At 58.8% G+C, this 50,509-nt stretch carries 69 protein-coding genes, 2 tRNA genes and 1 pseudogene; 68 read left to right on the top strand and 4 right to left on the bottom strand.

What is annotated here, in order from left to right; genetic code table 11:
* The first annotated feature begins 229 nt into the window (after window positions 1–229).
* The 14 genes from DXC99_RS05230 (at window position 230) to DXC99_RS05295 (ending at window position 17,162) form a co-directional block, all read left to right on the top strand.
* Window positions 230–1,918 carry an ATP-binding cassette domain-containing protein gene (locus DXC99_RS05230; RefSeq protein WP_158551656.1) on the top strand — a complete coding sequence of 563 codons (1,689 nt, stop codon included), beginning with the start codon at window positions 230–232 and terminating at the stop codon, window positions 1,916–1,918.
* A 1-nt stretch (window position 1,919) separates the two neighbouring features.
* Window positions 1,920–2,264: a hypothetical protein gene (locus tag DXC99_RS05235; RefSeq protein WP_006235302.1), complete on the top strand. Its 345-nt coding sequence runs from the start codon at window positions 1,920–1,922 to the stop codon at window positions 2,262–2,264.
* Window positions 2,265–2,631: 367 nt separating this feature from the next.
* The gene (rpmE, locus tag DXC99_RS05240; protein ID WP_006235303.1) at window positions 2,632–3,057 is read left to right on the top strand and encodes a 50S ribosomal protein L31; all 426 of its coding nucleotides are present in this window, start codon (window positions 2,632–2,634) and stop codon (window positions 3,055–3,057) included.
* Between the two features lie 346 nt (window positions 3,058–3,403).
* A complete protein-coding gene (secA, locus tag DXC99_RS05245; protein ID WP_117583027.1) occupies window positions 3,404–6,211 on the top strand; it encodes a preprotein translocase subunit SecA in 2,808 nt (935 codons plus the stop codon).
* On the top strand, window positions 6,211–7,359 hold the full coding sequence (gene prfB / locus DXC99_RS05250; protein ID WP_117583026.1) for a peptide chain release factor 2: 1,149 nt from the start codon (window positions 6,211–6,213) through the stop codon (window positions 7,357–7,359). Before secA ends, prfB begins: the two co-directional genes overlap by 1 nt.
* Before the next feature lie 130 nt (window positions 7,360–7,489).
* Window positions 7,490–8,380 carry a YitT family protein gene (locus DXC99_RS05255; protein WP_117583025.1) on the top strand — a complete coding sequence of 297 codons (891 nt, stop codon included), beginning with the start codon at window positions 7,490–7,492 and terminating at the stop codon, window positions 8,378–8,380.
* A gap of 208 nt (window positions 8,381–8,588) precedes the next feature.
* Entirely contained in the window at window positions 8,589–9,419 is an 831-nt protein-coding gene (locus DXC99_RS05260) for a transketolase (RefSeq protein ID WP_099432020.1), read from the top strand.
* A 1-nt stretch (window position 9,420) separates the two neighbouring features.
* Window positions 9,421–10,362, top strand: coding sequence for a transketolase family protein (locus DXC99_RS05265; RefSeq protein WP_117583024.1), 942 nt, complete (start codon window positions 9,421–9,423; stop codon window positions 10,360–10,362).
* A 450-nt stretch (window positions 10,363–10,812) separates the two neighbouring features.
* Window positions 10,813–12,033: a cell division ATP-binding protein FtsE gene (gene ftsE, locus DXC99_RS05270; protein WP_117629495.1), complete on the top strand. Its 1,221-nt coding sequence runs from the start codon at window positions 10,813–10,815 to the stop codon at window positions 12,031–12,033.
* On the top strand, window positions 12,020–12,940 hold the full coding sequence (gene ftsX, locus DXC99_RS05275; RefSeq protein WP_099432018.1) for a permease-like cell division protein FtsX: 921 nt from the start codon (window positions 12,020–12,022) through the stop codon (window positions 12,938–12,940). Before ftsE ends, ftsX begins: the two co-directional genes overlap by 14 nt.
* Window positions 12,941–13,075: 135 nt before the next feature.
* Window positions 13,076–15,211: a ribonuclease R family protein gene (locus tag DXC99_RS05280; protein WP_117629496.1), complete on the top strand. Its 2,136-nt coding sequence runs from the start codon at window positions 13,076–13,078 to the stop codon at window positions 15,209–15,211.
* A 177-nt stretch (window positions 15,212–15,388) separates the two neighbouring features.
* Entirely contained in the window at window positions 15,389–15,994 is a 606-nt protein-coding gene (locus DXC99_RS05285) for a recombinase family protein (RefSeq protein WP_117629497.1), read from the top strand.
* Between the two features lie 104 nt (window positions 15,995–16,098).
* Window positions 16,099–16,680 carry a VanZ family protein gene (locus tag DXC99_RS05290; RefSeq protein WP_158551657.1) on the top strand — a complete coding sequence of 194 codons (582 nt, stop codon included), beginning with the start codon at window positions 16,099–16,101 and terminating at the stop codon, window positions 16,678–16,680.
* 122 nt (window positions 16,681–16,802) lie between these two features.
* Window positions 16,803–17,162 (top strand): arsenate reductase family protein, encoded by a 360-nt coding sequence (locus DXC99_RS05295; RefSeq protein WP_117583016.1) that lies wholly within the window; start codon window positions 16,803–16,805, stop codon window positions 17,160–17,162.
* A gap of 72 nt (window positions 17,163–17,234) precedes the next feature.
* Here the strand turns inward: DXC99_RS05295 and DXC99_RS05300 are convergent, their stop codons facing one another.
* Complete coding sequence (locus tag DXC99_RS05300; protein WP_117629499.1) at window positions 17,235–17,645, bottom strand: hypothetical protein; 411 nt, start codon at window positions 17,643–17,645, stop codon at window positions 17,235–17,237.
* A 266-nt stretch (window positions 17,646–17,911) separates the two neighbouring features.
* On the opposite strand from DXC99_RS05300, the gene DXC99_RS05305 reads away from it, so the two are divergent.
* The 3 genes from DXC99_RS05305 (at window position 17,912) to DXC99_RS05315 (ending at window position 18,537) form a co-directional block, all read left to right on the top strand.
* Window positions 17,912–17,985: transfer RNA gene (locus DXC99_RS05305), tRNA-Gln, on the top strand.
* 17 nt (window positions 17,986–18,002) lie between these two features.
* A tRNA-Glu gene (locus DXC99_RS05310) sits at window positions 18,003–18,079 on the top strand.
* Window positions 18,080–18,231: 152 nt separating this feature from the next.
* Window positions 18,232–18,537 (top strand): hypothetical protein, encoded by a 306-nt coding sequence (locus DXC99_RS05315; protein ID WP_117629500.1) that lies wholly within the window; start codon window positions 18,232–18,234, stop codon window positions 18,535–18,537.
* A 261-nt stretch (window positions 18,538–18,798) separates the two neighbouring features.
* Here the strand turns inward: DXC99_RS05315 and DXC99_RS10625 are convergent.
* The 3 genes and pseudogenes from DXC99_RS10625 to DXC99_RS05335 form a co-directional block, all read right to left on the bottom strand.
* Window positions 18,799–19,512: pseudogene (locus tag DXC99_RS10625) on the bottom strand (recombinase family protein); the annotation flags it as partial.
* A 59-nt stretch (window positions 19,513–19,571) separates the two neighbouring features.
* Entirely contained in the window at window positions 19,572–19,811 is a 240-nt protein-coding gene (locus tag DXC99_RS05330) for a helix-turn-helix domain-containing protein (RefSeq protein WP_117629502.1), read from the bottom strand.
* Window positions 19,790–20,035: a helix-turn-helix transcriptional regulator gene (locus tag DXC99_RS05335; protein WP_199408873.1), complete on the bottom strand. Its 246-nt coding sequence runs from the start codon at window positions 20,033–20,035 to the stop codon at window positions 19,790–19,792. The genes DXC99_RS05330 and DXC99_RS05335 overlap by 22 nt, the downstream gene beginning before the upstream one ends.
* A 135-nt stretch (window positions 20,036–20,170) precedes the next feature.
* Between DXC99_RS05335 and DXC99_RS05340 the strand changes: the two genes are divergently transcribed.
* The 51 genes from DXC99_RS05340 to DXC99_RS05575 all read left to right on the top strand — a co-directional run bounded on the left by DXC99_RS05340 (window position 20,171) and on the right by DXC99_RS05575 (window position 50,505).
* Window positions 20,171–20,374 carry a helix-turn-helix domain-containing protein gene (locus DXC99_RS05340; RefSeq protein ID WP_117629503.1) on the top strand — a complete coding sequence of 68 codons (204 nt, stop codon included), beginning with the start codon at window positions 20,171–20,173 and terminating at the stop codon, window positions 20,372–20,374.
* A gap of 227 nt (window positions 20,375–20,601) precedes the next feature.
* Complete coding sequence (locus DXC99_RS05345) at window positions 20,602–20,799, top strand: hypothetical protein (protein ID WP_117629504.1); 198 nt, start codon at window positions 20,602–20,604, stop codon at window positions 20,797–20,799.
* A gap of 102 nt (window positions 20,800–20,901) precedes the next feature.
* Window positions 20,902–21,375 (top strand): hypothetical protein, encoded by a 474-nt coding sequence (locus DXC99_RS05350; protein WP_117629505.1) that lies wholly within the window; start codon window positions 20,902–20,904, stop codon window positions 21,373–21,375.
* Window positions 21,375–21,599 (top strand): hypothetical protein, encoded by a 225-nt coding sequence (locus DXC99_RS05355; RefSeq protein WP_117629506.1) that lies wholly within the window; start codon window positions 21,375–21,377, stop codon window positions 21,597–21,599. Before DXC99_RS05350 ends, DXC99_RS05355 begins: the two co-directional genes overlap by 1 nt.
* Window positions 21,586–21,873: a hypothetical protein gene (locus DXC99_RS05360; RefSeq protein WP_117629507.1), complete on the top strand. Its 288-nt coding sequence runs from the start codon at window positions 21,586–21,588 to the stop codon at window positions 21,871–21,873. The genes DXC99_RS05355 and DXC99_RS05360 overlap by 14 nt, the downstream gene beginning before the upstream one ends.
* A gap of 303 nt (window positions 21,874–22,176) precedes the next feature.
* Window positions 22,177–22,356 (top strand): hypothetical protein, encoded by a 180-nt coding sequence (locus tag DXC99_RS05365; RefSeq protein ID WP_158551658.1) that lies wholly within the window; start codon window positions 22,177–22,179, stop codon window positions 22,354–22,356.
* A complete protein-coding gene (locus DXC99_RS05370) occupies window positions 22,349–22,879 on the top strand; it encodes a hypothetical protein (protein ID WP_117629509.1) in 531 nt (176 codons plus the stop codon). The genes DXC99_RS05365 and DXC99_RS05370 overlap by 8 nt, the downstream gene beginning before the upstream one ends.
* The gene (locus DXC99_RS05375) at window positions 22,869–23,309 is read left to right on the top strand and encodes a hypothetical protein (protein ID WP_117629510.1); all 441 of its coding nucleotides are present in this window, start codon (window positions 22,869–22,871) and stop codon (window positions 23,307–23,309) included. Before DXC99_RS05370 ends, DXC99_RS05375 begins: the two co-directional genes overlap by 11 nt.
* Before the next feature lie 249 nt (window positions 23,310–23,558).
* Window positions 23,559–23,741, top strand: a complete 183-nt coding sequence (locus DXC99_RS10630; protein ID WP_369831454.1) for a Lar family restriction alleviation protein — start codon at window positions 23,559–23,561, stop codon at window positions 23,739–23,741.
* Window positions 23,738–23,995, top strand: a complete 258-nt coding sequence (locus DXC99_RS05385; protein ID WP_117629512.1) for a hypothetical protein — start codon at window positions 23,738–23,740, stop codon at window positions 23,993–23,995. Before DXC99_RS10630 ends, DXC99_RS05385 begins: the two co-directional genes overlap by 4 nt.
* Window positions 23,979–24,530: a hypothetical protein gene (locus DXC99_RS05390; RefSeq protein ID WP_147329340.1), complete on the top strand. Its 552-nt coding sequence runs from the start codon at window positions 23,979–23,981 to the stop codon at window positions 24,528–24,530. The genes DXC99_RS05385 and DXC99_RS05390 overlap by 17 nt, the downstream gene beginning before the upstream one ends.
* A gap of 10 nt (window positions 24,531–24,540) precedes the next feature.
* Window positions 24,541–24,819 (top strand): hypothetical protein, encoded by a 279-nt coding sequence (locus DXC99_RS05395; RefSeq protein ID WP_117629514.1) that lies wholly within the window; start codon window positions 24,541–24,543, stop codon window positions 24,817–24,819.
* A gap of 152 nt (window positions 24,820–24,971) precedes the next feature.
* Window positions 24,972–25,265, top strand: a complete 294-nt coding sequence (locus DXC99_RS05400; RefSeq protein WP_117629515.1) for a hypothetical protein — start codon at window positions 24,972–24,974, stop codon at window positions 25,263–25,265.
* Entirely contained in the window at window positions 25,255–25,641 is a 387-nt protein-coding gene (locus tag DXC99_RS05405; RefSeq protein WP_117629516.1) for a hypothetical protein, read from the top strand. The genes DXC99_RS05400 and DXC99_RS05405 overlap by 11 nt, the downstream gene beginning before the upstream one ends.
* Entirely contained in the window at window positions 25,638–25,883 is a 246-nt protein-coding gene (locus tag DXC99_RS05410; RefSeq protein WP_117629517.1) for a hypothetical protein, read from the top strand. Before DXC99_RS05405 ends, DXC99_RS05410 begins: the two co-directional genes overlap by 4 nt.
* Window positions 25,880–26,392, top strand: a complete 513-nt coding sequence (locus DXC99_RS05415; RefSeq protein WP_117629518.1) for a hypothetical protein — start codon at window positions 25,880–25,882, stop codon at window positions 26,390–26,392. The genes DXC99_RS05410 and DXC99_RS05415 overlap by 4 nt, the downstream gene beginning before the upstream one ends.
* Window positions 26,389–26,739 carry a hypothetical protein gene (locus DXC99_RS05420; RefSeq protein WP_117629519.1) on the top strand — a complete coding sequence of 117 codons (351 nt, stop codon included), beginning with the start codon at window positions 26,389–26,391 and terminating at the stop codon, window positions 26,737–26,739. The genes DXC99_RS05415 and DXC99_RS05420 overlap by 4 nt, the downstream gene beginning before the upstream one ends.
* Window positions 26,723–26,995, top strand: coding sequence for a hypothetical protein (locus tag DXC99_RS05425; RefSeq protein ID WP_117629520.1), 273 nt, complete (start codon window positions 26,723–26,725; stop codon window positions 26,993–26,995). The genes DXC99_RS05420 and DXC99_RS05425 overlap by 17 nt, the downstream gene beginning before the upstream one ends.
* A gap of 2 nt (window positions 26,996–26,997) precedes the next feature.
* Window positions 26,998–28,173 (top strand): site-specific integrase, encoded by a 1,176-nt coding sequence (locus DXC99_RS05430; protein ID WP_117629521.1) that lies wholly within the window; start codon window positions 26,998–27,000, stop codon window positions 28,171–28,173.
* Complete coding sequence (locus DXC99_RS05435) at window positions 28,174–28,368, top strand: hypothetical protein (protein ID WP_117629522.1); 195 nt, start codon at window positions 28,174–28,176, stop codon at window positions 28,366–28,368.
* A 144-nt stretch (window positions 28,369–28,512) separates the two neighbouring features.
* Entirely contained in the window at window positions 28,513–28,896 is a 384-nt protein-coding gene (mihF, locus tag DXC99_RS05440; RefSeq protein WP_117629523.1) for an integration host factor, actinobacterial type, read from the top strand.
* Complete coding sequence (locus tag DXC99_RS05445) at window positions 28,896–29,144, top strand: hypothetical protein (RefSeq protein ID WP_117629524.1); 249 nt, start codon at window positions 28,896–28,898, stop codon at window positions 29,142–29,144. The genes mihF and DXC99_RS05445 overlap by 1 nt, the downstream gene beginning before the upstream one ends.
* 11 nt (window positions 29,145–29,155) lie before the next feature.
* The gene (locus DXC99_RS05450; RefSeq protein ID WP_147329341.1) at window positions 29,156–29,566 is read left to right on the top strand and encodes a hypothetical protein; all 411 of its coding nucleotides are present in this window, start codon (window positions 29,156–29,158) and stop codon (window positions 29,564–29,566) included.
* Entirely contained in the window at window positions 29,563–29,757 is a 195-nt protein-coding gene (locus tag DXC99_RS05455; RefSeq protein WP_117629526.1) for a hypothetical protein, read from the top strand. The genes DXC99_RS05450 and DXC99_RS05455 overlap by 4 nt, the downstream gene beginning before the upstream one ends.
* Window positions 29,750–30,181, top strand: a complete 432-nt coding sequence (locus tag DXC99_RS05460; protein WP_117629527.1) for a DUF3310 domain-containing protein — start codon at window positions 29,750–29,752, stop codon at window positions 30,179–30,181. Before DXC99_RS05455 ends, DXC99_RS05460 begins: the two co-directional genes overlap by 8 nt.
* On the top strand, window positions 30,181–30,372 hold the full coding sequence (locus tag DXC99_RS05465) for a hypothetical protein (protein WP_117629528.1): 192 nt from the start codon (window positions 30,181–30,183) through the stop codon (window positions 30,370–30,372). The genes DXC99_RS05460 and DXC99_RS05465 overlap by 1 nt, the downstream gene beginning before the upstream one ends.
* 30 nt (window positions 30,373–30,402) lie before the next feature.
* A complete protein-coding gene (locus DXC99_RS05470; RefSeq protein ID WP_147329342.1) occupies window positions 30,403–30,621 on the top strand; it encodes a hypothetical protein in 219 nt (72 codons plus the stop codon).
* Window positions 30,622–31,059: 438 nt separating this feature from the next.
* Window positions 31,060–31,626: an HNH endonuclease signature motif containing protein gene (locus DXC99_RS05475; protein ID WP_233505680.1), complete on the top strand. Its 567-nt coding sequence runs from the start codon at window positions 31,060–31,062 to the stop codon at window positions 31,624–31,626.
* An 11-nt stretch (window positions 31,627–31,637) separates the two neighbouring features.
* Window positions 31,638–32,066 (top strand): Lin1244/Lin1753 domain-containing protein, encoded by a 429-nt coding sequence (locus tag DXC99_RS05480; RefSeq protein ID WP_117629531.1) that lies wholly within the window; start codon window positions 31,638–31,640, stop codon window positions 32,064–32,066.
* On the top strand, window positions 32,059–32,304 hold the full coding sequence (locus DXC99_RS10295) for a hypothetical protein (RefSeq protein ID WP_147329344.1): 246 nt from the start codon (window positions 32,059–32,061) through the stop codon (window positions 32,302–32,304). Before DXC99_RS05480 ends, DXC99_RS10295 begins: the two co-directional genes overlap by 8 nt.
* Complete coding sequence (locus tag DXC99_RS05485) at window positions 32,298–32,822, top strand: hypothetical protein (RefSeq protein WP_117629532.1); 525 nt, start codon at window positions 32,298–32,300, stop codon at window positions 32,820–32,822. Before DXC99_RS10295 ends, DXC99_RS05485 begins: the two co-directional genes overlap by 7 nt.
* Before the next feature lie 209 nt (window positions 32,823–33,031).
* Window positions 33,032–33,403, top strand: a complete 372-nt coding sequence (locus DXC99_RS05490) for an HNH endonuclease (protein ID WP_117629533.1) — start codon at window positions 33,032–33,034, stop codon at window positions 33,401–33,403.
* A 121-nt stretch (window positions 33,404–33,524) separates the two neighbouring features.
* Window positions 33,525–33,983 carry a P27 family phage terminase small subunit gene (locus tag DXC99_RS05495; RefSeq protein WP_117629534.1) on the top strand — a complete coding sequence of 153 codons (459 nt, stop codon included), beginning with the start codon at window positions 33,525–33,527 and terminating at the stop codon, window positions 33,981–33,983.
* Window positions 33,973–35,640 (top strand): terminase TerL endonuclease subunit, encoded by a 1,668-nt coding sequence (locus tag DXC99_RS05500; RefSeq protein ID WP_158551660.1) that lies wholly within the window; start codon window positions 33,973–33,975, stop codon window positions 35,638–35,640. Before DXC99_RS05495 ends, DXC99_RS05500 begins: the two co-directional genes overlap by 11 nt.
* A gap of 12 nt (window positions 35,641–35,652) precedes the next feature.
* Window positions 35,653–36,807: a phage portal protein gene (locus DXC99_RS05505; RefSeq protein WP_117629536.1), complete on the top strand. Its 1,155-nt coding sequence runs from the start codon at window positions 35,653–35,655 to the stop codon at window positions 36,805–36,807.
* Complete coding sequence (locus DXC99_RS05510; RefSeq protein ID WP_117629537.1) at window positions 36,807–37,646, top strand: head maturation protease, ClpP-related; 840 nt, start codon at window positions 36,807–36,809, stop codon at window positions 37,644–37,646. Before DXC99_RS05505 ends, DXC99_RS05510 begins: the two co-directional genes overlap by 1 nt.
* Window positions 37,647–37,668: 22 nt before the next feature.
* Complete coding sequence (locus DXC99_RS05515) at window positions 37,669–38,934, top strand: phage major capsid protein (RefSeq protein WP_117629538.1); 1,266 nt, start codon at window positions 37,669–37,671, stop codon at window positions 38,932–38,934.
* A 12-nt stretch (window positions 38,935–38,946) separates the two neighbouring features.
* A complete protein-coding gene (locus DXC99_RS05520; RefSeq protein ID WP_117629539.1) occupies window positions 38,947–39,255 on the top strand; it encodes a hypothetical protein in 309 nt (102 codons plus the stop codon).
* Window positions 39,224–39,580: a hypothetical protein gene (locus DXC99_RS05525; RefSeq protein ID WP_147329345.1), complete on the top strand. Its 357-nt coding sequence runs from the start codon at window positions 39,224–39,226 to the stop codon at window positions 39,578–39,580. Before DXC99_RS05520 ends, DXC99_RS05525 begins: the two co-directional genes overlap by 32 nt.
* Window positions 39,564–39,932: a hypothetical protein gene (locus tag DXC99_RS05530; RefSeq protein WP_117629541.1), complete on the top strand. Its 369-nt coding sequence runs from the start codon at window positions 39,564–39,566 to the stop codon at window positions 39,930–39,932. The genes DXC99_RS05525 and DXC99_RS05530 overlap by 17 nt, the downstream gene beginning before the upstream one ends.
* The gene (locus DXC99_RS05535) at window positions 39,929–40,333 is read left to right on the top strand and encodes a hypothetical protein (RefSeq protein WP_117629542.1); all 405 of its coding nucleotides are present in this window, start codon (window positions 39,929–39,931) and stop codon (window positions 40,331–40,333) included. Before DXC99_RS05530 ends, DXC99_RS05535 begins: the two co-directional genes overlap by 4 nt.
* A 1-nt stretch (window position 40,334) precedes the next feature.
* Entirely contained in the window at window positions 40,335–40,895 is a 561-nt protein-coding gene (locus DXC99_RS05540; protein ID WP_117629543.1) for a phage tail protein, read from the top strand.
* A 2-nt stretch (window positions 40,896–40,897) separates the two neighbouring features.
* Window positions 40,898–41,053: a hypothetical protein gene (locus DXC99_RS10350; protein WP_158551661.1), complete on the top strand. Its 156-nt coding sequence runs from the start codon at window positions 40,898–40,900 to the stop codon at window positions 41,051–41,053.
* Window positions 41,054–41,101: 48 nt separating this feature from the next.
* The gene (locus tag DXC99_RS05545) at window positions 41,102–41,479 is read left to right on the top strand and encodes a hypothetical protein (RefSeq protein WP_117629544.1); all 378 of its coding nucleotides are present in this window, start codon (window positions 41,102–41,104) and stop codon (window positions 41,477–41,479) included.
* Window positions 41,480–41,574: 95 nt separating this feature from the next.
* Complete coding sequence (locus tag DXC99_RS10570) at window positions 41,575–41,700, top strand: hypothetical protein (RefSeq protein WP_255413307.1); 126 nt, start codon at window positions 41,575–41,577, stop codon at window positions 41,698–41,700.
* Window positions 41,700–44,534 carry a phage tail tape measure protein gene (locus tag DXC99_RS05550; protein ID WP_117629545.1) on the top strand — a complete coding sequence of 945 codons (2,835 nt, stop codon included), beginning with the start codon at window positions 41,700–41,702 and terminating at the stop codon, window positions 44,532–44,534. The genes DXC99_RS10570 and DXC99_RS05550 overlap by 1 nt, the downstream gene beginning before the upstream one ends.
* Before the next feature lie 3 nt (window positions 44,535–44,537).
* Window positions 44,538–46,694 (top strand): hypothetical protein, encoded by a 2,157-nt coding sequence (locus DXC99_RS05555; RefSeq protein ID WP_117629546.1) that lies wholly within the window; start codon window positions 44,538–44,540, stop codon window positions 46,692–46,694.
* A complete protein-coding gene (locus DXC99_RS05560) occupies window positions 46,694–47,815 on the top strand; it encodes a hypothetical protein (RefSeq protein WP_117629547.1) in 1,122 nt (373 codons plus the stop codon). Before DXC99_RS05555 ends, DXC99_RS05560 begins: the two co-directional genes overlap by 1 nt.
* A 13-nt stretch (window positions 47,816–47,828) precedes the next feature.
* Window positions 47,829–48,074 carry a hypothetical protein gene (locus DXC99_RS05565; RefSeq protein WP_117629548.1) on the top strand — a complete coding sequence of 82 codons (246 nt, stop codon included), beginning with the start codon at window positions 47,829–47,831 and terminating at the stop codon, window positions 48,072–48,074.
* A 13-nt stretch (window positions 48,075–48,087) separates the two neighbouring features.
* Window positions 48,088–48,912 (top strand): BppU family phage baseplate upper protein, encoded by an 825-nt coding sequence (locus DXC99_RS05570; protein WP_117629549.1) that lies wholly within the window; start codon window positions 48,088–48,090, stop codon window positions 48,910–48,912.
* Complete coding sequence (locus DXC99_RS05575; protein ID WP_117629550.1) at window positions 48,913–50,505, top strand: hypothetical protein; 1,593 nt, start codon at window positions 48,913–48,915, stop codon at window positions 50,503–50,505.
* The last annotated feature ends 4 nt before the right edge of the window (window positions 50,506–50,509 follow it).

A 50,509-nucleotide genomic window follows, 5' to 3' on the forward strand; every position in this document is an offset into this window, starting at 1 on the left:
TATCGATACCGCTCAGCCATTCGCCTCGCCCCCGTCGCACGTATCTTCATCCGGTCTGTTACTTTTAATCTAACGATTCTTTGAGGAACGTAGGTGCTTCTGAATGTACTGTCGACTTCTTCTCAAACTAATCCTAAGAGACAGGGCCGTATGGATCTCTACGCTCGTTCTTGCCGCGGCCTTCTCCATCCCCATTGCGTTCAATTCACCCATTTACGGACCCTTCTTTATGAAGCAGGGCATGCAGAGCTTTGTCGACGCATTCAATACGCGCGCACCCCAAGCCAACGGCATAGACCTATCGCCAGAGCAGCAAGTCGACGCGGAGCTTGCAAGATACGCGAACGCCGCTCTTGCCGCTCAAACCGACGCCGCCTTTCTCGATTCTGCCGAGAGCTACTACGCGCTCATGGACGAAGGCTTCCAATCCGGATCCATCGTGGGAGACCGAGAGACCAATGACGCGGCACTCGCATATTGCCGTGCTCTGAGCAGTTCCGGCATCACGCACATTCCAGCCTCCGCAAGCGATCTGCCATTCCTTTCCTTCCTGCCTTACGCCATTGCCATGGCGCCGTCTTTCCTTCCCTTCATCCCCTTCCTTCTCTCGTCGATACTCCTGCTCGGGGCCACAAGGCCTGCGACCCTGGCGGCGAAGGCGCCCGTGCCCAAATTCCGGCGCCTTATCCAGATCGTGTTTTCGATAATCGTCGCGGGGACCGCGATGCTCCTCGCCGGCCTCGCACCCGGGGGCATTTACGCCTTGGCCCTAAACGGCTTCGGGCAAATTGGGTACCCGATCGCCTTCTTCCATGACGGCGCGCTTACCACCACGACCGCGGGAAACGTCTTCACAGCCCTGCTTCTCGCGCTGCTTGCGGGCGGAACCTTGATATCCGTTTGCTCCGCCGTCCTATCGACCGCAACGAGGCGCGTCCTCGCGGGCCCCCTTACCTCCGCGCTGCTTGTCGCGGCCCCGGCATTCCCGTTGCTGTCCGATTCGGCACTGGAGCATAACGCCGCGCTCAATCTCCTGCCGCTGGCCGTGTTCTCGCCTATCGAGGCAACGGGTTACGTAGGATGCTTCCCGACAGAATTCATTGGCTCCGGTTCAGGCAGCGCATCGATGCTTGCCGTGGCCCTGGCATACGTCGCGGTCTTTTTTACGGTCGGCGCCGTTGCGACACGTTCCCCCAAACAGCCTGGACCCGCGGAAAAGCACCATGGGCTCGAGCTTCTAGACGCGAGCGTGGGATACGGAAGCACGACGATACTTTCAATCGGGTCGCTTTTCCTGAGCCCGGGAACGGCGGCGGGCCTCGTTGCTCCCAACGGCTCGGGGAAAACCACCCTTCTTGAAGCGCTGTCGGGCCAATTTCCCACCCGCATCCGCTCGGGAAGCCTGGCGGCAGACGGAATCTGCCAACGTCGATCAGCCGAATTTGCAGAACTCGTCTACCTGAGCTCTTCGGGCGGCGCGGATCTCTATCCCACGCTATCGGCCATCGAGCACCTTGCTTTCGTTAGGGAGGCGTGGAAATCGGCCGCCGACATCGACTCGCTCTGCGACTCCCTCGGAATCTCCCCATATCTCGACAAGCCGACCCGTAAACTCTCGACAGGAATGAAGCAGCAGGTAAAGCTTGCCATGGCGATAGCGACCGATTGCCCGTACCTCATCCTCGATGAACCGCTGAACGGCCTCGATCCGGGAAAACGGAAAACCTCCTGCGACGCGATGCGCAGCGAGGTGGCGCGGGGACGCAGCGTGCTCATTTCAAGCCATCTGCTCGACGACCTGGCAGACCTCACCGACTCGTTCTACTTCATCGAGGCCGGCACGCTCGTGGAAAAGATCGAGTCGTCCTCGCAGACGCTCAAGCAGGAATACCTCGATACATACGAGGGAGATGAATGACATGAAACTATTTGAACAGCTGAAGTCCAATGCGTCGCGCATGGCTGTCTACGCCATCCTCGTGGCAACGGCTTTATGCGGAATCGCGGCACCCGTCTATGCGCTCAACGGAGAGAAAGGCGATGTCGAACCCGCGTACATGGCTTCGACGGTTAAAGACCGGTACAAAGCCTTCTCTGGAGACACGTTTTACGTAGCAGAGTACGACACGACCTACCGTCAGCTTCGCTACAACAAGGGCTACGACTATCTAGGCGCAGAGGCAATCAGCTATACGTCGGGTTGGTACCGCTCCAACTATGGACACATAACCCAGTTCAAGTGTAACTACCGTGTGTACAACTAAAGCAACCGGCCGGGACGAGGGGTGACGCAAAAGCGTCGCCCCTCGTTTTTAACCATGTCAACTGAACCTAGTTCAGTTTGGTTGATTTCCGATCTCAGCCGAACACATTGAGCGGAAAGGCCGTTCCCGCAGTCAGTCGAACGTCCCCGGGGCCCTTCTCAGGCCCCGGGGACGGCATTTTCCCAGTTGAAGGAACGGTGGAGATGTGTTTCGATGGGTCAGATTCGTGTCGTTCCGAAAAGACCGTGAACCTTTTGTGGGACGCGCGGCGCCGTGGTACCATAGCCGAGTTTGTTGTCTTGGTCGGAAACCAAGACGCCTTATGCGCTGATCGGTAACCAGCGCCTGACCAATAAGGAGTCCTACCATGAAGCAGGGTATCCATCCCCAGTATGTCGAGTGCACGGTGACGTGCTCCTGCGGCAACACCTTCAAGACGCACGCTACCGTGTCCGAGATGAAGGTCGAGCTTTGCAACGAGTGCCACCCGTTCTACACCGGCCAGCAGAAGTTCGTCGACACCGGTGGACGCGTCCAGCGCTTCGCCGACAAGTTCGGTGGCGCCGCTGCCGCCCAGCTCAAGAAGGCTGAGGAGGCCAAGGCTGCCAAGGCCGCCAAGGCTGCTGAGGCCGAGGCTGCTCGCAAGGCCGCCGCTGAGGCTAAGGCTGCCGAGAAGGCTAAGCGTGCCGCTAAGTTTGCCGAGGAGGCTGCCAAGCAGGCCGCCGAGGCTCCCGCAGAGGCTCCCGTCGAGGAGGCCGCTGCCGAGGCCGAGACCACCGAGGCTGCTGAGTAAATAGCTCGCCGCGGAATCGCTCGCATTCATGGCATAAGGGCCGTGCATCCGTTCGGGTGCGCGGCCCTTTTCTTTTTATTGGTGCAAGCTAGCTCGTCCCCATTGCACCAGATTGGTGCGAAGGGGACAGGTTGGTTTGCACCAAATGGCAGAGTGACGGCGTTTTCCCAGATAAAACCTGCCAAAATAAACCAGTCCCTTTTTGGCAGGTCGGTCGGGTCGTAGTTATTACGTGGCGGTCGAGGTCGACCGTATAGGCCGCGTCCTGTTTGGCTAAAGTACATTTATCTGTGTTTAACTCGCCCGAGGCTGCATGGCGTGGGCGATGGCCAAAAAGGAAAACCACATGGGATTCATGTCAAAGCTGCTGTCCTTTGGATCCGATAAGGACCTTAAGCGCTACTACAAGATCGTCGATCAGATCAACGGTCTTGAGCCCCAGTTTGAGAAGATGACCGAGGAAGAGCTCCGCGCCCAGACCGATAAGTTCCGTGAGCGTTACGCCAACGGCGAGTCGCTCGACGACATGCTCCCCGAGGCTTTTGCCACCGTGCGTGAGGCTTCCAAGCGCATCACGGGCATGCGTCACTTTGACGTGCAGCTCATTGGCGCCATGGCACTGCACGAGGGGCATATCGCCGAGATGAAGACCGGCGAAGGCAAGACCCTGGTCTCCACGCTGGCCGGCTACCTCAACGCTATTGCCGGCAAGGGTGTACACGTCGTTACCGTCAACGATTACCTGGCCAAGCGCGACTCCGAGTGGATGGGCCGCATCTACAAGTACCTGGGAATGACCGTCGGTCTGCTCCAGAACAACATGCCGCTCGAGCTCAAGCGTCCGGCCTACCAGGCAGACGTCACCTACGGCACCAACTCCGAGTTCGGTTTCGATTACCTGCGCGACAACATGGTCACTCGCCCCGAGCAGCGCGTGCAGCGCGGCCACCATTACGCCATCGTCGACGAGGTCGACTCCATCCTGATCGACGAGGCACGTACCCCGCTCATCATCTCGGGTGCCGGCACCAAGTCCGCCAGCACCTACAAGGATTTCGCGCGTGCCGTGCGCGGCCTTGAGCGCGGCGAGGACGTCTCGCACGACATGCTCACCGCCACCGAGGACGTAGAGCCCACGGGCGACTACGTCATGGACGAGGCCAAGCACACTATCGCCGCCACCGAGCGCGGCCTTAAGAAGATTGAGCGCCGCCTGGGTATCGATGACATCTATGCCGATCTCTCCGGTCAGCTGGTCAACCACCTGCAGCAGGCGCTGAAGGCCCAGTACATGTTCCACCGCGACAAGCAGTACGTGGTCACCAACGGCGAGGTCAAGATCGTCGACGAGTTCACCGGCCGCATCATGGAAGGCCGCCGCTACTCCGAGGGCCTGCATCAGGCCATCGAGGCCAAAGAGGGCGTGCTCGTGCGCGAGGAGAACCAGACGCTGGCCACCATCACCTTGCAGAACTACTTCCGTCTGTATGACAAGCTCTCCGGCATGACCGGTACGGCACTCACCGAGGATGCCGAGTTCCGCGAGATCTACAAGCTGCCCGTCGAGGTTATCCCCTCCAACAAGCCCGTTCAGCGTGTCGACCACGAGGACCTGGTGTACCGCACCATCCAGGCCAAGTACAACGCCGTTGCCGACGACGTCGAGCGACGTCACGCCAAGGGCCAGCCGGTCCTGGTGGGCACCGTCTCCATCGAAAGCTCCGAGAAGCTGTCGGCCGCCCTTACCAAGCGCGGTATCGCGCACGAGGTCCTCAACGCTAAGCATCACGAGCGCGAGGCTCATATCGTTGCCCAGGCCGGACGCTACGGCGCCGTGACCATCGCTACTAACATGGCCGGTCGTGGTACCGACATCCTGCTGGGTGGCAATCCCGACGAGCTGGTGCGCGAGCGCCTTGAGTACGAGGGCCTGACCATGGAGGACGTGACGCCCGAGCAGCTCGAGCAGTTTAACGCTGAGGCCAAGGAGACCTGCAAGGCCGAACGCGAGCGCGTGCTTGCCGCCGGCGGCCTGACCGTCATCGGCACCGAGCGCCATGAGTCCCGTCGTATCGACAACCAGCTGCGTGGCCGCTCCGGTCGTCAGGGCGATCCGGGCGAGACTCAGTTCTACCTGTCGCTCGAGGACGACCTCATGCGCCTGTTCGGCGGCGACAAGATGGACCGCGTTTCCAAGATGATGGTTACCGCCGACATGGGCGACGACATGCCCATCCAGCACAAGATCATCTCCAAGGCCGTCGAGAACGCCCAGCACAAGGTCGAGAGCATCAACTTCTCCATGCGCAAGAGCGTTCTTGAGTACGACGACGTCATGAACAAGCAGCGCCAGGTCATCTACGCCGAGCGCAACAAGATTCTGGACGGCAAGGACCTGACCGATCACATCACCGAGGTCATGCACGATACCGTGTACCGCTGTGTTCAGGAGTTCTGCACCAAGGACAGCCACGATGGCGAGCGCGATCTCGAGGGCCTGCGCAAGTGGGTCGTGGAGCTCACCGGGCATATCGACACGCCCAAGTTCCCCGACGAGGACTTCGAGGCCCTGGCTGCCGATGTCCTGGCCTACGTTGAGAAGTGCTACAACATGAAGGCCGAGCGCCTGGGTGAGGACCTCATGCGCGAGCTCAACACCCAGGTCATGCTGCGCGTCATCGATACCCGCTGGATGAACTACCTGCAGGAGATGGACTACCTCAAGACCGGTATCGGACTGCGCGGCTTTGGCCAGCGCGACCCGCTGGTCGAGTACAAGACTGAGGCTTATGGTGCCTTCCAGATGCTCGTTGACACCATGTACGAGGATTACCTGCGCACCGTTCTGCGCATCGAGATCAAGGCCGCCCCGCAGGCCGTGGAGCACAAGGAGGACCCCGCGCTCGAGGGTGCGCGCTTCTCCGGCCCCGCCGACGTCGATGGCGACAACGGCAGCTCGGTGCTGCGCAAGCAGGCACAGGTTCAGGCTCGTACGGCCGTCCAGGGAGGCCCGGCTGCTGTCAACAACGGCGGCAAGGTGACCACCTACCGCAAGTCCGAGAGCGATGACCCTTATGTCAACGTGGGCCGCAACGACCTTTGCCCCTGCGGCAGCGGCAAGAAGTTCAAGTACTGCCACGGCAGGAATCGTTAATGGCCGAGGCTTTAGAGGTAACGCCCGCCGAGCTGGACGCGTTTGCGGACCGGCTCGGCGAGGTCGAGTCGTATCTTCATTTGGACGAGAAGCGCACGCGCGTGACCGAGCTCGAGGCAAAAAGCGTGGCCCCCGGCTTTTGGGATGACGCCGACGCCGCTCGCGCCACCATGGAGGAGATCGCTCGCGCCAAGGAAGATATCGCTGCCGTGGATACCGCGCGCGGCGAGCTATCTGACGCCCGCGCGGCGCTGGAGCTTGCCGAGGAGATGGGCGACGACCCCGATGCCGCCGCATTGCGCGAGGAGGCTGCCGCTACGGCAGAACGCCTGGCCCGCGCTATCGACGAGCTCGAGCTTTCGAGCTGGTTTACCGGTGAGTTCGATCACGGCGACGCGATTGTGACCATCAAGCCCGGACAGGGTGGCCTGGAGGCACAGGACTGGACCTTCATGCTCTTTAAGATGTACATGAAGTACTGCCAGCGTCGCGGCTGGAAGGTCACCATTAACGACTGCCCCGCGGCTGAGGTCATCGGCATCGACCGTGCGACCTTTACCGTCGAGGGCAAGGACGCGTTTGGCATGCTGCGCGCCGAGGCCGGCGTTCACCGCCTGGTACGCATCAGCCCCACCGATGATAAGAAGCGCCGCCAGACCACGTTTGCCGGCGTCGAGGTCATTCCCGTGTTGCCTGACGATATCGACATCGAGATCAGTCCCGACGATATCCGCGTGGACGTGTATCACGCGAGCGGTCCGGGCGGCCAGGGCGTCAACACCACCGACTCTGCCGTACGCGTGACGCATTTTCCCAGCGGCATCGTTGTCACTTGCCAAAACGAGCGCAGCCAGATTCAAAACAAGGCCGCGTGCATGCAGATTCTCAAGGCCCGTCTGTACGAGATCGAGCTCGAGAAGCGCGCCGAGGCCCTGGATGAGATTCGCGGGCCCAAGACCACGATCGGTTTTGGCAACCAGATTCGCAGCTACGTGCTCTACCCGTATCAGATGGTCAAGGACCTGCGCACGGGCGTGGAGACCAGCAACGTCGAGGCCGTTCTCGACGATGGCGATCTGGATCCGTTTGTGATCGGCTACCATCGTTGGGCAACCGGCAACGCCGATGCGGAAGCATCGTCTGCCTAGGCACATGATTGGCTCCGGGTCGATGCAAACACTGCGCAGGGGTGGTATTTGCCCGGTGAATCGGTAGAATCGAATACAGCAAGAAGTTCAAAGCGCACTCGTTTGGGTGCGCTTTTTTGAGGGAGGCAGCATGGCATATCGTCTGGACATCAAGCGCATTCTTTCGATGAACTTCTTTCATGACTTGCCCAAGATTATGTTTGGCTGCGCCCTGGCAGCTATCGCGACAGACTTGTTTTTGATCCCCAACGGCCTTGCCGCCGGCGGCGTCACAGGCCTTGCCACCATTATTCAGGCGGTCGGCGCCTCGCATGGCATATCGCTTCCCGTCGGTATCCAGACCATCGTGATGAATGCCTTGCTGCTGCTGGTTGTTATGCGCGAGGGTGGCATGTTCTACGTGGTGCAGACGGCGACCGGTTTTGTGCTGCTGGGTTTTTTCACCGACCTGTTCGCTCCGTTTGTGGCGCCGCTGGCACATGCCGACCTGATGCTGCCCGCTATGTGGGGCGGCATTATCACGGGCATCGGGTATGGCATGGTGTTGCGCGCCGGTGCCAACACTGGCGGCTCTGACACGATCGGCCAGATCATCTCGCGCAACACATCGCTGCCGGTTGGCTCGACCGTCATGGCGATCGATGTTGCCGTGTGCGCGCTGTCGGCCCCGGTCTTTTCGGTCGAAAACGCGCTGTATGCGGGCCTTTCGATGGTCATTAGCGGCTACGTGATCGATGCCGTGGTCGACGGTGGCAACAGGCGCCGTATGGTGCTCATCATCTCGGACAAGTTTCCCGATATCGCGGCCGACATCATGTATGGCCTGGGCCGCGGCTGCACCAAGTTTAGGGCGACCGGCATGTACTCGGGTGCCGAGAAGCCGGTGATCATGGTCATTGTGAGCCGCCGCGAGCTCAACACCCTCAAAACGATCGTGCGCGAGCGCGATCCTCACGCCATTGTGACGGTCGCCGACGTTACGGAAACCTTCGGTGAGGGATTCAAGGACATTAACGCGTAGGGCCGACTGCGTTCCATCCAAAAGACGTTCACATTGATAAACCGTTTCATCAGCGGTTCTGCCTGCTCAATTGTTCAAATAATGATAAATACTCTGGTAAAGCTTCCAGTTTCCAGCATAATGAATGACGTACGTGCATCGCGGCTGTGTTGGGACTACCTTTCCGTGCCGTGCGCATCTTGTCTTAAGAGGATGAAAGGAAGGCACAATGAGCGACGAAGAGCTCAAAAAGGTTGCCAACGAGGTAAGGAAGGGCATCGTCACCGGCGTGCACGCTGCCAAGTCCGGCCATCCGGGCGGTTCGCTCGGCGCTGCCGACATCATGACCTATCTGTACTTTGAGGAAATGAACGTCGACCCGGCCGACCCCCGCAAGGCCGACCGCGATCGCTTCGTGCTTTCCAAGGGTCATTGCGCGCCTGGTCTGTACGCTGTGCTCGCCGAGCGCGGATTCTTCCCCAAGGAGGATCTCGAGACGCTGCGCCACATCGGCAGCCACCTGCAGGGTCACCCCAACATGAACGACACCCCGGGCGTCGATATGTCCACCGGTTCGCTCGGCCAGGGCATCTCCGCCGCCGTGGGCATGGCCGTTGCCGCCAAGCACTGGGGCGACGACTATCGCACCTACGCCCTGCTGGGCGACGGCGAGAGCGAGGAGGGCCAGGTTTGGGAGGCCGCCATGTTTGCCGGCAACCAGCAGCTTGACAACCTCTGCGTGATCGTCGACCACAACGGCCTGCAGATCGACGGCCCCGTCGAGGAGGTCAACGACCCCATGCCGCTCGCCGACAAGTTCCGCGCCTTCAAGTTCCACGTGGTGGAGCTCGCCGACGGCAACGATTTCGATCAGATCCGCGCCGCCTTTGCCGAGGCCCGCGCCACCAAGGGTCAGCCGACCGCCATCATCGCCGAGACCACCAAGGGCAAGGGCGTTTCCTTTATGGAGAACCAGGTGGGTTGGCACGGCAAGGCCCCCAACGATGAACAGTTTGAGCAGGCCATGGCAGAGCTCACGGCCGCCGGAGAGGAGCTCTAGGATGGCAGACGTCAAGAAAATCGCCACGCGCGTAAGCTACGGTGAGGCCCTCGTCGAGCTCGCCAACGAGCACGATGACTTTGTGGTCCTCGATGCCGACCTGGCCGCCGCCACGCAGACCGGCAAGTTTAAGGCAGCCTGCCCCGACCGCTTCTTCGATGTGGGCATTGCCGAGAGCAATCTGATGGGTGTTGCCGCCGGTATCGCGACCACCGGCCGCGTTGCTTTTGCGAGCACCTTTGCCATGTTTGCCGCTGGCCGCGCCTTTGAGCAGGTCCGCAACTCCATCGGCTATCCGCACCTTAACGTTAAGATCGGTGCCACGCACGCCGGTATCTCGGTGGGCGAGGACGGCGCCACGCACCAGTGCTGCGAGGATATCGCCCTCATGCGCGTCATCCCCGGCATGACCGTTATCGTTCCCGCCGACGACGTGGAGGCTCGTGCCGTGACGTGCGCCGCCTACGAGTGCGACGGCCCCGTGTACATGCGCTTTGCCCGTCTGGCCTCGCCGGTCATCAACGACCCCGAGACCTACAAGTTCGAGGTAGGCAAGGGCATCGTCATGCGCGAGGGCACCGACGTCACCATCATCGCCTGCGGCCTAATGGTCGGCGAGGCCCTCGAGGCCGCCGAGCAGCTCGCTGCCGAGGGCATCGATGCCGAGGTCATCAACATGCACACCATCAAGCCCATCGACGCCGACCTGATCGTCAAGAGCGCCACCAAGACCGGTCACGTCGTGACCGTCGAGGAGCACTCCGTGATCGGTGGCCTGGGCAGCGCCGTTGCCGACGTTCTGTGTGAGCAGTGCCCGACGCCGCTCAAGAAGATTGGCGTCAACGACACCTTCGGCGAGTCCGGCCCGGGTGCCGAGCTCCTGCACAAGTACGGCCTGGACGCCGCCAACATCGTGGCGACCACCAAGGAGTTCTTGGCATAAGGCAAGACGAGGCAAAGTATCGCGTCGACAACCGCAAACAAGCCAGAACAGGGGCGTCCTCAAAGAGGGCGCCCCTGTTTATGCTGAATTTAAATTAGAGTCCTGCCAAGCAAAGTTCCCATGGGGAAACGAGCCCATCCCAGCAAAGTGCAATTCAGACCCTTCCAATTTTGTATGCGCAGCATCTCAAGTTGGTGCGTCGGCCCCATAGTAGCCGCAGGCCGGGCGCAGGGTTACCTCCCAAATCTTTCCGCAGCGCAGGCCGGCGTTTGTCCGCAGCTCCGCAGGAGCAGGACAAATGCCGGCCATGCGCGAGGACGATTTGGGAGGTAACCCTGCGCCCGGCCGGTGAGACCCAAACCCCGCCATGCTTCTTATGTGCAGCAAAGCTAATGCTGCTAAAATACAAAGCGCTCATGTAGTTTAAACGCACGACGATAAGGAGCACCAGTGGGTAACCACTTCCGTACCTCCGGTGCGGGCGATGATGCCCCCAAGACGCAGACAGGCGTCCAGGGCAGTCGTTTCGCCACTCCGGATTCAGAGGGCCAGCTTGTTGCTCAGGCCCCCGCTCAGCCGGCAGATCAGGCACAGCCGGCATCCGATCCCTTTGCCTACAATCCCACCAGCGATGTCGCGCTTTCCGGCACGGCGGGTTTTGAGCCCGTTCAGGCCGTGACCGCTCGCGTGGAGCAGCCTCAGGCTGGCGCTGCCACGCCGCAGCCTACCATGGCCGGCATTCCCGACCCCATGGCCCCTGCGACACCGGCTCCTCAGCCTGCGCAGTCCGGTCTCTTTGCCGCTATTCCCGACCCCACGCAGCCTGCTGCCCCGGTGGTCGAGAGCGATCAGGCGGCCGAGGTCGCAAGCCTCGATAACGCGCTCAACAACCCCGATTTTACGTCGGTGTTTGCGCCCATCGATCCGCAGGCCAGCCGCAAGAAGATGGCCAAGCAGGCCGGTGTCGAGCCCGTCATCCTTATGGAGCATGTCACCAAGATCTATCCGGCACAGCCCAACAAGCCTGCACTCGACGACATCAACATCGAGATCTATCCGGGCGAGTTCGTCTTCCTGGTCGGTCACTCCGGCTCGGGTAAGACCACGCTGCTGTCGACGCTCAACCGCGACGTCAAGCCGACGAGCGGTCGCATCCTGGTTGCCGGTCAGGACCTCATGAAGATCAAGAACCGCAAGGTTCCGTTCCTGCGCCGCCAGATTGGCGCCGTGTTCCAGGACTTTAAGCTCCTGCCGCAAAAAACCGCCTACGAAAACGTGGCGTTTGCTCTGCAGTGCATCGGCAAGCCCAAGGGCGTCATTCGCAGCCAGGTGCCGGAGGTGCTGCGTCTGGTCGGTCTGGCCGATCAGATGGACTCGCTGCCCGACCAGCTTTCCGGTGGCGAGCAGCAGCGCGTCGCCGTCGCCCGCGCTATGGTCAACCGTCCGCCGCTGCTGATCTGCGACGAGCCCACGGGTAACCTCGACCCGGCGATCTCGCTGGGCATCATGAAGCTGCTCGAGCGTATTAACCGCACCGGCACCACCGTGATCGTCGCCACGCACGACCGCGAGATGGTCGATAGCATGCACCGTCGCGTGATCGCCCTCGAGGGCGGCCACGTTATCCGCGACCAGGAGAGGGGAGGTTACGGCAACTATGGCACCAACTAACGTGGGCTACTCCTTCAAAGAGGCAATCAGTCACTTCTTCCGTAACTGGACTACCTCGCTCGGCGCCGTCATCACGATCTTCCTTTCGCTGTTTATCATCGGCCTGTTCATCATGGGCTCCGCGATGCTGAACTCCGTGATCGGCACCGTCGAGGATCAGGTCGTCATCAACGCCTTTATTAGCGATGACGCCGACCAGGCAGATGTTCAGGCCTTTGAGGCTGAGCTCAAGACGTGGAGCAACGTCAAGTCCGTGACGTACAAGGACAAGGACGACGCGCTGGCCGAGTATACGAGCAAGATGTCGGGCAACGCCGACGCCACCATGAGCGCGCTCGATGGCCAGAACCCGCTGCCGGCTTCGTTTGCAATTGAGATGGACGATCCGTCCAAGGTCGAGAGCACGGCCCAGAAGCTCAAGAAGAACGCCGACTTCCAGAAGATCGCGGATGACGGCGACGTCAACGCGAGCGTGCTGTACGGCCAGGAGGAAGTGAGCCGCCTGTTCCAGGTGACCAACTACATCCGCATCGCCGCCGTGGTGCTCGTTGGCCTTTTGACCTTTATCGCATTCATCTTCATCAACAACACGATTCGCCTGTCCATCACGGCGCGTCGTCGTGAGATTGCGATTATGCGTCTGGTCGGCGCCAGCAACGGCTTCATTCGCGGCCCGTTTATCACCGAGGGCGTACTGCAGGCCATTTTGGGCTCGCTGCTTTCCATCGGCGTTCTGGAGCTGCTGCGCAATCTGATGATTCCGCGTTTGCAGGAGAGCATCGGCTGGATGTCGTTTGCCCTGCCGATGCAGTACTACCTGGTGACCTATGCTGCGCTGATTCTGGTCGGCGTGATTATCGGTCTCTTTGGTTCTGCCATCGCCATGCGCCGCTACCTGCGCGTGTAGGCATGCCTGGAATTCATCCCTTCCAACGGGTCGTCTCTTGCGGGGCGGCCCGTTTTTTGATCCCTAGGGGACGGCAGGAAAACGGATCATTTGGGTAGACTCTTTGGAGTTCGCAATCGATAGTTAGGAGGCGCCATGGGGCGCAATAACAAGCATAAGCGTGGAGCTCGCAATAAGCGCGGGCCGGTGCGCAGCGAACGCCGTCCGAGCCTGACCGGGCGCGTGCAGCTCCATGAGCATAGCGCCTACGTTGTAACCGAAAACGGCGACTACAAGGTCATGGGCCGCGGTAAGCGCGAGATCATGGATGGCGATACCGTAGCCGTGAGCATTAAGAACAGCCCGCACGGTGAGCGGCGCGCCGTGATCGAAGGCGTGGTTGAGCGCGCAGCCATAAGCGTGGTGGGTACGTACCAGACCGCTGGTCCGCTCGGTGTGATCGAGCCGCTCGATTCGCGCCTGAAGGCCGACTTCTTCATTCTGCCCGAGGATACCTCGGCGGATCGTCTGGGCGTCCACCCGGGTGATGCCGTTGTCGCGCGCATTTTGACCTACCCGACGCGCCTGGAATCGGGCACCGTGACGATCGAACGCCGCATTGGCGGAGATGACGCGCCCGATTTGGGCGTTCAATACGTGATGGCGCGTTACGGCTATACCGATAGCTATCCCGAGGCCGCGCTGGACGAGGCCGAGGGGCTTTCGCTCGATGTGTCCGCGGCGCTTAAGGACCCGCTCCGCCGCGATCTGCGCGACCGCTTTGTCATCACGATCGACCCGGTCGACGCGCGCGACTTTGACGATGCCATTTCGCTTGAGCGCACGCCCGAGGGTGGCTACAAGCTGGGTGTGCATATCGCTGACGTTTCTCACTATGTGGCTTGGGACGGGCATATCGATCTTGAGGCTCGCCATCGTACGACATCGGTGTATCTGGCCGATCGCGTGCTTCCCATGCTGCCCGAACGCCTGTCCTGTGACCTATGCTCGCTTCGCCCTGACGAGGACCGTCTTGCGTTTACCGTTGACATTGAGCTCGATGCGCAGGGTCGCGTGCGGCATTACGATCCGTACCCCAGCGTGATTCGCTCGCGTGTGCGTATGGACTATGACGGCGCCGAGGCGCTGCTGGTGCGTGCCGACGCGGTTGAGTATTCGGTGCTGGAAGGCGCCGCTGAGGATGTTGCGGCTGCTGAGGCCTCGCGCGAGGAGGCGCTTGAGCGCGGTCTTGCGTGCGAGGAAACTGCTCGCGGCTATAACGTCGACCTCGGCGATTTCCTTGTCGCCGCCAACGAACTCGCCGAACTTCGCCGTCGTATTCGTCGTGCCCGCGGCTCAGTCGATTTTGACACGGCCGAGATTCGCGCTCTATTGGATGAGGACGGAGTACCCGTGCAGATTGTGGCGCGCGAGCGTTCGTGTGCCACGTCGCTTATCGAGGAAGCCATGCTACTCGCCAACGAGTGCGTTGCAGAGTGGCTGGCAGACCGTGATATCGAGGCCTGCTATCGCGTGCATGAGGATCCGAGCCCCGATAGCCTGCACGGTGCCGCCGTTGCGCTGGCGCAGCTGGGCATCATCGACGATCGCCGTGCTGCCGGTATCGCCCTGGGGAGTCCCGATGAGCTACAGGCTGCAGTTGATGCTGCCGCCGGTACGGCCAACGCACCGCTCGTCAACACGCTGCTTCTGCGCAGCATGCAGCGCGCACTGTACAAGCCGCGCAACGAGGGCCACTTTGCGCTCGCCGCGCCGTGCTACTGTCACTTTACGAGTCCCATCCGTCGCTACCCCGATCTGGTGGTGCACCGCGTGCTCAAACTGCAGTTGGCCTATGAGCAGCTCGGCGGCAAGGACGCCCTGGTCCGTACACCGCGGCTGATCGGCAAGGGGCGCGAGTCGCTGCCGCGCATTCTGCCGCAGATCTGCCGCGCATGCAGCGATGCCGAGCGCGCGGCAGATGCCGCTAGCCATGCGACGCAAAAGATCAAGATTGCCCAGTACTATGAGGATCGCCTGGGCGAGCGCTATGCCGGAACGGTCTCATGGGTCAGCAGCATGGGCCTCTTTGTGCGCTTGGACCTGACGCAGGTCGAAGGCTTGGTTTCGATCAAGAGTCTGGGCAACGAGTGGTTCGAGTTCGACGAGGATGCGCTTACGCTGACGGGCGCCGACACGGGGACTCGCTATGAACTGGGCCAGCGCGTGATTATCGAGGTTTCGCGCGTCAATACCACGCGTGGGCACTTGGACTTTAAGCTTATCCATTAGCCAAATCTCGACTCATGGCGGGAGAGCGGAGGGCGGTCTTTCGGGGCCGCCCTCCGCATTTGGATCATAGCTACCTTGCCGTCCGCTCGGCCGCCCGCTTACCTGCTATTCGAGAGGTAAAACCTACCAAAATAAACCTGTCCCTTTTTGGCAGGTTTACAAGAAAGCGGGGATGAGATGGCGACGGTGTATGGTTATGCGCGGGTGAGTTCGCGCGATCAGAATCTAAATCGGCAGCTGGATGCGCTGGGCGCCTATGGCGTGGGCTCGGCGAATATTTATGCCGACCATGCGAGCGGCAAGGACTTCGATCGCCCGCGGTATCGCGAGCTGCTGCACATCCTGGGAGACGGGGACGTGCTGGTGGTGCTTTCTATCGACCGGCTTGGCCGTAATTACTCCGAGATTCTTGAGGAATGGCGACGCATTACCAAGGAGCTCGGGGTTGCCATTGTGGTGTTGGACATGCCATTGCTTGACACGCGCGCCAGGGCCAGCGGCGCGCCGGATGTGACCAATACCCTGATTGCCGATATTGTGCTACAACTGCTGAGCTACGTGGCGCAGGTGGAGCGCGAGAATATTCATCGGCGCCAGGCGGAGGGGATTGCAGCGGCGCGGGCGCGAGGGGTCCGTTTCGGTCGACCTCGCAAGCCGTGCCCTCCTCAGTTTGAGCTGGTGCGCGATAGCTATGAGGCGGGCGATATTACCCGCAGCCAGGCGGCAAAGTGCCTGGGCGTGTGCGTGGGGACGTTCGATCGCTGGATGCGCGAGGCGGGGTAGGGGTTTGCGTCGCTTTGTCGCTTCCTGTTGCGATTCAAATTTTGATACGGTGACGATGCCATTTGGGGCTACACTCGCTGATATTCAAAAAAGGAGGTAGGCCCTTGGCGCGCGTAAAACAAATAATCGGATGGACCGCGATCATTCTGTTCGCTGCAACGCTGGCGGGCATCTGGGTGCTGACGGAGCAAAATGCGGTGGAGACGTCGTTGCTGAGCGAGTCCACCGCGCGCGTGGTGGAGGGTCAGGCTACGGGCGTTCAGGCTGCCGATGTCGCGGGTGAAGCTCAGACCGAGAACGGGATGACCGGGGGCACCGATTCGGCTGCTTCGAATGTCCGGTCTGGCCGACTTGCTTCCATTCGCATGTGGGTGGGCACGAACGTCCGTCGCGTTGCCCATACCGTAGAGTTTTTCTTCGTCGGATTGTTCGCCTCGGTGGTCGTGGTTTGCTTTTCCAGGCGTCCTTGGAGCGTATGCTCCCGTTGCGTGCCCGTGTTGCTCTTTTGCGCCGTCTGCTCCGTTGGCGATCAGGTACATAAGATCTTTGTTCCCGGCAGGCATTTCGACGTTATCGATTTAGGATTCGATGCTGCGGGCTATGTCACCGCCATGCTGTTGGTATTGCTGGCAGCGGCGTTGGTGCGCTATGCGACTCGGCCGATCGGCGCCCATGCGAGGCGCTAGCCTTAAGACGAGACATCGCGACTGCCTATGCTTCGACATTGGCTACAATAACGGCTGCAATCGCGAGTGGTCGTCGATGTGCAGTTTTCCGGACACCTGTTTTCTCTAAGAAAGGAAATCCCATGACCGTACTGTTTGTTGAATATCCCAAGTGCTCGACCTGTAAGAAGGCCAAGGCATGGCTGGACGAACACGGGGTAGAGTATATCGACCGCGATATCGTTTTGGACAATCCCACGGCTGATGAGCTTGCGACCTGGATTGCTCGTTCGGGACTGCCGGTGCGGCGCTTCTTTAATTCGTCGGGCATGAAATATCGAGAGCTGGGCCTGAAGGCGCGTCTAGATGCGGGCATGACGGATCGGGAGTGCTACGAGCTGCTGGCGACCGACGGCATGCTGGTCAAGCGTCCGCTGTTGGTGGGCGACGACTTTGCGATTCCCGGCTTTAGGGAAGCAGCTTGGACCGAGGCGCTGCTGTAGCGGCTGCGGAAAGTGCGACCCGTTTTGAGCGCTCGGGGTGGGACGTGTTTTCCATCGGAGGGCTCGCTCGGCTCAATCCTTGAGCTGTGCCCATTCGTGCGGACCGTAGACCTTTACGTGCTTGTTGGGCTTGCCGCTCCAGTACTCCTCGTCCATAAAGGGCAGATATGCCTGAACACCGGGGCAGATAAAGGGAATCCGCTGCTGTTGCAGTCGCTCGCGTTGGCGCTGCTCCAGGTGCGCCTCGGATATGACAGTCGGCATACCGGACAGCTCGACGAGGCTTGCCTGGATTCGCTTAAGGTCGGGGAGTCCCGCGTGCCATGACATCCGCATGATCAAAAAGGATGCACGGCGGTATTTTGCCTGCATCACCGTGATGGCGGGGCGCAGGGTGGGATGGATTTTGTCCCGTTCGGGCCAAAGGTCAGCAGTGATCTCGAGGCCCAGGGTCTCCCATAGGTAATCAAGCTCTTCGTCCATGGCGCCTCGATATCTACGTGATCATTGATACTTCGATTGTGTTGCCTGGTGCTATCGTTTTCGCGGTAGAATCTGCCAACGGTTGACGGCTACCGCTCGCGGCGTTTTGCCCTTCGTGTGCAGCGGTCGACTTCACAGGTCCTTCACGTGTCGGCCGTATTTGGCTGAATTTCAAAAAAGTCAAAATTAGGGCTTGCGTCACGGCGGGACTTCCCGTATATTTCTTTCTTGCGCAAAGGCACAGCCGAGCGCAGCGATGCAGTCATTGGGATGTCGTCTAATGGCAGGACAGCGGATTCTGGTTCCGTCAATGGGGGTTCGACTCCCTCCATCCCAGCCATTGCATTTGCTACATATGGCCCGTTCGTCTAGCGGTTTAGGACGCCGCCCTCTCAAGGCGGAGATCACCAGTTCGAATCTGGTACGGGCTACCACAGCTGATTTTCCCGAACTCTCCATTGGAGGGTTCGGGTTTTTTGTTTTCACTGGTAGAACGGCACAAAATGAACTGTACCAGCAGGCTCCCGTCCTCGTTGACCGTCACTCGGTCGACGAAAGCGGCGACCATCCCGCGGGGACCATCCGATTGGCGCATCTTGTAGAGCGCAAAGAGGATCATGTCTCGGTCGATGAGCGGCGCTCCGCGCTTAATCTCATCGAGCTCGGCCTTGAGCGCCATGAGCTCGTCTTGCAATCCGTTGATTTTGACCGCCATTCGGTCCGTAGAGCCGAGCTTGCAGGCAAGGTCGATAGCGTTATCAATCTCACGCTCAACGTCCGTTATTCGGCGTCTCAGGGCTTCACGCGCGGTAATCTCCTGCTCGGCGTCTTTGTCCTGGCGCGCGAGTACCATGTCGACTATACGCTCGTCCAGATCTGGATTCTCCTTTAGCAGGCGCGCGCATGCGCCGATCACCTTGTCCTCAACCTCGTCACGGCGCATCGACACCTTGGTTTTACGGCAGCGGTAGTAGTGATACTGCTTGCCGTTCTCGCCATATCCGCAATCGCTCTCGAATTGATTGCCGTCGGCGTCATAAATCTTCCCCGACAACAGATACTCAGCATTCATCTTGCCTCGCCTTTTGCGACCTCTGGACGCCATGTGCGCATGAGCGCTGTCCCAAAGGTCGCGATTGATGATGGACGGCATGCCGTTTTCTTTCCTGAAATCGCCCCAGGTGTAGGTGCCGATGTAGCGTTCACAGTTGAGCAGCCTGCTCACCGCTTCGTTGCTAAACGGCCTGCCGGTGACGGTCTTATAGCCAAGGCCGTTGAGCCTGCGCATGATCTCGGCTTTTGTCTCGCCGGCAGCGCACATGTCAAAGGCCATGCGCACGCCTGCTGCCTCATGCTCGTTGACGGCATAGTATCCATCTGCGCCACGGTCATACCCAAAGATTGAGACGCCGTTGTGCTTGCATTTGAGAGCGTTTCCTTCCATCCCGCGCTTGACGTTTTGCGCGAGGTTGGCGCTGTAGTATTCGGCCATTCCCTCAAGCACAGATTCGAGGATGATGCCGTCGGGACCGTCCGGCACCGATTCGGCGGCGGTTACGATCTCCACGCCGCACTTACGCAGTTTCGCCTTATAGACGGCGGAATCGTAGCGTGAGCGTGCAAAACGGTCGGTTTTGTAGACGATTACCTTCGTCCAGCGCTGTGCCTGGGCATCGAGAATCATTTTTTGAAACCCAGGGCGCCCGACTGCATTGGTACCGGATCGCGCCTCGTCCGTATAGGTCTTTACAATCTCAAAGCCCTTGGATGCCGCGAATTGGGCACAGACGCGCACTTGGTCCTCAATCGATTCCTCGCGCTGCTTATCTGAGCTAAATCTCGCGTAAATCACCGCTTTTTCTGACATAATGTGATTGTCCGTTCTGCCGTTTGGGACTGGACTAAAGCCTGCTGAGTCTTGACCACTCAGTGGGCTTTTCTTTTATGATGCTCCATACCGTCATATTTGATCTCAAGCGATCTGAATTCTGATGGTGTCATACCAAGCTTTTCGATGATGTTTAGAGCTTTATCCCATGTAGGGCTTTTTGTACGGCCGGTAATCAGTTTTGAGAGGTACTGCGTCGACAGGCTCTCATCTGCGAGATCAATTGCGCGCAAACCCCGCTCATCCAGCACGTGTTTCAGTGTTTTCCCAAAAGACATGATTTATTTGGTTCACCTTCTAATCGAGCTTCAAGCTCACTGAATTCATCAACGGTCATGCCGAGAGCTTTAATCATCGTCAGAGCCTTTTGCCAAGTTGGGTCAGCTATTCGTCCTAAGAGAAGCTTTGATATATACGATGCGCTCACCTCTTCGCTAACGATATCAGCAGGCTTCAATCCCTTTATCTTAAGAGCTCTATCGAGAGCTTTTGCGAATGACATCCGAGACCTCCTTTGCCTAGATATATTTTAGCGCCGAACAAAAAAGTTGCCAATACGACAATTTTCTTATTGAAAAGTGTCCAATACGACACTACACTATGTAGTGTCCAATACGACACTCTGGGAGGTGAGAACATGGATAGGATTGCTGAAAAGATTGCTGTGTGGCTTCAAAAGACCGGCAATAGCAAGAAGTCGCTCGCAAACATGCTCAACATTTCAACAACATCCCTCAACAACAAATTGCGTGGGAAAACGTCTTGGCGTTGGAGGGAGGTCTGCTCGGTCGCTGAAATTGTTGGATGTGAATTAAGCGACCTTGAGGACGAGGCGGCTTAGCTCGCTACCTGATCGCCACACCGCGTGACACGACCTTTTGGCAGTGGTTAGTACGTGTGCCATGGCAGGCCAATCGCAAGGTGGCTCAACGGCAAGCCGGATCGCTCCTTTCATCCGGTAGTCAACCTGATGCCGTGTCACACGGTGTGGCGATCATCCATAAAAGAAATGGCCTAGTAGTGCTGCAACACCACCAGGCCGCGGTCAAAGGAAAGCTGGTAAGCAAAATGACCAAAGCAATTGTAACATCCGCTGCTTTCTTTGCACTCATGCTCATGGTCGAACCGGTCTGTACCTTCATCGACAGCCTGCCGCCCGTGCTCAACATGGCGCTCATCTTTGTCATGATCGGTGCAATCATGCTCGCCTTTTGGCTCATGATGCGCCACGAGCTCGAGCTTTGCGAGGGACATTATGAGCACTGATGAATTCGCCGAGCGCTTCAAGCGCGAGCTGGCCGAGTGGTTTGCCAATGACGAGACCCGTAAGGAATTCGAGCAATGGAAAGCAAGCAAGGAGGTAGCGAAATGAGTGAGGATTGCATACCAGGCTCGTGCAAGTACGAGACCTACACGATGCGCACATTAGCAAATAAATACCTCTGCAACGGTTGCAATCGCTTCGGGAGAGAAGTGAGAGTGACCTGCAAAGGCGATGGTTTTTGTTTCTACGCCGAAAAAGATAGCGTTTTCAAGGTCACCTCAATCGAGGTCATCGAGGAGGGCATGGGCATTTATCGCGAAGCTATTTTGGCTAACAAGCGCGGCGATGCCTACCTGATCAAGCATTTCGAGAGCAAGGACGCCGCAGACATAAGGTGGCGCTCGGCCTTTTGCTTTGTGTATCGCTATGACCTGTCAAAGGACATAGCTGATGTGACCGAGCAAGTCGCGAGCGTCAAGAGAATGCCATTCTCCAATTCAATTGATGAGATTGTAAGGCAGCTTGGAATTAGCTACGACCGTCACCTGTATAACTACTCGATTCGAGGTGAGGTCTGATGGTCCTTACCGAGAAAGAGCGCAAGGAATTAAAGCTCCAGCTTCGCCCTGTCGTTAAAAGAATGCTTGATGAGCAGCCTGTTGCAACTGCGATTGCCAATGCGATGCGCAGGAATCCAGATCTGACTTGGTCTGAGCTTGCCGGAGTGTTCTGCGAAGTCATGGGCTGCTTGCCAATAAATTGCCCCCACTGTGGAAAGAGGATCATCAATGCCGACGAATGACAGAAGGGCGATCGCCGGCGAATTGCGACGTAAGGCAAACGACTCGCTGGATGGCGAGAGCTTGCAACGCACGCTCGCCAGGATTACAGACGCCGAGGATTCGAGTTGGCGTGGCGTAATGCACCGCCTTGCCGACCTGATTGACCCGCCACTCACTTGCAACATCATGTACGACGACAACTCTTTCATTTGCGAGAAATGCGGCGGCGAGTGGCCCAACGAAATTCGGTTTGAGTATTGCCCCTACTGTGGAGTGGAGATTGTCAATGACTAGCGCTAGTGAGCAGCATCTTCCATATCGCTCGACCGCTGACGTTGTCGTGCTCGACGGTGACGGCAGTAGGTGGATGAGAGAGCGGACAGGCCACCTCATCGTAGATAAAGACGGTCGCACGGCCTGCTCTGAGTGTATGTGCGCCGCGCTGTACATGAGTGATGCAACGTACTGTCCTGATTGCGGATGCAAATTGCAAGGTGGTATCGAATGAGCTGCTTTTTCTGCGACGGACCAAAAGTCGCACCTGTGTACAACATTCCGCATCGCGATTACTTCGCGGCACCAATTGGGACTATGACCATGATGCGCGGCTACGATGGCGAGCCGACGGTCAAGGTCGAAATCGATACCGATACAGAGCTCAGTATTTCTGACGGCACGTCGATTTGTGACAGCATGACCGCCAACGTAACAGCGTTGGGGCACATCGAGCACATCAGGTACTGCATGTTCTGTGGAAAGAAGCTCGTCAATGACTAACAATGAAAACAAAAAGACCTGCGCGACATGTGCCAGGCTCGACGGCAGCATCTGCAAGCTCGACGGATTCTGCATTGGAAGCCTGGAACACGGTGCGTGCGAGAAATACAAACAGCGTCCGAGCAGCGCCAGCAGTGAGAATACTGGCGCTCGACAAGCGATTGCCGATAATGAGCGCCGTGAGATCGCCGCAAGGTTGCGCCATCGCCGCAAGGAGATGGACAACGAGAAGCCTCCGCAGGGCAAACTGTTCGCGGCGGCAGTCTATCTGTTGGAGATTACCAGAGCAGTCAAATGCGGCGAGAGTGGTGCGCTTTTCTATCGCCTGGCCGATTTGATTGACCGTCCCACCTGCACCTTTTATGGCACACCCGAGCGGATCGGTTACGCCTGCTCGAATTGCGGTCAGACATTCACGCGCAGACCGTTTATGGCGCACTCCTTTGGCAAAGATACTCAGGTTGAGATTCCATTCCGATTCTGTCCCTACTGCGGTGCAGAGGTGGTGACAGATGATGAATGATGTGCGCCGCAGGATTGCGAGTAAGCTGCGCGAAAAGTTTGACTTGATTGAATGTTCGCTGCTGCATCCAGACGGCTCCGAGCCTAACTGGTCTGTCGAAGAACTGTTTGAGGTGCTGGATATCGATTATCCCGAGTGCCTCAATCCGTGGGAATGCCCTTATGACTACATCGCTGATCTCATAGACGTGCCAGCTTGCAAAGACCTGGTTAAGCACCAGCCGGACCCGTTCAACCCGACTCAGCCGATGCAAGACGGCTTTTTCGAATGCTCTGATTGTGGATGGCACGGTCGGCTTTGGGAGTACATCGGCTTTGGAGACATGGGGGCATTCGTACCTAAGTTTTGCCCGGAATGCGGAGCGGAGTTTTTAGGTGAGAGGCAGATAGTTAGTAAGGAGTGTCTCTGTGTGGCTAGAAAGGAGTGCTGATGACTAATCCGATTAAGCGCATGATTATCAATCATCGCAGGCTCAGGATTCCCACTTGTGCCACGTGTGCCAAATGCGTTGGCTATCACGGCGAACCAAGATGCACCTCTGCTAGATACCTTGAGCATACCAACAGGCTGAACTGTACGAACCATGTATACGCTCTGCTCGAAAACGTCCGTGGCACCCGATTTTGCGAGTACGAGGAGGACAAAGATGCTTAGTCACGAGCAGGGCGGTGGTGGACGAATGAGCGAAATTAAGCTTAAGCCATGCCCGTTCTGCGGAGGCAGTGCTGAGCTTTATAAGGTCTGGTCAGGCTATTCGGTGAAATGCTGTGGCAATGAACGCTGTCATATGCAGGCCGTGCCGCTTCCGGCATACGAAACGAAAGAACGTGCTGTCGAAGCATGGAATAGGAGGGCGAAATGATTACCGATACGAGCAGTGTGAAAGTGGAGAGCGTCAAGATGATTAACGGGTCGTCGCGCCATGTGCTCGCTGAGTGCTTGCGGATTTTGCCGGTCAGAGAATCAGACTCTTTCGACATGATTTATCGGGGCGATGTCGAAGACGTTCTCGGTCTTGAAACTGATGGTGATTGCTTGTACACAGCAGAGTCCGTCTATCAGTTGGCTGATCTCATTAGCTCTTGTGGCGATCGAGTCGGTGAAGCTGATGATTAGCAATGCTTTGCGCCATATGGTGGCTGAGAACTTGCGCATTCTGAATGTTAAGAAATCTGATCAATTCGACCTGATTTGCCCAGATGAGGTCGAGCGCGTGCTTGGCCTTGACTCTGATTACAACCCTTGGTTCACAGCGGATTCTGTCTATCGACTCGCCGAGCTTATCGACCCATACAGCGGTCGGCACGCCAAGCCGACAGGCAAACGCAAGGTCAAGCTCTATCTCGTCAATGACTGCGGGGGCGAGTGGGAGGACGCCTGGAATGAGCCTGTCATTGCATTCGCCAATCAGGACGATGCCAAGAAGTGCGCATGCGCTCGCGAGTCGCGCCAAAGTCTTTGCAATTCAGGCTTTGGCTACAGAGACTACTCTGGCTCTTTTATCACAGAAATCAATGCTGTTATCGATGATTCGATTTTAGAGCCACGAAATACGCGAGGGCATGTCCCGGCAGTCAGCGACAGACCGTGGTATCAGATGCCTGGACATTCGCTGAGCGGACCACCGCTTTCATCAGGCAAAACATTTTAGGGGACTGATTATGAATAACCAACTGACTCCATGTTACGTGAGCGAGATGCCGGGCGAAAAGGCGCGGGCGCTGCTCATTGACTTCGCGGTTGAGGCCTGGACCCATCCGGCCTCGCCTCTTATCAACGGCTTTCCGGCAGGACAAGAGTCTCACCCGCGAGCGATCGTGATGTTTGAGACTGGAGACGTGCGATGCGTTCACGTAAATGCCGTCCAGGTCATCGGTGCGGAAGGGATTTTCAGTGAGTACGCATTTCCCAAAAACGACGGCTCGACGAGCCCCATTTAAGAGCGAAAAGCCAGTCGAGACCGATTTTGGCATCGTCAATCTTTTCCTTCACCTGACAGGCAACGACACGATGCCGACCGTGCAAGAGTCCGATTGGCCCAATCACAAGCATCCATCACCGCCGATGCGCGAGTGGTGGGGATAGGAGATAGATGAAATCTTTAGTTGTTGACAGCTTCGCATTCGCATTCGCGACGATTGCCGTTTTGGTCGTGATTGCGCTTTATCTGGGTGTGCCGGCAGGTGTGCTCTCAATGATCTGCTCAGTCGTGAGTGCGGCGGCGGCAGTGACGGCAATGGTTTTCCTCATCGTGCTCAAAAAGACCCTCGAGCCGATTTACGCGATTGTCGAGACGAGCAGGTACCGAATTATCAAGATGCGCGGCGAGATCGACACGCTCAAGCGCCGAGTCAATGCCTTGGAGGACAAGATCTATGGAGCGTAGAAAGAACATTCTGTCGCTACCGACACTCGACGGCGACACCGACAGCCCAAGCGTGATTCTCTACAAAGACAAGGTCTATGTCGACTCCACCGGCTCTGGCTACAAAGAGGTCGATAACGGTCGCATTGCGATTAAAAGAATGCCTCCAAATCGTGCAACAACAGCGCTGTCCATCTCCGGGCTTGCATTTGACGGCGGCTCGCCCGACATCATCCAGTACGAGGGCGCGAGCTACGTAAAAGCCGACCTCGATGCGCTTGAAAAGCTCGTGGGCGACCTGTCGGCGCTCGGGGACATTCCTGATCCCGTGGCGACCGGCGCGAGCTGCGCCCTGATAGCCGAGCGAATCAAGCGAGCGATTGGAGTATGGGAATGACGGATGACGAGATTAAGCAGGCGCTGGACGATACTGAGCTTTCAATTGAAATCGATTGTGCGCGCGACCCTGACTTTATCAAAGTTACCAGCGGAAAGGTCTACAGGCCCGAGCGCACGGCGAGCAAGGACATGATGAAAGATTTTGTCAACGATACAGTGATTTTCACGTGTAGCGAGTGCAACCAAGAGGTCTCTTGCGACGATGTCTATTGCTCGTGCTGCGGATCGCGATTCGTATGAGGCCACTCGAGTTCTTTGTGCCGTCAAACCGGCTCAGTCCCAAAGGCGAGCGTACTCACGTTGACGGCTGGAATGAGTACATAAAGGCCGTCAACACGTCCCGCTATACCGGTGCCGCGCGTGAGCGTGAGAACGTGACTCTAGTTGCCGATTATGCATCGCTCGCCATGCGGCAGGCGGCTTGGAGACCGCCTGAGACCCATTGTCTCGTCTACGTCACATTCATCGAGCGCGACCGCCGCCGAGACATTCCCAATGTTTACGGCGGTCTCAAATGGGTGCTCGACGGCCTGAGCCGCCCGCGCGGCAGCAAGAGCGTGGGAGCCGGCGCCATCGTGGACGATTCGCAAAAGTGGCTGACCGTTATACCCATGGTCGCCATCGACAGGCAAAACCCCGGCGTCCATATCAAGATCGTGCCGGTCGACAGTCCGGCAGAAATTGTTCAGGTCATGGGAACAAACGTTCCCATTCCGGCAAACACAAACAAAGGAGTTATCAAATTATGACTCTCACGACCGACTATATCCTGGGACTGATTCTCACGGTCGGTGCCGATGCCTGCCTGTGCATGCCGTCAATCAAGGCTGAGGACGGCACGCCGGTAAAGTATCCCGAGATCGCCTATGCCGTCACCTCGACCTGCGATGCTCTCTGCAAGGAGATCGCAGGCATGGAGATGGGTGATGCCCCGCACGATGCGCGCGAGCTCGTCTGCGACATTATCGAGAATACCTTCAAGGCCTCAATTGAGAATATGAATCGCGACCAGTCGCTCGACATTGAGACTATCCCGACAATCATCCGCGGTCTGCGCGTCGGTCAAATCGAGGTGAGCGATGATGACTGCCAGTAGCGACCTCTTTATCTCGAACTGCAATACGATTGCCGTCGCCGCGAGGGATTTTTCGGCAGACAATCTACCGCCGCTGAAAGACGCTGCCGCTGCCGTGACGTGCGGCATGTGCTACAGCCTGATCGCCGAGACATGTGACGCGCTTGTCAACCTCAGCAAAAAGAATATCGACCTTAGCAATAGTGAGGTCGACCCGCTGGTCTGCTTGGCGAGCATTCTGATCAGGGGCACGACTGCCCCCAAGCCCGAGGACTGACCATGGCTGCAACGGTCCCAGTCAAGCAGGACTCGCGCGGTGTCTGGTACAGCCGAATATATCTTGGCAAGGACTCCAAGGGCAAGAAGATTCAGGCTTACCGCTCTTTCCCTGAGGCAACCAGTGAGGCCGATGCTCGAGTTGCTGCGGCGATCTGGGCATCGGACCTCACGGCGGACGGTCGCGTGCGCTCCACGGTGCTCACCGACATGCTCGCCGACTATATCGAGATGCGTGAGCTCAACGGCGCGAGCCCCAACTCGGTGAAGCAGTGGCGCCAATTTCTGCGCTGCTACATCACCCGGTTTCTGCGCGGCAAGCGTGCCGACGAGCTCACGGCTCTCGACTTCACCCGGTTCAACGGAGTGCTGCTGCGCCACGGCTCGCGCGACGGAAAGCAGCTGAGCCCAAACACTGTCAATGCGGTCTATCAATTCCTTCGAGGCGCTTACCGCTACTTCGTGAGTGTTGGGCTCGTTGAGACCAACCCGCTGCTCGCCGCCGTCAAGCCATACCGAGACCAGGACGAGGCGATCGCGCTTGAGGAGGACGATGTAGCAATCCTCAACGCCTACCTCGACCCGATCGTTAGCTTTGAGGTGGAGGTGGGCGATATCGAGCGCCGTAACGCCTTTGCAGCCTGGCTTGCGCTCCACACCGGCGCGCGCTGCGGCGAAGTCTGCGCCGTGCGACCCAAGGACGTGTACCAAAAGCGCGGATATATCCACATCGGCGGCACGGTGGTTGAGCCGGGCAACGAGGCCCCTTACCGCAAGGAGAAGCCCAAGAGCTCGACCTCAAGGCGAAACATATCCCTCGTCCCTGAGGAGCTTGAGGTCATCGCGAGATTCATGGCTTGGCACGAGACCCAGAAGGGCAGCGCCCGAGACATGGGCATCGCGAGCATCGACGGCACGTGGGCGAGACCATCGACCCTGAGCAGCTGGTTCAAACGTTTGGTCGAAAAGCTCGACCTCGACCGACAGGCGACATTCCACACACTGCGCCACACGCATGCCAGCTGGTGTTTGGCGCACGGCATCGACGTGGTGACGCTCAGCGAGCGCCTTGGGCATTCGTCACCGGCAATCACGATCCGAATCTACGGTCACATGCTGCAAGGCCGCGACATGGCGGCGGCAGAGACGTTCTACAAGGCGATTCAAGGAGGTGTTTAGTTGAAGCCCGCACAGCTCACCAAGAAAGAGAACGACCTAATAGTTATGTACCGAAAGCTATCTGCCGTCCATCAGGACGATGTGTTGTCCTATACGGCGCTCATAGTCAAGTTGGAGCAGGCGGAGAGCAAACTCAGTGACGGCCTCAAGGCATGGGACAAGGCTGTTGAAAACTCCCAAAACAGCCCGAAATAGCGGTTGCAATGGAGTTGCAATGGACTAGTTTTCAACAATTCAACAATCTGGAAAACCCCAGTTAGACATACGAAAAACACGTTAATTAACAACCACCAAGCAAATAAGAACGAGTTATTTGCTTATACCCAGAAAGAGGACGAAATGGACGAGTTCGACGAGCTGTCGGATGCCGAAATCGACGCACTTACCGAGATGGACGAGATGGGCAAAGGCATACCCAACCCGATCCCGCTGCTGACCAAAGAGGAGCGCTCCGCCGCATCGCAGAAAGCAATCGAGACGCGCAGGACGAGGATGCGCCTCAAGCGCGAGATGAAGGAAGGGAATCTCTCCGTTGCCGCGGCAATCGAGCTGCCCGTGATGCGGCGCATGAAGGTTTTCGAGTTCATCCGCGCAATCCCCGGCATCGGACCCAACCGAGCCAGGGAGTTCATGCTTGCCAACTCCATCGCCGACAACCGCCGCGTCGGTGGCCTGTCCAAGCATCGCCGCGCTCAGGTCATCGCCCTGGGAGGTGAGCGCTAATGCGCCCCGAGTGCCGTCGCAACTTCGAGCGCCTTGCCAAGCTGCTGTGCATCCTGGCTGCGCTGCTCGGCTCGATCGTCATGCTCATCGCCATCACGGTCATCACCGCCGTGGTCTGCTATTTCGCGCACCTGGCATTCCTCTGGTACGTGCCGGTCATAATCACGGCATTCGCCATTGGATTCGCCGCGGTCGCCCTTTTGCTCGTGAACGCCAAATCGCGCGGCGATGATGAGGGCTACGAGTGACGGAGCGCATCATGAGCGCACGGGAGCTGAGCATGCGCCTCGTCGAGCGGTTTAGGCGCGATGGCGTTTTCAGTGGATCCATTTGGCTCGACAAAGGCGAGCTTATCTTGCCGATTGGGCCTGATTTCATCGATGCGGTCGAGCGCGTGTACGATGATGCGCTTGCGCTCGGTCACACGATGGACTCAGCTGCCGACAGGATTGCGAGCATGTCCGCGACACCACTGCCGCTGCGCGCCACCTACACGCCCGTTGACCCTGCCGCATTCTTCGCCATGCTCAACCGCAGCGATGACGATTGGCGAGAGATTACCGAAGATGCCGTGAATGCCGAGCGCAAGGCCAACCGCGCGCGAGAGAGGGCGCTCAAGCGATCGCGCCGAAATACCAAGAGCCCCAAGAAGAAAGGCAAACGCCGATGAGTGACGAGAAAATCACCGAGACCGAGGCGCCAAAGACGTGCTCTATGTGCCGTTTTGCTGCGCCGTACACCTTCACGCCGCCCGCCAATCCCGACAGTCCGGGCAACCTCTACTGTTCGGTCGACAAGTCCGTCATGAGCGTAAACCCGTCCCATACCTGCGAGAAATACAAGGAGCCCGACCGTGCCTAGATTCATTACCAAGACCGAGCGCGATACTCTCAAGTGCGCGCTCGGTGGCATCAATTCCTACCTCAACTTCGTCGACGAGGCCGAGGACCGCTCGGATGGCAACGTGTCCGTACCCGAGTGCGCCATGCGCTCCTGGGTTACGACCATCAACGGCGTCATCGAGAGCATCGACCACAGGAACGAAGAACGGCTTGAGAGCATTCCCGAGCACTACCGCGGCGACGGCTTCATCACCTGCGACATGGCGCTTGCGGCTATGCTCGCCAGGGCGACCCGTATGGCGATGCCGCCGATGGTCATTTTCTGGTGGGCGAATTCCTTCAAATATCTCTGGCGCTGGGCATACAAGGGCGATTGCAAGGGCGACCTCAACAAGGCCATCGACTGCATCGAGCGCTTCCGCGACTGGTCGAAAAACCGGTAATGCCCGTGCCTGCTCCCTGCTGCGAGACCTGCCGTTGGTGGCGCGAGAGATACGACAGGTCTTGGTGCAAGCATCCAGATCCGTATCTCCGCGCCGTCCGCGACACCACCATATGCGAGGACTACCAAGAGCGCCGAGGCGAGGACTGGTGCTCGCTCGTCTACGGCAACCGCTCCATCAAGCACCTCTAAGCATCAACACCACGAGATAGGACAGAAATCATGTCAATGGACATCAACGCGCCCCTTTTCCGTCAGCTCGAGCGCCTTGAAAGTATCGACCCATCCGACACCGATGCGCTCAAGGCTGAGATCGAGCGCGCCAAGGCGGTCAAGGATATCGCCGAGACCATCATCGACTCGGGACACCTGACCGCCGACGTCATCAAGCTCAAGCATCAGCTCGGTGCCACAGCAACAATCCCCAAGGGACTGCTCTAATGGGAGGTCGAGTCTGGACCGACGAAGAGATCGAGTGGATTCGCGAGAACTATGCCAAGGAACATGTTCCGCATCTGCTCGACCAATTTGAGAAGCGTTTCGGGCGGCGCCCGACTGCCGGCGCGCTCGCGCAAAAGGCCTATAAGCTCGGGCTCAGGCATTCGCGCGATAAAGCGCCCGACACCATGACCAAGCGCATCATCTGGGCGCGCGAGCCCGCCTACAACGCCTGGATGAACGAGCACGATATTGGTCAGGCCGTACCGGCGCTGTCAGAGCAATTCGAGGCCGAGTTTGGCTTTCCGCTGTCGCGCGGTCAGGTCAACGTGTGGCGCGCGAACAACGGTCGGCAGATGCGGCCTCGTCGCCCTGGCGGCGGCAGGCCGCGGAAGCCCATCGGCTTCGAGCGGCGCACCAGGGGGGGGGATCTTGGTCAAGGTGCGCGAAGAACCGGTTGTACCGATGTCAAAAGACAATTGGGAGTTCAAGCACTACATCGTCTACCGAGAGGTGCATGGCTCGATTCCCGATGGATACGACATCGTCTGTGCGGACAAGAACCCATTCAACTGCCAGCCTGAAAACCTCGTCGCCGTACCGCATCGCCTGATGGCTCGCATCAACTCAACCGACACACCTGACTGGCACGATGCCGAATCGCTCAGGCAATGCGTGGCGCTGTGCGAGCTCGCATCCGGCATCCACAAGGCCGAGCTGTCGGTGCCGAGGACATGCGGCGTCTGCGGCAAGACATTCCTGCCGGACCCGAGCAAAGGTGCCGACTATCAGAACCGTTACCGAAAGACGTGCCCCGAGTGCCGTGCGCAAGGACTCAAGGCACACGGTGAGCGCACTGTAAAACTGCTTGTCACCTGCTGTGTCTGCGGCAAGCAGTTTCCCGCTCGCGCCAAAAACCAAAAGCGTTGTCCCGAATGCATCGCCATCCATCCGAAATGGGGAGCAAAGAGGCACGCCGATCTAGAGGAAAGAAAACGTAAGGACTAGGAGATTGCCCGATGGCAAGGAGAAAGGTCACACAGGCTGAGATAGAAGCTGCCGCCGCCGCTCCGCTCAAGTATTTCACACACGAAGCGCATCTCGCCGACTCGACCGCCTGCCGTCGCTTCATCAGGCGATGTGGGCCGGACGGCTACGGCAGGTTCATGCGCCTGCTTGAGCGCTTTGCCGCCGAGGAGGGCCACGTCATCGACGTGCTCGATACCGAGAGCCAGTACCTCTTGGCAGACGAGCTCTGGTTTGGCGATAACCTGAGCGCCCTGGGACAATTCCTCAAGGATCTGTCCGAATGTGGACTCATACAGATGTTCGGGGACGGTGCAATAAAATCGCCTGTAGTGGACGAGTCGGCACTGTACTTCGGCAAGCGCAGAGCCAGTGCAGCAGTCGGTGGCAAATCGCGAAAAGAGGGGAGTGAAAATGCCTAATCTACCTGCTGAAACTTTCAACAAAGCAAAGCTAAAGCAACGCTTAAGCGTTGCTTGTAATAAAATAAAATATAATAAAATAAAAGAAACGCCGACGCACGGCTCGTTATTAACGAGACGTGCCGGGCGTCGGGAGTCAACTTCACAAGGAAGTCCTCTCTTTGGTTCTTTCTCTGTTGAAAACTTTTTTGAGCTGTTGAAAACCCGCGATATTCGCAAAGGAGTCGGGCTGTGCTAGACGATTTCAAGGATGCTCGCGAGTTGTTCGAGGCCGCACGTAGCGCCGCCATCGAGCGCGACCATGCGGCAAAGCAGCTTGAGCGCATGCGCCACCGCACACTCGGCGGCTCGTCATCAATCTCCGGAGGCGGGCGCGGCGCCACCAAGGACGTCAACGGCACGGCTGCGTCAATCGCTATCGTCGACTACGAATCGATGATGCGTGCCCGTCTCGCTGAGGACACCAAGCTCCTTAACCTCTGTGCGGCTCTCATTTACGGCAGGAACGGACGAGAAGGAGTCTCTGCGGTACTTGGTAGCGAATACGCCGATGTGCTGTTCTGGCGCTATCTGAACGCCGAGACGTGGGTGTCATGCGGTGCCGTGTGCCACGTCTCGCCTGCGACTGCCAAGCGCCGGGCGATGATGGCTCTAGACACCATCGACAGCATCGGCCTGCGCCATGCAATCGACGGCGTGGGTCTCGGCGCCATGTCCGGCAGCATCGGGCTCAACGCCGACTATCTCAAAAGTTGAGCCGATGTGAGCCACATTGAGCCGATGTGAGCCGGTATGACTGCGCTTCGCAGTGTTATAGATATCATTGCGATTCGCGCATTGAGACAGTCTGACCCTGCTCGATGCGCAACCACAGCGCGGGGGCGCGCTGGTGAGGATCGTGGTAGTTGAGGGACCGATGGGTAACAGCAGCCATCGGTCCTTTTCTTTTGTCTTAGAGGTGCGCCGTGCATGTCCCGAGCGACAGGCCGCTCGCGTCATGGATTCGCGAGCTCTATGCCGATGACAAGATCTATGTCTTTTACAACTCGCCTGAGTGGAAAGCACTGAGGCATGAGGTCCTTGAGGACCACGGCTTTGAGTGCGAGGAGTGCGCGGACCACGGCATCTACGTGAGAGCCGACACAGTGCACCATGAGTATCACGTGCATTCCCATCCTGGCATGGCGCTCACTCGTTATGTCGAGCTGCCTGATGGGATGAGGCGCGAGGTGCTGCATCCTCTGTGTAACTCGTGTCACAACGCCGCTCATGGCCGCTTCGACGGTCCGCGGCACAAGCCCAAGGGTAAGCCCGTGACCAAGGAGCGCTGGGACTGACGCATAGCAGGCCCCCAGCTCCCCATAGCCCCTAATTCCGTAGGGGGCGAACAACGGGGGGGTGTATAGGACAGAGGATTTTAAATTCCGTTTTTGAAAATCAGCGATAGGGGGTGTGCGGATGGCCGGACGAAACAAGCAGCCGGTCGACGTGCTGACCGCGCGCGGCAAGTCGCATCTGACCAAGGCTGAGAAGGAGCGCCGCAAGGCGACCGAGTCGGTCGTGCCGGTCGCGCTGCGCGGCGTGTCGCCGCCGGGCTACCTCGACAAGTGGCCTGAGATCAGGGACGAGTTCAATCGCTACGCCGAGATGTTGTCGGCGCTCATGCCCGACAATTTCGGGCAACCCGATGCCGACTGCCTCGCGCGATATGTCGTATCCGAATCGCTGTACGAGCGATATACCTCAGATCTGATGGAAGAGCACGACCCGCTCAACATCAAGAACTTGCAGATCGCCCAGGACCGCGCCTTTAAGCAGGCGCAGGCGTGCGCATCCTCGCTCGGTCTCACCGTGACCGCGCGTTGCAAGCTCGTAGTCCCCGAGCGCCGTGAGGATGACGGCGAGGGTGAGTTCTAGCGCACGAGCGCGGCGGCATAAGCGCATCAACTGTCCCGAGATCACGACCTACATGCGCATGGTCGAGACTGGAAAGGTCAGGGCATGCGCCGAGCAGCATCAGCTCATGGCGCACCTCCGGCGAGTTTTCGCCGATGAGGAACTGATAATCGACACCGAGCGCCTTGCCGAATACAGGCATTACGAGAAGTATTTTCCATTCGAGCTTTTCGCCTGGGAGCTTTTCGCTTTCGCCCTGTTCATGTGCGTGTTCAACAAGGACGGCACACCTCGCTGGTCCCAGGAGCTCGCATACATGGGACGAGGTGCCGGCAAGAACGGCTTTTGCAGCTTCGTCGCGTTCTGCTCGACCACCAAGGTCAACGGAATTCGTGACTACGATGTCGATATCTGCGCCAACTCAGAGGACCAGGCAAAGACCTCTTTCGACGACATCTGGAACATCCTCGAGAACTCCGGTCAGCGCCGGCGCTTTCAAAAAGGTTTCCGGTGGAACAAAGAAGAGATCGTCTGCCGGTCGACCAACTCGCGCATCAAGTACCGTACCGACAACCCCAAGTCGAAGGACGGCCTGCGCTCCGGTATGGTCATCTTCGACGAGGTGCACGCCTACCAGAACTTCGACAACATCAAGGTCTTTACGACCGGTCTCGGCAAGAAGCCGCATCCGCGGCGCCTGTACATCACGACCGATGGCGATGTGCGCGACGGCGTGCTCGACAGCCTGCTTGATAAGTCGCGCCGCATCCTCTCCGGCGAGATTCCCGACAACGGATTCCTGCCGCTGATCTTCAAGCTCGACACTGCCGACGAGGTCTCAGACAAGCGCAACTGGGTCAAGGCGAACCCGAGCCTGCCATATCTGCCGGTTTTGGTGAGCCAGATCGAGCAGGAGTATCAGGACTTTCTCGATAACCCAGCAGGCAACGCCGACTTCATGACAAAGCGCATGAATCTGCCTGCCGGAAACCCAGATTACCAGCTCACCGATTACGACAACCTCAAGGCCGCATCACGCGAGCTGCCAGATCTCTCGGGCATGACCTGTGTTTTCGGCATTGACTTCGCAAAGACACAGGACTTCGTTGCAGCGGTGCTGCTTTTCCGCGACGGTGACGAGTATTTCGCAATCCAGCACTCATGGGTCTGCCGTGCATCAAAGGACTTGGCGCGTATCAAGGCGCCGCTCGACGAGTGGGCGCGCCGCGACCTGCTCGAGTACGTCGACGATGTCGAGATTCACGCGAGCCTCGTTACTGATTGGCTCTATGAGCAGATGGGGACCTACGACATCCAAGAGGGCGCCATCGACTCATACCGGCATGCGACCTTCATGCGTGAGCTCGATTCGATCGGCTTTTCCGCGAAGGAAAAGACCGTCAAGCTCGTGCGTCCTTCCGACCTGATGCAGATTCAGCCCATCGTCAACTCTGCGCTCATCAACCACCGCATCGCCTGGGGAGACGATCCGATGATGCGCTGGTACGCGAATAACGTTAAGCTCACCGCCGCCGCGCATGGAAATTATTGCTACGACAAGATCGAGCCGAAATCGCGTAAGACCGATGGCTTCATGGCGCTCGCCGCCGCATTCACGGTAGCCGACCGCCTGCCAGATACCTCGGAAATCGAAATCATCCCAACCATGACCTTCTAGAGGGGAGGCTGTTTGAAAGCCATCGATTTTCTCGGCTTGCGCGTGACGCAGGCTGAGATTGAGCCTGCCACCGGCAGTTGCGTCGAGTCTGAGCTTGCCGCCGCCACCTATTTCAAGGCGATTGCGCTTGCGACCGCCATCTCGTACAAGGCCAACGCGCTTGCGATGTGCCTGTTCCGCGTCTACGAGAACGGCAAGGAGGTCAACGATGACCTCTGGTATCGCCTGAACGTCGAGCCAAACAACAATCAGAATGCCGCACAGTTTTGGTGCGAGCTTGTCGAGCGACTCTGTATGCGCGGTGACGCGCTCGTCGTGCCTGTCGGCGATAGTTTCTATGTCGCAGATTCTTACAGCCGCGAGGAGCATCCGCTAGAACAGGATATTTTCAGCGGCATCGTCGTCGGCAACGCCAACCTGATCAGGAAGTACCGCGCGAACGAATGTATGTTCTTCAAGCTCGCCGACAAGAACATCTCGTGCTACGTCGAGAGCATGCTCGATTCGTACTCGACGCTGATGGCGGCGGCGATGGCGGCATACAAGGCGACATCAGGCCAGAAATATAAGCTCGTTATGGAGCGCGGTCTTACCGGTAGCCTCAAGGACGAGGACGAGACCGAGGCCATGCTCAAGCGCAATCTCAAGACCTTTATCGAAAATGCCAACTCGGTATATTTCGAGACCAAGGGTTCACACCTTGAGCCGGTCAAGGTCGAGAACGCAGTCGAGCCCACCGATATCTCAGATCTACGTAAAGAGATTTACGACAGCGCCGCCATCGCATTTAAGGTCCCGAAATCTGTTATGTACGGCGACATGACCAACATGGGCGACCTCGTCAACACGATGTTGACGTTCTCGGTCGACCCCGAGGCGAAGATGATTTCGGACGAGGTTACGCGAAAGAATTTCAAGCCCGGCGAAATCATGGCCGGCTCAAAGGTCAAGGTCGACACGACCACCATCAAGCATATCGACATCTTCGATGCCGCGGCATCCGCTTCGCAGCTGGTGTCCTACGGCGTTTTCACTATCAACGACGTGCTCAAGGCACTCGGTTACGAGCCTGTCGGCGATGACCTCGCCAACAAGCGTCTCATCACCAAGAATCTTGGCGCCGTTGAGGATGTACTCCGCGATGCGAATCAAGGGGGTGAAATCTAGTGAAAAAATACTTCCAGCTCACTACCTCCGAGGACGGCACGACTGCCGACCTCGACATCTACGGTGATATCAGCTCGTGCTGGTGGGACGATGACGCCATGTCAGCTTCTAAGCTGTCCAAGCAGCTCGACGAGCTCGGAGATGTGTCCCAGATCAACGTGCACATCAACTCCTATGGCGGCGAGGTCGCCGAGGGCCTTGCCATCTACTCGGCGCTTCGCCGACACAAGGCGCGCGTGCGCACTACCTGTGACGGCTTCGCCTGCTCGATCGCGTCCGTGATTTTCATGGCTGGCGATGAGCGCCTTATGTCGGATGCATCGCTGTTGATGATCCATAACGCCTGGACGAGCGCATGGGGCGTCAATGCTGCCGACCTGCGCAAGCTCGCCGACGATATGGATACCATCACGAGCGCATCGAAGTCTGCTTATATGGCGCGCGTCTCCATCACCGAGGACGAGCTCACCGAGCTCATGGATGCCGAGACGTGGATCAGCCCGGCGGACGCCGTCGATATGGGCTTTGCCACCGCCATCGAGACATTCGAGAGCGGCGACAAGGCGTCCCAGGGCGCGCGTGATTCGCTCATGGCGCTCGTCATGGCATCCGTCGAGCATCGTGCCGCCGCCAAGGATGACGATGACGATCCGGACGATACCGATGACGATTCCGGCGCCGATGACGGCGATTCCGATTCGGATGATGACGAGGGCGATGGGGACGGCGACGATGACGCCGAGCCCGATGACGAGCCCGAGGACCCTGAGAAGGACCCCGACAAGAAGCAGGCTTTTGCCGGCGGCATTGCCGCATTCACGAGCCTTTTCGCCAACTAGAACGAAATAGATAGGAGACTCAATGAGCCTTATCAAGACCACCAAGAGCGCTTCCAAGATCGCCGAGGCTTTTCAGTCCGGTGATGCAAAGCAGATGGAGAGCGCCTGGGATGCTTTCGGCAACGAGATCGCCGAATCCATCCGCGCCGACTTCGACCTCTACAGCCAGTCCAAGGACGATCAGGTCCTGGCGAACCGTGGCTACCGCACGCTGACCGCCAAGGAGTCCGCGTGGTACACCGGCATCGCCCAGGCGCTCAAGGGTGCCGAGTCCAAGCAGTCCTTCATCGACATCCTCAAAGATGAGAACGTCGATGACCTGATGCCCGAGACCGTCATCGAGGACGTCCTGCGCTACCTCATCGAGACCCGTCCGCTGCTCAGCAAGATTCGATTCGCCAATGCCGGCTACTCGACCAAGTGGATCATCAACGATTCCACGGTGCAGAAGGGCGCTTGGGGTGAGATCGACGAGAAGATCACCCAAGAGATCAAGGGCGCGCTCAAGGTCCTCGACATCACTCAGGCCAAGTACACCGCTTTTTGCATCATCCCGCTTGACCTTCTCGATATGGGCCCAGTGTTCCTCGATGCATTCATCCGCGCCGTCATGGCCGAGGCACTCGGCTACGGCCTCGAGGATGCCATCGTCAACGGCACCGGCGTCAACATGCCCATCGGTGCGACCAAGAACCCCAACGGCGACTTCAACCAGTCGACCGGCTACCCGGACAAGGAGAAGGTCGCCGTCACGTCCTTCGCGCCTGCCGATTACGGCAAGCTCGTCGCCAAGGTCGCGCTCACCGAAAAGGGCAAGATGCGCGACATCAACAGCGTCGTGCTGCTCGTCAACACTGTCGACTACCTGACCAAGGTGATGCCGGCGACCACCGTGCTCGCTCCCGAGGTCGGCGGTTACGTCCGAGACCTGTTCCCGTTCCCGACCGAGGTCATCAAGTCCAACGTCGTAAAGTCCGGCACCGCCGTCCTCGGTGTCATCGAGGACTACACGCTCGCAGTCGGCGGAAAGCGCAACGGCGCCATCATCTTCGATGACTCCGTCCACTTCCTTGACGACGCGCGAACCTTCAAGCTCGTCCAGCACGCCGCGGGTCGCGCATACGACAATACTAGCTTCGCAGTGCTCGACATCTCGAATCTCGACCCGGCCTATGTGACGGTCAAGAACGTCAGCGCTGCCGCTGCCGCCGCGAGCGTCGTTGCCCAGTCCGACATCGCTGCGGATCGCGCCGTTGACGATGCCGCCGAGAATCTGCCCGTAGCCTAGAGGAGGTAGCGCATGGCGCTTGTCGACAAGGTGCGCCGCAAGCTGCGCGTGATCTATCGGGACGATGAGGTCAATGAGCGCATAGATGAGATCATGGAGCAGGCCGATTCCGACCTCCGCTCCATGCTCGGCATCACCGAGCACTCATTTACCTTCGAGGATGGAGGCACCGAGCAGGCGCTTTTCCTCGCGTACTGCTTCTATGAGTGGAACGACGCGCTCGACGATTTCGAGGTCAACTACGCCGAGAAGATCGCCAAGTGCCGAGACCGGTGGTTGGCGGTGGAATATGCTCAAAAAGCGGCCTCTGCCGAGTTATAGCGACGGCGTCGTGGGGATCTACACCGAGACCCGCACGCCGTCATCTTTCGGCGCAAAGCGCAACTCGAGCGTCCCTTACGACCTCGACCCGCTCGTGCGCCTATTCTTCCGCTCGTGCTCGGTGCGCGACCAGGACTATGAGGTTTCCGAGCGCCTCGGCTTCACGTGCAGCGCAAAGATTTGCACTCACGACATCAAGGCAGTTAAGCCAGGGATGAAAGCGGTCATCGGGGCCACGATCTACGGTATCGCCCACATCGACAGGACCAATACCGAGGTGTACCTCTATCTCGAGGGGGGAGTGCCGTATGTCGACGCCCGATAGCACGCTCGATCGCATCCGCGAGGCGCTCGAGACCGTCGACGATGTCGTTTTCTACGGCACCGCCGCCGGTTTGCACGAGAGCGACCCGTGGGACTATACGGTCTTTTCGCGCGAGGAGACCCGCGCGAAGGATAACCTGACCGGATTTACGAACGTGTATTCGGTCGCAATGGTCCGCGAGAGCTATGTGCCGGATGGCGCTGCCGCCGAGGTGATCGGCGCGATGACCGCAATTCCGGGCATGCGCCTGGACCACGGCACCGCCATTGGCTACTACTACACGACCAAACCAGGCACAAAGGATGTCGTTGAGATGATGACGCTCCGATTCGTCAAGGCGGTCAAGTCGTGAGCGGTTGGGCATTTATCGGCGAGGCCGATTTTGCCGCCGTCACCGTGGCGGCTCAGCAGTATCCCGACAACGCCGAGCGAGCCATCAACGAGGTATTGCACAACGAGGCGGGACCGGTCGTCTACCGGGGCATCAACCCGCTCATCCATGCGTCCGGCAGGACATTCAAGGGACACAAGACATCGGCCAAGGCGTCCGATTGGCCCGAATACCGCACGAACGAGAATCTCGCCGTGACGGTCGCCGCCAAGGGCAACTATCAGTATCTCTACTTTCCTGATGACGGCAGTAACACCAACAGGCATGCCGGTAATCAGCAATTTTTCAAGCGCGGCGCCGAGTCGGTAATCCCGAGGATTGTCGAGCGCTGCGTGCAGGCAATTACAAGCGAATGGAGTTGAGATGGCAATCAAAACGACCGTCTTTTCCGAATACGAAGTGCGCGAGCTCGTCGTGAAGCTCGGCACCGAGACGTGCCCGATCGGGTGCATCGGCTCCCTTGAGGAGGAGACCGAAGTTGTCCAGGTCACGAAGAAGTGCCGAGGCGTGGTCGCAAAGAAGCGCACGCGCGGCACCGGTAGCGGCACGCTCAAGCTGACCGCGCACATGCCCCGAGACCTCTACGACAGACTCATGGCCATGAAGTCCGACAAGCTCAAGCAGGGCGTCACTGCATATGGCCGCTCGTCCGTGCACCCGGAATTCGTGTTGACCGGTCGAGTCTTTGATGAGGACGAGAACGAGAAGCTCAAGGCATGGCCCGTCTGTGTGATGAGCACCGGTCCCGCGTCCAAAATCGAGAACGGTGCCGAGGAGGTCGCCGAGTTCGAGGTCGAAATCGGATACTCGCCTGATGAGAACGGATTCGGACATTACGAGTGCGACCTCAATGAAGCCACCGAGGACGTCAAGAGCGCCTGGATGGAGAGCTTCACGCCGGAACTCGTCAAGGCGGCTGAGTAGCGATGGCGAGCAAAAAGCTGAAAGTCCAGGTTCTAAAGGCCTTTATCGACCGTCGCTCAAAGCGCGTGCACGCCGTCGGTGATGTGCTCAACATCACCGAAAACCGCCTTGCCGAGATCCGCAAGGTCGACCCTGACCTAGTCCAGGAGATTAACTAGTAGATGCCGGGACGCCTTTGGCGCCCCGGACTTTATGGAGGACGCGAAATGCCCAAGCCCAAGCGCAATATCAATGCCTCGACCGAGATCGAGATGAGTGACGGTACAAAGCTCAAGCTCACAATCTCGTGGGGGCTGCTCATCAAGCTCCGAGCGCTCAACAAGCAGCTTTATTCCAAGTTCAGCGGCGTGGTCATGGCGGGAGCAGCCGATGACGTGCTCAAGATGCTCGACATCGTGTACTGTGGATACATCTGCCAGTACATCGAGGACAACAACACGCTCGCAGATGCTCTTACGCAGGATGAGTTTATCGCCGTCGCACCCGCCGACGTCGAAGCAGTAACGATGGCGGCGATGGAGCTGATTTCCCCAAAAAAGATGGCGCGTTTTCAGAACCGTTCAGAAAGCGCGCAAGGGAACTAGGCGCCAGGGAGAAATCCAAGCTGGTCGCGCGACCTCCGAAATTTGAAATTACCGACGTTGAAGATGCCTACGCCTTTTACGTCCTCGTCCTCGGCATGTCCGAGGACATTTTTTTTAACGCCGACATCCCATTCCTGTTGAGCGTCATGGCGAACAAAAACGCCTACGACCTCTGGCAAGCGGCTGTCGAGAACAAGCTCCGAGAGGAGGCAAAGAAGTAGTGGCGAGCAAGAACACGGTCGAAATCAAATTCAAGGCCGAGACCGAGCAATTCCGCGCCGCCATCAAGTCGGCCAACTCGACCATGACAACGCTCCGCGGCGAGCTCAAGCTGAACGCTGCCCAGATGAAGAACACCGGCGCTTCGGTCGAGGCACTAACGCGCAAGAAGAAGCTGCTAGAGCAGCAGGACGAGACGCTGCAGCAGAAGATCAATGCGCTCGCCTCACAGCTCGAGGCATCTAACGCCGCCTTTGGCGAGAACTCAGCATCGTCCCAGAAGCTCACCAACCAGCTCAACCAGGCTAAAGCTGCGCAGCAGAACGTCCGCGCCGCCATCAGCCAGACGAGCACCGAGATTGAGAAGCAGGCCGACGCCGAGCAGCAGGCCGAGAGTGCCTACACGCAGCTGTCCAACAAGATCAACGAGCAGCGCTCTAAGCTCAAACAGTTGCAGACGGCATATGCCGACGCCGTCATCGCAAAGGGTAAGGACTCGACCGAGGCCAAGGAGCTCGAGGGCAACATCCGCGAGCTCAATTCCGAGCTTCGCCAAAACGAGTCCAAGATGCGCGCCGCCGAGGACGCCGCAGCCGAGCTCGCGCGCGAGGAGGACAACCTCGCCAATTCAGCCGACCGCGCCAACGACGGCTTCACGGTCGCCAAGGGCGTGCTGTCAAATCTTGCGAGCGATGCGCTCTCGCGCGTCGCACAGGGCGCAAAGGACACCGCCAAGGAGGTCATCGACCTCGGCAAAACCTTCGAGCTGTCGCTGTCTAACGTTCAGGCACTCTCCGGCGCGAGCGCCGATGATATGGAGCGCCTTGAGGCGAAGTCACGCGAGCTTGGAGGCACGACCACATTTTCGGCAGCTCAGGTAGCCGATGCATTCGGCTACATGGCCCTTGCCGGCTGGGATACCGAGCAGTCACTCGACGGCATCAACGGTGTGCTCACGCTCGCGCAGGCAGGCTCGATGGACCTCGCATCGGCATCCGACCTGCTCACCGACTATCTGTCGGCTTTCTCGATGCAGGCGAGCGATGCCGCCACGATGACGGATGTTTTGGCGTACGCCCAGGGCAATGCCAATACCAACGTCGAGCAGCTTGGCGCTGCATTTAAGAATTGCGCTGCAAACTGCAACGCCGCCGGCATGGACGTCCAGACCACGACGGCCTTTATCTCCGAGCTGTCCAATCAGGGCCTCAAGGGCTCCGAGGCCGGCACCGCGCTCAACGCCGTTATGCGAGACATGACGGCGAAGATGTCGGACGGCGCCATAAAGATCGGCGATGCGAGTATCGCCGTGATGGATGCGAACGGCAACTACCGCGACATGGTCGACATCATGCGCGATGTCGAGAGTGCGACGAATGGCATGGGTGACGCTGAAAAGGCGAGTGCCCTGCAATCGACCTTCACCGCAGACTCAATCAAGGGCCTCAACCTCATCCTCAACGCCGGCACCGACGAGCTCGGCAGTTTCCGCGACGAGCTGTACAACTCCAACGGCGCGGCTCAGGACATGGCCGCGACCATGACCGACAATCTCGCCGGCGACCTGAGCAATCTCGACTCGGCGCTCGAGGAAGTCGGCCTCAAGCTCTACGACAAATTCAAGGAGCCTTTGCGCGAGTCGGTCCAGACCATCAGCAACGACGTGGTCCCGGCAATCGGCACGCTCATCGACAACTTCGACCAGATCGCGCCTGCCGTGGCTGGCGGTGCCGCCGGTATCGCGGCATTTGCCATCGGCGCGAACATCGTGCCGATTCTTGGCGCCGTGTCCGGCGGTGTGACCGCGCTCGGAGGTGCGGTCAGTTTCCTGCTCTCGCCGATCGGGCTTGTCGCAATCGCCATCGCCGCCGCGACAGCTGCGCTCGTCTACCTGTGGAATACCAATGACAGTTTCCGCAACACGGTCATGGGGATTTGGCAGCAGATTTGCGACACGATTTCGCAGGCGGTCGCGCAAATCCAGCCGGTGCTCGATGCTCTGTCGGTGTTTTTCACGACCGGCCTGTTGCCGGCGCTTCAATCTTTGGTCGACGGATACATCACCGGATTCGGTTTTATCGTCTCTGGCGCCACGGCTTTTGCCTCCGGCCTGCTACAGGTCATAACCGGTGGGATGGCCGTTGTCCAAGGTGTAATTGATACCGTTCTTGGCGTAATTGTCGGTATTTTTACCGGAAATTTCACGATGGCACAAAATGGCGTGCAGACGATTTTAAATGGTCTGTCCTCTATCGCGTCTGGAATTTTAAATGGCCTTGCTGGTGCGATCGGCGGAATTCTTGGCTCTGTGGTTTCCGTTTTTTTTGGGCAGTTTAATGCGATCACCTCAATCGTGAGCGGGGCCCTACAGGGGGTCGTTAATTTCTTTTCCGATAAGCTCGGCGCCGCGAAGTCTACCGTGTCGGGCGCGCTAAATGCGATTTCGGGATTTTTTAGCGGTTGCAGGCTGCAACTGCCACATATCAACCTGCCGCACTTTTCCATCAGCGGTGATTTCTCGATCGTCCCGCCGAGGACGCCGAAAATCAGCGTCGAGTGGTATGCCAAGGGCGGCATCCTGACCAGGCCGACGTTTTTCGGATTCAACGGCGACCGCGCCATGGTCGGCGGCGAGGCAGGCCCCGAGGCCGTGCTGCCGCTCTCGATCCTCCGCGGATTCATCGAGGACACCTTTGAGCGCCATGCTGCCGCATCTTCGACCAACAACTTGCAGATTACCGTCTACGCCGACGGCGACGCCGATGAGATCGCGGATGCGATCGCATACAAGGTTTTTGGCGCCATCGACCAGGCTATGACCGCCAACGGAAGGTAGCGCATGGGATACTATTACGGCAATTGGGCTGGTCCAGGCGCAAAGTTCCGAGTCGTAGTCGCATACAGCTTCAGCAACTACCGTGACGATAACGTCCATGTCCAGGCGCGCTATTACGTCGAAGTCTCAGCTGGCTCGGCATTCAATGGCACGGTGCTCAAGACGAGCTGGGGACAGACCGTCAGGCTCTACGGCCAAGGAGTCTATGCGGACACTGGGTGGTGCGACTGGGGAGACCCGGGCTACGGATACACGGCGCGCTCGAGCATTTCTGCGGACTACACCTCATACTCAGGCGCTTATCACAAGTCATCGGTCGATGGCGTCGAGACGGTCAGCGCGCCGGAATGGCAGCCTTACAACATCGCCGGTCTCAAGGTCGAGCGCCAATCGGACAGCTCCGCGAAGCTGTCGTGGGGGAACAACGCCCATGCCGCCCGTCCCTACAGGCACATCTACATCGACCAGCGCATCGACGGCGGTGCATGGTCGAATGTAGCCGACCTCACCAACTCACCGACGTCCTGGACGGCATCGACCGCACCGGACCACTCTTATGAGTGGCGAGTGATACCCAACAACTACAACAGCTCCGCGCCAGACTACCAGTATGCCGGGCCAATCTACAACACGCCTGCGCCTCCGAGATTCGTCTCGGTCGCGCGCAAGAGCAGCACGATCGTCACCGCCGTGCTCGACAACAACTCCAACACGGCCACCTCGCTCGAGTATCAGACGTGCAAGCAGGGGAGTACCGGATGGGGTGATTGGGGCGAGTCGACCTACGTCGACGGCCTCGTAAAGACCTTCGATGTCGACCTCGGCGGCGGCACCTTCAAATTACGCGCTCGAAACAAACGTCTGCACCTCGACAGTGAGTGGGCCGAGTCCGATTCGGTCGTGACGATCTGCCCGCCGATGGCGCCGACACTTGTGTTGCCGGCGTCAACCGGCGTCATCGCTTCAAATGAGCCGACGGTCGCATACCAGTGGCGCCACAATCCCTACGACGGATCGGATCAGCAAAAGGCAGAGCTCGCCATCAGCACCGACGGTGGCGGCACTTGGACGGTCGATGAAGTCACCGGCAACCAGAGCACAATCGTCAAGACAAACGTCTATGGCGTCAATCAGCAGGTCGTGTGGCGCGTCCGTACCAAGGGCGCAGATGACAATTTCGGTCCATGGTCGGCCAACCGCACCTTTACCGTGCGCCAGCGTCCGACCGTGGTCATCGAGCAGCCAGCTGACGGCTTCGTCATCACCGACGTGCCGATCTCGGTAAAGCTGACGTATATCGACCAGTCGGGCACCGTGCAGGCATCGACGCTCACAATCATGCGCGGCGACGAGACGGTCTTTACCAAGTCGCTCGGCAAGTCCCTCGCGACCACCATCACGACCGACGAATGGGTTCCGGTCGACGGCGAGACCTACGTCATCAACGTCGCGTCACGATCGACCTCGTCGCTCACGGCGACCACAAGGCGCACCGTCACGACCAAGTTTCGCCTGCCTCAGAGCGGCAATATCTTCGTCGAGACGGACCCGTCTACCGGATGCGCGACCGTGCAGGTCAGGCTCTCTCGCGACAGCGAGCTCGCCACTGCTGTGCGCCTCGACCTCTACCGTGTGACCGAGACCGGTCGCATCAAGATCGGCTCGGATATGAGCGACGGTGCCGAGGTCATCGACCGCTTCGCTCCGCTCAACATCGAGTACACCTATGAGTCCGTCACGACCTCCGGCACCGGCGCCGTCAACACCTCGACCGCGACCGGCATCATCGAGACGCCGTGGTGGTTCATCATCTACGACGGCGGTATCGCCCAGGCGATGTGGGAGCCATCCGGCTCGCGCACACCGACGCGCCCGTCCGATGAGATTGTCGAGCTCGATGGCAGGACGTGGCCATTGCTCGTCCAATCGCGTCAACGCTCGCTCAAGATTGAGTTTTCAGGATGGGTCGAATCGCGCGATCAGGCGCGCGCATTCGAGAGCATGACCTTCGCCTCCGGTGACAAGATATACAAGGGCCTGTCGGGTGACGTTTTCCACTGCTCCGCTTCGGCCAAAATCGATGAGGAGTACGACGGCTTCGAGGATTACAGCGCCTCGGTCTCGGTATCCATCACGAGAGTCGACGGAGGCGAGGTCTGATGGCCGATTGGACCGGCGCTCGATATGATGCCGGATGGCTCTATCGCCGTATCAAGTGGGGAACGTGGGATGAGCTCGGGCTTTACGACAACATCGAGAGCGCGAGCATCAACCGCTCGGCATTCGACACGCTCAAGACGTCCGGCTCGCTCAAGTATTTCGGTACCGCGCCCGATGAGGTCGACGCACTTGCGTTGATCTACACTTTCCGCGACCGAAACGGTCAGACGATCAAGCAGAGGCGCGCGACTGTCCTCGTGGAATCTGACGAGCCCGACTACGCCTCGCTCGATGGGGGAGGCGTGCGGCAGTCCGGCAGCGCGAAGCTCTATTCGCTTCTCAAGGTGCTGTCGGATACCAAGCTCAAGGTGCCATATACGGTCACGGCTGGCACCAACGCCATCGACGCCGCCAACAAGATCATCACCAGTGCTGGCCTGCGTACCAACTGCCAGTCATCCAGCTATCTGCTGAGCTGTGACCACACGTTCGCGCCAGATGACTCACTGCTCGACGTGGTCAACTACCTGCTCGATGCCGCCGGTTACGGCTCAGCGGATACGGATGCCTACGGCACGGTTATCCTCAAGCCATACGTCGAGCCGACCGCACGCGAGCTCGCCTGGACATTCGCCAACGACGAGACCTCGACGCTCATGCCGGGCATCTCGTCCGAGAACGATTGGAGAAACACTCCGAACATCATCGTGCTCACTTATGAGACTGATGATGAGACGTATGTCGCCCAGGCTCGCAATATCGACCCGGAGAGCAGGGCATCGTTGCCGTCGCGCTCATGGCGCGAGAACTCAACGGTCGAGCAGGTCAGCGAGCTCGACGGTGAGACTCAGGAGGAGCGGCTTAAAAACCTCAAGGCGCTCGCGCGAAAGAAGTTGCTCGATGGCAGCTCCGAAATCCAGTACACCAAGGTCAAGACACTGCTCGTGCCGGTGGAAATCAACGATGCCGCCGGCGTGCTCTACTCAGGGCTCAAGCGGCAAGGCGCGATCACCTCAATCGACACCTCATGCACGCCGACTGCCGAGACAAACATCAAGATTCGTGAATTCATCAGGCGCGACCTGCTCGTCGATGTGACCGGTCAGGTCATCGCAGCGTAAAGGAGGCCAGACCATGGCTGACAGCATGGTCCGCGAGGCCGAGCGCGCCTTGCGGCTCGGACAGACGGCGCGCTCGCCCGATTACCACGTGCGCGGCAAGGTCATGGCGGTAAAGGACGGCGCATACCAGGTGCGTCTCTCCGCCGCCGAAAACTTGACCGCATGCTCGCGCTATTGCGACGCCAAGGTCGGGGACACCGTCCTCGTCCTCGTCATGTCGAGCGGGCAGTGCGCCGCTATCGCAAAGCTAATCAAGTAAAGAGAGGGGCGTTATGGCTCAAGAGCTAACATTCGATACTAAAAAGCCCGAGAATGCCTTTAGGGAGCAGCGCATCGACCCGCTGCGCCGCGGTGAGCGCGGAAACCGCGAGCTCACGGTCAGTATTGTCTCTAAGGGCGCACCATACGACCTCACCGGCTGCACCGTGCGGTTCGTCGGCACCACCGGTGCTGGTCAACTCGTTGGCCCGACTGAGGTCGAGATTGTCAAGGCAACCGACGGAATGGTGCGCCACCTGCTGCCTGCTGAGATATCGACCGATGCCGGGCTCGCGCATTGGTATTACGAGATTTACAAGGGGGACGATTATCTCGACACGACTGAATCGTGCTTGGTCAAGGTCCTACAAAGCGCCGAGATCGGTGGTCAGCAGGCGACGGTCTACATTCCGATCTTGGAGCAGGCGAAGGCCGACGAGCAGGCACGCAACGCCGCCGAGACCAAGCGCGACGAGGCTGAGAAACAGCGCGCCGCCAACGAGACCGAGCGCGAGACCTCCTTTATGGAGATGTCGGAGAAGCTCTCGGCTGCGACCGCAGCTGTCAAGGCCGCTCGCGACGATGCGACCGCATCTGCCGAGGCTGCTGATCAGTCGAAGCAGTCCGCCGACGCGAGCGCCATTGCCGCCGGCAAATCGGCGGACAGCGCCGCCGCCGCGATTAAGGAGACGAAGGACGCCGCCGCCGACGCCCGACTCGCAGCAGATGAGGCACGAGGCTCCATTTCCGCTGACAAGAGCATGTATTTCAAGCGCATTACCGATGAGAACGGCGACACATGGCCTGTCATCGTCGATACGACTGTCAAGGGGGACTAAATGGATCATATCTTTCCAGCAAACGACACATTTGAGAAGGGCTTTGGCACTGTCGCCGATGCCATCCTGAGTTTGAATGTCGCACCTGCTCCTTACCCCGAGTGGGATGCCGCCAAGGGCGAATTCACGGTGAAGTCCATCCTGCGATGGCTGAGCTCGGAAAGCGACGGCAAGATTTACGCCGTCGACCAGACGCTCGATGCCGTCCAGACGCTCACCAAGAGCCTCGCCAATGCCGACATTGCCAACCCGGTGCCGTCCACGCTGCTCAAGCCCGGCACCGACCCTTACGCCGGCGTCGGTCCGTTCCGCTACGAGCACGTCAACGGATACAAGGACAATGCCGGTGCCTGGCATATCACCGGCATGCGCTCCTTTGGCAACTTTTCCTATACGGACGGTCGAGACGTTTTCGCCCTCGCTCCCGTGCGCTATGTGTTCCATGGCATCGTTGACGGAAAGTACCGTGTTGCCTGCTCCGACCGTCCCCACGTTGGCTACGTGCCTGAGGACCGCTCGCTGCGAATCGACGGCACGCTCGAGCCATTCATGTGCCGTGCTGCATTCGGGGCATCCAAGGATTCCGCCGGTAAGCCCTGCTCCGTCGCCGGCGCCAAGCTCTGGACCCGCAGCTGCTCGCACAACTCGATGAATGAGGCAGCAAAGAAGAAGGGCAGCGAGTACAGTGGCTACACCGCCGCCGACTACGACTATCTCTACGAGATGAATCTTCTCAAGTACGCTCACAAGTCGAGTCAGGCCAATTTCGCGGGCTGCTCGAACCATACCGAGCAGACGCCCGTCACGGTGGCAGGCACAGGTGCACCTACCGTCACCATCGCCAAGACCGTCGCCGACAAGTGGCCCATCGGCTCCGCCGTCATGGTTGGCACCACCAAGGTTGCCGGTCGAGATCGAGGCAATGCCGATGCCTTTGACATCGCGGATCAGGCCAACATCGTCAAGAAAACCGTCGATGGCGACAACGTCGTGTTGACGCTCGACTGCGGCAACATCTCGACCGAGGTCGGTCAGCTCGTCTCCACGGCTCCTTGGAATCCCGGCGCGACCGTCGGCATCGTCGGCGATGGCTCGCCTTACGACAACAAGTCCGGGCGTGAGCCCTTCACCATCCAGGGCATCGAGGTCATGCTCGGCGCTTGGGAGATTCTCGGCGATCAGCTCGTCAAGGGCGAGGACGATGGCTACGGCTACTACCTTGTCGAGGACACGTCCAAGTCCGCCACCTCCGTTACCTCCGACTACACCAAGATCTTCACGCTGCCGATCAAGGCTGCGGATGGCGAGATGTATCCCTCCGCTATGGTCAAGGTCAAGGGCTCTCTGGTGCCTTACGGTACCGGCGGCTCTACCGGCGCAGGTGTCGGTGACGGCATTTGGTACTACGGCGGTAAGAAAACCGATACGTATGAAGTCCTGGTTTTCGGCAGCCTCTGGTACGGCTCCAGCGCTGGCTTGCGCCGCGTGTTCCTTAGCTACTGGCCCGGCGGGGCGTGGTGGCTCGACGCTTCGCGCGTCTCGCCAAATGGTCGAAACAGGGTGAATGCCGACGTGCCGCCTTTGGCGGCGTAAGTCG

The sequence above is a fragment of the Collinsella sp. TF10-11AT genome, from assembly GCF_003437565.1.
Classification (GTDB): Bacteria; Actinomycetota; Coriobacteriia; order Coriobacteriales; family Coriobacteriaceae; genus Collinsella.

What these genes read in the sequence shown, in the direction of transcription:
- DXC99_RS05300 (WP_117629499.1), bottom strand. Translation starts at nt 17,645, where the DNA reads ATGGACGAAGAGCTTGATTACCTATGGGAGACCCTGGGCCTCGAGATC.
- DXC99_RS05575 (WP_117629550.1), top strand. Translation starts at nt 48,913, where the DNA reads ATGGATCATATCTTTCCAGCAAACGACACATTTGAGAAGGGCTTTGGC.
- DXC99_RS10295 (WP_147329344.1), top strand. Translation starts at nt 32,059, where the DNA reads ATGCCTAATCTACCTGCTGAAACTTTCAACAAAGCAAAGCTAAAGCAA.
- DXC99_RS05355 (WP_117629506.1), top strand. Translation starts at nt 21,375, where the DNA reads ATGGTCCTTACCGAGAAAGAGCGCAAGGAATTAAAGCTCCAGCTTCGC.
- prfB (WP_117583026.1), top strand. Translation starts at nt 6,211, where the DNA reads ATGGCCGAGGCTTTAGAGGTAACGCCCGCCGAGCTGGACGCGTTTGCG.
- DXC99_RS05420 (WP_117629519.1), top strand. Translation starts at nt 26,389, where the DNA reads ATGACTCTCACGACCGACTATATCCTGGGACTGATTCTCACGGTCGGT.
- DXC99_RS05385 (WP_117629512.1), top strand. Translation starts at nt 23,738, where the DNA reads ATGATTACCGATACGAGCAGTGTGAAAGTGGAGAGCGTCAAGATGATT.
- DXC99_RS05445 (WP_117629524.1), top strand. Translation starts at nt 28,896, where the DNA reads ATGCGCCCCGAGTGCCGTCGCAACTTCGAGCGCCTTGCCAAGCTGCTG.
- DXC99_RS05455 (WP_117629526.1), top strand. Translation starts at nt 29,563, where the DNA reads ATGAGTGACGAGAAAATCACCGAGACCGAGGCGCCAAAGACGTGCTCT.
- DXC99_RS05450 (WP_147329341.1), top strand. Translation starts at nt 29,156, where the DNA reads ATGAGCGCACGGGAGCTGAGCATGCGCCTCGTCGAGCGGTTTAGGCGC.
- DXC99_RS05545 (WP_117629544.1), top strand. Translation starts at nt 41,102, where the DNA reads ATGCCCAAGCCCAAGCGCAATATCAATGCCTCGACCGAGATCGAGATG.
- DXC99_RS05350 (WP_117629505.1), top strand. Translation starts at nt 20,902, where the DNA reads ATGAGTGAGGATTGCATACCAGGCTCGTGCAAGTACGAGACCTACACG.
- DXC99_RS05335 (WP_199408873.1), bottom strand. Translation starts at nt 20,035, where the DNA reads ATGTCATTCGCAAAAGCTCTCGATAGAGCTCTTAAGATAAAGGGATTG.
- DXC99_RS05340 (WP_117629503.1), top strand. Translation starts at nt 20,171, where the DNA reads ATGGATAGGATTGCTGAAAAGATTGCTGTGTGGCTTCAAAAGACCGGC.
- DXC99_RS05235 (WP_006235302.1), top strand. Translation starts at nt 1,920, where the DNA reads ATGAAACTATTTGAACAGCTGAAGTCCAATGCGTCGCGCATGGCTGTC.
- DXC99_RS05360 (WP_117629507.1), top strand. Translation starts at nt 21,586, where the DNA reads ATGCCGACGAATGACAGAAGGGCGATCGCCGGCGAATTGCGACGTAAG.
- ftsX (WP_099432018.1), top strand. Translation starts at nt 12,020, where the DNA reads ATGGCACCAACTAACGTGGGCTACTCCTTCAAAGAGGCAATCAGTCAC.
- DXC99_RS05285 (WP_117629497.1), top strand. Translation starts at nt 15,389, where the DNA reads ATGGCGACGGTGTATGGTTATGCGCGGGTGAGTTCGCGCGATCAGAAT.
- DXC99_RS05345 (WP_117629504.1), top strand. Translation starts at nt 20,602, where the DNA reads ATGACCAAAGCAATTGTAACATCCGCTGCTTTCTTTGCACTCATGCTC.
- DXC99_RS05570 (WP_117629549.1), top strand. Translation starts at nt 48,088, where the DNA reads ATGGCTCAAGAGCTAACATTCGATACTAAAAAGCCCGAGAATGCCTTT.
- DXC99_RS05555 (WP_117629546.1), top strand. Translation starts at nt 44,538, where the DNA reads ATGGGATACTATTACGGCAATTGGGCTGGTCCAGGCGCAAAGTTCCGA.
- DXC99_RS05255 (WP_117583025.1), top strand. Translation starts at nt 7,490, where the DNA reads ATGGCATATCGTCTGGACATCAAGCGCATTCTTTCGATGAACTTCTTT.
- DXC99_RS05260 (WP_099432020.1), top strand. Translation starts at nt 8,589, where the DNA reads ATGAGCGACGAAGAGCTCAAAAAGGTTGCCAACGAGGTAAGGAAGGGC.
- DXC99_RS05415 (WP_117629518.1), top strand. Translation starts at nt 25,880, where the DNA reads ATGAGGCCACTCGAGTTCTTTGTGCCGTCAAACCGGCTCAGTCCCAAA.
- DXC99_RS05365 (WP_158551658.1), top strand. Translation starts at nt 22,177, where the DNA reads ATGATGCGCGGCTACGATGGCGAGCCGACGGTCAAGGTCGAAATCGAT.
- DXC99_RS05560 (WP_117629547.1), top strand. Translation starts at nt 46,694, where the DNA reads ATGGCCGATTGGACCGGCGCTCGATATGATGCCGGATGGCTCTATCGC.
- DXC99_RS05470 (WP_147329342.1), top strand. Translation starts at nt 30,403, where the DNA reads ATGTCAATGGACATCAACGCGCCCCTTTTCCGTCAGCTCGAGCGCCTT.
- DXC99_RS05295 (WP_117583016.1), top strand. Translation starts at nt 16,803, where the DNA reads ATGACCGTACTGTTTGTTGAATATCCCAAGTGCTCGACCTGTAAGAAG.
- DXC99_RS05375 (WP_117629510.1), top strand. Translation starts at nt 22,869, where the DNA reads ATGATGAATGATGTGCGCCGCAGGATTGCGAGTAAGCTGCGCGAAAAG.
- DXC99_RS05540 (WP_117629543.1), top strand. Translation starts at nt 40,335, where the DNA reads ATGGCAATCAAAACGACCGTCTTTTCCGAATACGAAGTGCGCGAGCTC.
- DXC99_RS05410 (WP_117629517.1), top strand. Translation starts at nt 25,638, where the DNA reads ATGACGGATGACGAGATTAAGCAGGCGCTGGACGATACTGAGCTTTCA.
- DXC99_RS05530 (WP_117629541.1), top strand. Translation starts at nt 39,564, where the DNA reads ATGTCGACGCCCGATAGCACGCTCGATCGCATCCGCGAGGCGCTCGAG.
- DXC99_RS05430 (WP_117629521.1), top strand. Translation starts at nt 26,998, where the DNA reads ATGGCTGCAACGGTCCCAGTCAAGCAGGACTCGCGCGGTGTCTGGTAC.
- DXC99_RS05265 (WP_117583024.1), top strand. Translation starts at nt 9,421, where the DNA reads ATGGCAGACGTCAAGAAAATCGCCACGCGCGTAAGCTACGGTGAGGCC.
- mihF (WP_117629523.1), top strand. Translation starts at nt 28,513, where the DNA reads ATGGACGAGTTCGACGAGCTGTCGGATGCCGAAATCGACGCACTTACC.
- DXC99_RS05405 (WP_117629516.1), top strand. Translation starts at nt 25,255, where the DNA reads ATGGAGCGTAGAAAGAACATTCTGTCGCTACCGACACTCGACGGCGAC.
- DXC99_RS05370 (WP_117629509.1), top strand. Translation starts at nt 22,349, where the DNA reads ATGACTAACAATGAAAACAAAAAGACCTGCGCGACATGTGCCAGGCTC.
- DXC99_RS05425 (WP_117629520.1), top strand. Translation starts at nt 26,723, where the DNA reads ATGATGACTGCCAGTAGCGACCTCTTTATCTCGAACTGCAATACGATT.
- DXC99_RS05480 (WP_117629531.1), top strand. Translation starts at nt 31,638, where the DNA reads ATGGCAAGGAGAAAGGTCACACAGGCTGAGATAGAAGCTGCCGCCGCC.
- rpmE (WP_006235303.1), top strand. Translation starts at nt 2,632, where the DNA reads ATGAAGCAGGGTATCCATCCCCAGTATGTCGAGTGCACGGTGACGTGC.
- DXC99_RS05330 (WP_117629502.1), bottom strand. Translation starts at nt 19,811, where the DNA reads ATGTCTTTTGGGAAAACACTGAAACACGTGCTGGATGAGCGGGGTTTG.
- DXC99_RS10570 (WP_255413307.1), top strand. Translation starts at nt 41,575, where the DNA reads ATGTCCGAGGACATTTTTTTTAACGCCGACATCCCATTCCTGTTGAGC.
- DXC99_RS05400 (WP_117629515.1), top strand. Translation starts at nt 24,972, where the DNA reads ATGAAATCTTTAGTTGTTGACAGCTTCGCATTCGCATTCGCGACGATT.
- secA (WP_117583027.1), top strand. Translation starts at nt 3,404, where the DNA reads ATGGGATTCATGTCAAAGCTGCTGTCCTTTGGATCCGATAAGGACCTT.
- DXC99_RS05495 (WP_117629534.1), top strand. Translation starts at nt 33,525, where the DNA reads ATGGCCGGACGAAACAAGCAGCCGGTCGACGTGCTGACCGCGCGCGGC.
- DXC99_RS05525 (WP_147329345.1), top strand. Translation starts at nt 39,224, where the DNA reads ATGCTCAAAAAGCGGCCTCTGCCGAGTTATAGCGACGGCGTCGTGGGG.
- DXC99_RS10630 (WP_369831454.1), top strand. Translation starts at nt 23,559, where the DNA reads ATGAGCGAAATTAAGCTTAAGCCATGCCCGTTCTGCGGAGGCAGTGCT.
- DXC99_RS05565 (WP_117629548.1), top strand. Translation starts at nt 47,829, where the DNA reads ATGGCTGACAGCATGGTCCGCGAGGCCGAGCGCGCCTTGCGGCTCGGA.
- DXC99_RS05515 (WP_117629538.1), top strand. Translation starts at nt 37,669, where the DNA reads ATGAGCCTTATCAAGACCACCAAGAGCGCTTCCAAGATCGCCGAGGCT.
- DXC99_RS10350 (WP_158551661.1), top strand. Translation starts at nt 40,898, where the DNA reads ATGGCGAGCAAAAAGCTGAAAGTCCAGGTTCTAAAGGCCTTTATCGAC.
- DXC99_RS05520 (WP_117629539.1), top strand. Translation starts at nt 38,947, where the DNA reads ATGGCGCTTGTCGACAAGGTGCGCCGCAAGCTGCGCGTGATCTATCGG.
- DXC99_RS05465 (WP_117629528.1), top strand. Translation starts at nt 30,181, where the DNA reads ATGCCCGTGCCTGCTCCCTGCTGCGAGACCTGCCGTTGGTGGCGCGAG.
- DXC99_RS05395 (WP_117629514.1), top strand. Translation starts at nt 24,541, where the DNA reads ATGAATAACCAACTGACTCCATGTTACGTGAGCGAGATGCCGGGCGAA.
- DXC99_RS05230 (WP_158551656.1), top strand. Translation starts at nt 230, where the DNA reads ATGAAGCAGGGCATGCAGAGCTTTGTCGACGCATTCAATACGCGCGCA.
- DXC99_RS05280 (WP_117629496.1), top strand. Translation starts at nt 13,076, where the DNA reads ATGGGGCGCAATAACAAGCATAAGCGTGGAGCTCGCAATAAGCGCGGG.